This is a genomic window from Methanobrevibacter wolinii SH, assembly GCF_000621965.1.
Taxonomy (GTDB): Archaea; Methanobacteriota; Methanobacteria; order Methanobacteriales; family Methanobacteriaceae; genus Methanarmilla; species Methanarmilla wolinii.
On sequence record NZ_KK211379.1, the window covers coordinates 1 to 42,108 of the forward strand.

General features: G+C 23.5%; 21 protein-coding genes and 1 pseudogene. 4 read left to right on the top strand and 18 right to left on the bottom strand.

Annotated features, from left to right (window positions below; all coding sequences use genetic code 11):
* From T523_RS09075 to T523_RS08145, 15 genes and pseudogenes are all read right to left on the bottom strand, one after another.
* Positions 1 to 119, bottom strand: a pseudogene (locus tag T523_RS09075) (IS5-like element ISMefo1 family transposase); the annotation flags it as partial.
* A 397-nt stretch (positions 120 to 516) separates the two neighbouring features.
* Positions 517 to 3,216: a DEAD/DEAH box helicase gene (locus T523_RS08085; RefSeq protein ID WP_042708472.1), complete on the bottom strand. Its 2,700-nt coding sequence runs from the start codon at positions 3,214 to 3,216 to the stop codon at positions 517 to 519.
* 398 nt (positions 3,217 to 3,614) lie between these two features.
* Positions 3,615 to 4,922: a cobalamin-dependent protein gene (locus T523_RS08090; protein WP_232229055.1), complete on the bottom strand. Its 1,308-nt coding sequence runs from the start codon at positions 4,920 to 4,922 to the stop codon at positions 3,615 to 3,617.
* A gap of 159 nt (positions 4,923 to 5,081) precedes the next feature.
* Positions 5,082 to 6,647, bottom strand: coding sequence for a DUF7226 domain-containing protein (locus T523_RS08095; protein ID WP_156929616.1), 1,566 nt, complete (start codon positions 6,645 to 6,647; stop codon positions 5,082 to 5,084).
* Positions 6,648 to 6,660: 13 nt separating this feature from the next.
* Entirely contained in the window at positions 6,661 to 7,098 is a 438-nt protein-coding gene (locus T523_RS08100) for a hypothetical protein (RefSeq protein ID WP_042708475.1), read from the bottom strand.
* Positions 7,092 to 9,047, bottom strand: a complete 1,956-nt coding sequence (locus T523_RS08105; RefSeq protein ID WP_042708476.1) for an AAA family ATPase — start codon at positions 9,045 to 9,047, stop codon at positions 7,092 to 7,094. The genes T523_RS08100 and T523_RS08105 overlap by 7 nt, the downstream gene beginning before the upstream one ends.
* A 10-nt stretch (positions 9,048 to 9,057) precedes the next feature.
* Positions 9,058 to 9,243: a hypothetical protein gene (locus T523_RS08110; RefSeq protein WP_042708477.1), complete on the bottom strand. Its 186-nt coding sequence runs from the start codon at positions 9,241 to 9,243 to the stop codon at positions 9,058 to 9,060.
* Positions 9,240 to 11,318, bottom strand: coding sequence for a DEAD/DEAH box helicase family protein (locus T523_RS08115; RefSeq protein WP_052334702.1), 2,079 nt, complete (start codon positions 11,316 to 11,318; stop codon positions 9,240 to 9,242). Before T523_RS08115 ends, T523_RS08110 begins: the two co-directional genes overlap by 4 nt.
* Before the next feature lie 407 nt (positions 11,319 to 11,725).
* Positions 11,726 to 12,154, bottom strand: a complete 429-nt coding sequence (locus T523_RS08120; protein ID WP_042708478.1) for a hypothetical protein — start codon at positions 12,152 to 12,154, stop codon at positions 11,726 to 11,728.
* Positions 12,147 to 14,120: an AAA family ATPase gene (locus T523_RS08125; RefSeq protein ID WP_042708479.1), complete on the bottom strand. Its 1,974-nt coding sequence runs from the start codon at positions 14,118 to 14,120 to the stop codon at positions 12,147 to 12,149. Before T523_RS08125 ends, T523_RS08120 begins: the two co-directional genes overlap by 8 nt.
* Positions 14,121 to 14,128: 8 nt before the next feature.
* On the bottom strand, positions 14,129 to 14,302 hold the full coding sequence (locus T523_RS09080) for a hypothetical protein (protein ID WP_156929617.1): 174 nt from the start codon (positions 14,300 to 14,302) through the stop codon (positions 14,129 to 14,131).
* A gap of 133 nt (positions 14,303 to 14,435) precedes the next feature.
* A complete protein-coding gene (locus T523_RS08130) occupies positions 14,436 to 15,473 on the bottom strand; it encodes a metallophosphoesterase (RefSeq protein WP_332248290.1) in 1,038 nt (345 codons plus the stop codon).
* 793 nt (positions 15,474 to 16,266) lie between these two features.
* A complete protein-coding gene (locus tag T523_RS08135) occupies positions 16,267 to 18,972 on the bottom strand; it encodes a DUF11 domain-containing protein (protein WP_042708481.1) in 2,706 nt (901 codons plus the stop codon).
* Between the two features lie 849 nt (positions 18,973 to 19,821).
* Positions 19,822 to 23,247, bottom strand: a complete 3,426-nt coding sequence (locus tag T523_RS08795; RefSeq protein WP_052334703.1) for a transglutaminase domain-containing protein — start codon at positions 23,245 to 23,247, stop codon at positions 19,822 to 19,824.
* 1,159 nt (positions 23,248 to 24,406) lie between these two features.
* Complete coding sequence (locus tag T523_RS08145; RefSeq protein ID WP_156929618.1) at positions 24,407 to 27,697, bottom strand: Ig-like domain-containing protein; 3,291 nt, start codon at positions 27,695 to 27,697, stop codon at positions 24,407 to 24,409.
* An 805-nt stretch (positions 27,698 to 28,502) separates the two neighbouring features.
* On the opposite strand from T523_RS08145, the gene T523_RS08150 reads away from it, so the two are divergent.
* Positions 28,503 to 28,841 carry a hypothetical protein gene (locus tag T523_RS08150; protein ID WP_156929619.1) on the top strand — a complete coding sequence of 113 codons (339 nt, stop codon included), beginning with the start codon at positions 28,503 to 28,505 and terminating at the stop codon, positions 28,839 to 28,841.
* Between the two features lie 753 nt (positions 28,842 to 29,594).
* On the opposite strand, the gene T523_RS08160 is transcribed toward T523_RS08150, so the two are convergent.
* Complete coding sequence (locus tag T523_RS08160) at positions 29,595 to 34,235, bottom strand: transglutaminase domain-containing protein (protein ID WP_042708485.1); 4,641 nt, start codon at positions 34,233 to 34,235, stop codon at positions 29,595 to 29,597.
* A gap of 1,204 nt (positions 34,236 to 35,439) precedes the next feature.
* Between T523_RS08160 and T523_RS08165 the strand changes: the two genes are divergently transcribed.
* Positions 35,440 to 36,366 carry a TMEM175 family protein gene (locus T523_RS08165; RefSeq protein ID WP_042708486.1) on the top strand — a complete coding sequence of 309 codons (927 nt, stop codon included), beginning with the start codon at positions 35,440 to 35,442 and terminating at the stop codon, positions 36,364 to 36,366.
* Positions 36,367 to 36,441: 75 nt separating this feature from the next.
* Here the strand turns inward: T523_RS08165 and T523_RS08170 are convergent, their stop codons facing one another.
* Positions 36,442 to 37,005 (bottom strand): hypothetical protein, encoded by a 564-nt coding sequence (locus T523_RS08170; RefSeq protein ID WP_156929620.1) that lies wholly within the window; start codon positions 37,003 to 37,005, stop codon positions 36,442 to 36,444.
* A 64-nt stretch (positions 37,006 to 37,069) separates the two neighbouring features.
* The gene (locus T523_RS08175) at positions 37,070 to 37,390 is read right to left on the bottom strand and encodes a hypothetical protein (protein WP_042708488.1); all 321 of its coding nucleotides are present in this window, start codon (positions 37,388 to 37,390) and stop codon (positions 37,070 to 37,072) included.
* Between the two features lie 796 nt (positions 37,391 to 38,186).
* Between T523_RS08175 and T523_RS08180 the strand changes: the two genes are divergently transcribed.
* Together T523_RS08180 and T523_RS08185 are read left to right on the top strand one after the other, a co-directional pair.
* Positions 38,187 to 38,570 (top strand): (deoxy)nucleoside triphosphate pyrophosphohydrolase, encoded by a 384-nt coding sequence (locus T523_RS08180; protein WP_042708489.1) that lies wholly within the window; start codon positions 38,187 to 38,189, stop codon positions 38,568 to 38,570.
* 242 nt (positions 38,571 to 38,812) lie between these two features.
* On the top strand, positions 38,813 to 41,746 hold the full coding sequence (locus tag T523_RS08185) for a DUF3427 domain-containing protein (protein WP_042708490.1): 2,934 nt from the start codon (positions 38,813 to 38,815) through the stop codon (positions 41,744 to 41,746).
* Positions 41,747 to 42,108: the final 362 nt, after the last annotated feature.

Sequence of the window (42,108 nt, forward strand, 5' to 3'; positions counted from 1 at the left end):
TTTTTAAAACCATTAGATGAAAATATTTGTTTTGATTTTCTAGAACCAATAATTTTAAATATTTTGTCCAACATAATATAATTTGGGTCGTTTTTATCAAAATTTAAGTTATGCAACATTTTAATCGTCAAATATATATTTGTTGCACTTATTATTTAAATTTATTGGTTTAAACGACCTTTTTTTATTAAATTACTAATTTTACAATTGTATTATTACAAAACAAGAATATACAATAATTAAAAATATAAAAATAAGAAAAATGAGGGCTCAAAAACAAGTCAAAAATTCAGGCCCCTAATATACTTATACAATCGATAATTTAAACTTCAATATTTAAATATTTTTCTATATGTCTTTAATATAGGCTTAAATTTTGTTTAGATATAATTAAGATATTGTACTATAAAAAATAAAAAAAGTAATATTATTTAAAGGTTAATAAATATTAATTAATTTGTATAAAGAGCTTAAGTAGTTAAAAATATAAGATAATTATGATTATTAACTTATGAATCATTTACTAGTTAATTCTAAGTATAAATCATTTGCATCTTCATGTGCTGGATTAATTGAAATGGCTTTTTTAAGAAAACTTATTGCACCTTGCTTATCTCCTTGAATATTTAAAATATTACCTAGCATATACCATGCATTTGAATAATTTTTATCATTATTAATTATTTCAACAAGAAGATCTTTAGCATAACCATAATTACCATCATCACAGTAATCTAATGCTTCAACATATTTATCTTCAACAGTTTTAGAATCTTTTTTAACTTTAATCTTTTTAGGTTTTTTATGTCCTTTAGATTTAGTAGATTTAGGTTTTATTTTAGAAATCTTTCGAACTTTTCTAGGTATTAGAGATTCTTCTTTAGTATTATCATAAACTGTAATATCATTAGGATTATCAGATAATTTATCATACATCCAATGTAAGATATACTTAGTTGCATCTTTATTTAATGGTTTATTATCATTACCACATTTAGGTGAATAGATACATTTTGGACAACCTTCTTCACATTCACAAGTATCAAGTAGATTCATTGTTGATTTTACAAGATCATAGAATACATCAATAGCTTTTTCAGTAATACCAATACCACCTTCATATGCATCATAAATAAATATTGTTGGTTCTTGTGTATCTGGATGTATATTTGTAGATAAACCACCAATATCAAATCTATCACACATAGTATGAAGTGGGAATAAACCAATTAAAGCATGTTCTGCACCATGAAGACCTCCAGCAAAGATATCTTTACCTTCAAATTTATCTTCAACTTCATCTTTAATCTTTTCATCAATAGTAAACCATAACCCTTTAGTTTTAAATCTTAAAGGAGGTAAGTTTAGTTTATATTGACCTATTATTTTAGAGTAATGTACTTTATTATATTTATTAAAGTCTTCTCTTACTTCTATAATACCAAAATTAACTGTGAAATTAGATATTTTAACTCTTTTAAGTTTTTTAATAATACTAATATCAGTTTCTTTTAAAACACGTGTATGATATCCAACTTCTTGTTTTACAACATTAACAATCTTAGTTTTAAAGTTAATATTAGTTACAACATAAGTTTCACTTTGATGTATTAATACTGCTCCTTCATATGCTTCAGAATATACTTGTGCAAGTTCCATTGTTTCAATAGTTTTGCTACCACACATTATTCTAAATACATCTTTAGATAACTGATCAAGAGAATGTTTAAATGATGGACTATCATGTCCTGGATAATAATATTCACCTGCAATATTCTGTGCTAATTCTTTATTTCTAAGTAAATCTTTAAATATAAATGCTATTTCTTGATTTGTAAGTTCTGGTGAGAAATCATGAATCTCATCACGACTTAATCTTAATTCATTAGCAGCACATTGAATATGTGATTTTAATAAGATATCATTTTTTAAATCAATAATAGCATTTTCATGAGGTTTTTCAAAGAAGAACTCTGGATTTTTCATGAAATATTGATCTAATTGGTTTTCAAAAGCAACTAGAATAACAAGAGATTTATTACCACTACGACCACATCTACCACCTTGTTGCCATACACTAACCATAGTTCCAGGATAACCTGAAATTATAACAGCATCAAGTGTACCAATATTAATACCAAGTTCTAATGCATTAGTAGTAGTTACTCCTAAATATCTTCTTTCTTTAAGACCTTCTTCAATTTCACGTCTTTCTTTAGCCCGATAACCTGCACGATATGCTTTAATCCTATGAACTAATTTTTTCTTATAATTCTCCATATCTCTTCTTGCCCATAATGCAATAAGTTCAGCCATTTTACGTGAAACTGTAAAACATAATGTTTGTATATTTTTTAAAAGAAGATATATAAATATAAATTCTGTCTCTTGGTGTATATTTGGAGCATTATCTCTTTTTCCTTTTCTAGGTTTATAATTTTTAAATGGATTATATAATATAAAATCCTTTTCACCACTTGGTGAACCATCTTGTGATATTAATTTAAAGTCTTCACCAGTTAATCTATTTGCAAGTTCAAGAGGATTTGCAAGAGTAGCAGATGATAATATAAATTGTGGATTAGATCCATAATGTTTTACAATTCTTTTAAGACGACGTATTAAAAGAGCTACATTAGATCCAAATATACCTTTATAATAATGTGATTCATCAATTACAATATATTTAAGATTAGAATAAAATTTCTCCCATTGATGATGCCATGCAAGAATATGATGCAATTGATATGGATTTGTAAGTACTATTCTTGATTTATTACGTATACCATACTTTTTACTACGTGGAGTATCTCCATCATAAGTAGCAGGATTAATATTAATATTTAAATCTTTTTCATATTCTTTTAAAATTTGTAATTGATCATTTGCTAAAGCTTTAGCAGGATAAATATACAATGCAGTAGCATTTTCATCATTAATTAATGTTTCAAGTATTGGTAAATTAAAACATAATGTTTTACCACTAGCAGTAGGTGTTGTTATAATAATATTCTTATTATCTTTTACTGTTTCATATGCTTCTGCTTGATGTTTATATAAGCTGATTTTTTTAGATGCCAAATATTTGACAATAGATTTATCGAGATTATCTACCTTCTTATAAGTAGCCTTTTGGGCAGGTATTGTTTCAATATATTCAATTTTTTTCTTGAAACGAATATCATTCTTAAAATCATCAATAGATACATCAGTCATAATATCAATTATTATAAATTTTTAGATAAAATAAGATAGTAAATAAAAAAGATTACTATTTAAAATATTTTTAAATACTTAATAAGTATTTAAAACTTAATAATAAGTTAAATAATTATTAAATATACTATATTATAATTATATGATTAATATACTTTTATATTTATAGTATAATTTATGGAAAAATTATTTAATAAAATGAAAATAGCTAAAAAAATACTTAAATTAAATATAAAGTTTAAAAATTTAAATAAAAATAAACTTATTTATTAAATTTTAAAAAAATAAAAAAGATTTGTGTTAGAAAATTAAAACTTTTAATATAATCTTTATAAATTTTTTAAATAAAAATTATTCTAAATTTTTTAATTAAACACATATAGCTATAAACAGAAAAATTATTTTTTAAAATCTTTTATGCTATAAAAGTCTTTTTCATCAGCAGGATGGAATAAAAAAGGATTCCATGCATCAGGTAAAATATCTTTTACTTCATCATAATTCATAGTCCTTAATTCTTTAGCTTCTTCTTGTGGTATTTTTTTTCTTTCTAATAATGAAGAATGATAATCTACCTCATGTCTCATACAAATATTATGTCTTCTAACATTTCTTCTAAATTTACGAACCTCAAAATCAGTCCAATTTGGATTAATCCAGTAATCTTTAATTGTTTGTCCTTTATGTTTACTTGGACTATATTCATCAAATGTCTGATTTAAAGGCCTATAACGACAATCAGATACTTGTACTCCCCATTTAGCACAATATACTCTTTTTTTCTCCATTTCTTCATAATCTAAATCATAGTTATAAATCATGAAAATGCCAATTTCTTTAGCTTTAAATCCACCATATTCTAAAATTTCAATCTGATTTTTAATGTAATCTGCTTGATCTACACTATAATCCCATGCTATTTTAGGATTTTTAAAACCTGCATCTTTTAACTTCCTAGCAAGTTCCGGATGTTTAAATAGTATACGGCCATCAAATCCAGACTGAGATTCAACATAAGTAATTTTATGGTTATTTTTAAGTTCAATTAATTCATCCAATATATTATCGATATATTCATTAGCCAGAAGGTTATTGTCATAAAAAATTAATTTTTTCTTTACAATTTCATCTTTAATACTTTTTTTACATTTCCATTTTGGTTCAATAATGTAGGTACCGCAAAATCCACATTTACGAATACAACCCCTTGTTGTATGTAAAATTTGATAATCCACATCAACAAGATCATATGCTGGAATTACTTTTTCAGCCCCATCAATAGTTCCCAAAATTACATCATCACAACCAGTATATTCTTTGCAATGTTTTGGCATTAATGAAGCATAAATTCCACCAACAATTATTGGAACATCAGGATATTTATCTCTAAAATGTTGAACAGCATTTCTAACATACTTAGACCAGTAAGTGAAAATAGAAGTTACACAAATTAAATTAGGTTGAAAATTATCATTTTTATTATTTTCTTTATCTTTTTTAAAATCTAAACCTACTTGTTTAGTCTTAGGTTTTTCTTCATATCGGATTAATTTAATATTAATACCTTTTTCTCTTAAATAAGCTGCAATTTTTAATAAACCAATAGGTAAAAAATTTGAATGATTTCTACTTTTAGTAGGAATAGGAAAATTAGGTTCTACTAATAAAACATTCTTAACATTATCATTAATCCAATCTTCAAACATTATAAAAACTACCTAAAAACTTATATTAAAATATTAGTTCATATAATTTAAATATTTTTACATTAATTTTAAACATTTAATATTTTGATCAAATTATTAATATGAACAAAAAACTAATAAAAATAAAATATTATATAAAAATAGGTAAGATTAATTAAATTAATCATATAAATTAATAATCCAATTAATCCATGATCGGACAGATGTTGCTCTTCTTTTCAAAGTTACATCAGATTTAACATTATAAATTTTAATATTTTTCAATATTTTAAAAATTTCTTGAGAGCTTGGAACTTTTTTATCTTCCAAATATTTAGTAAATACTTCATAGTATGGTTTATGTTCTAGAATTAATTCAACTAATTTAAGATTTCTATCTCTTTCATTTAATGAAAATACTTCAAACCCTTTTTTAGATAATGTAATTTGTAAAGAAAATTTTTTAAATAAACCTAAATATTCACCTGCAGAAATATAAAAATTATATTGCCTAGGCCTAATATCAAATAATTCCATAATTTCTCCTTTAGTTAAAACTTTCTTTTCATATAAACCAATACAAATGTTTACAAAAACATCAAAAACATCAGCTTGAGGAAATGGTATTTCTGGTTCTGGAATTAAATTAACATTATCATATATATTTATTATATCAGAATATTTAATATCTAAATTTGAGTTTTCATTTATATCAGAATTATTAATATTATTTATTTCTTCTTTACATGTAGATTCCAATTCAATACATCTTTTTACAACATCATTAAATGTATAAAATGGTCCTTCTTCAATAATTTCATTATTAATTTCCATTTCAATATTGAATAAATAATCATAAGGGATAATATTTTCACCATAAGGGTACTTTCTACTTTTAATACGATAAGGGCTTCTCCAATATTCTTTAATTAATCTATATCTTTCTTTTAATGCAGCTTCCTTGTTTTTAAAAATACCATAAACTCTTAACTTATTATAAACTTCTCTTTCAATAATATAATAATTTCCATCATAATTAATATACTTTTCAGGACAGTAATTTTCATCGTCCTCAAAATCATTTATTTCCCAATTATTTTCTATTAATTTATTTCTTTCATTAATTGTTTCATCTAATGTATTATACATACCAAAATAATGAAGTTCACCATTTATACGTTTATATATTTGATAACCTTTAGATACTTTTGTAATGTATTTACCTGTAAAATCTTTAGGTTTCAAATTATATTTTCCCCAATTAGTTAAAACTAGATTATCTCTACAATCAATTGCATCATTTAACGAATCAAAAGAACCAAATTTAACATATTTCCCATTAATTATACGTCTTACAGTAAATTTATTATTATTTTCTTTAGTAATATATTTACTATACTTAGTATCTGCATGATATAAATCAGTTTCCCAACCTGTTGATTTTAAGTTAGATTTAGCAATTCTTGCCTTTTTAATTGAATCATAAGGACCGAAAGTAAATTTTTTACCATTAATTTCTCTAAAAACAATAAAGTGAGAATCATCTTTTTTTTCAATATTCTTTTCTATTATATTTTTATTAATTTTTAGTGGAACTGGCCAACCATTATCATCTAATTCATCACGTTTTTTTATAGCTTCATCTAACGAATCAAAAGAACCAAAAGTAATAAGATTACCATTAAATCTTCTTTGAATAATAAATAAATTATCTTTTTTAGTAATAAATTCAGTACCAAATAACATATAATCAACTTTTTTATTGATCAAAATAATCTTTAATGTTTTTATTAAATTTATCTTCTAAAATATCAGATAATTTTAAAATAATATCTTCTTCATTAGATTTATACCATTTTGTTAATTCAATTATACCTGCAGTAGTATAATTTTCACAAATAGTAAACATCTTATCTTCATCTTTCAAAATATTAATATCTCCAGATTCCAATATTGCAAAACATTTCAATATAGTCATGTCTTCTTTCTGATCATTATCACGAACTCTCAAATAAGGATGTGAGTTATTAGTAATAGGCATAGACTTATTAACAATATATTTACCAATTAGAACAGTGATTGTAAATAATTTAAGATTATTTCTATTACCCCATTCTGTATTATCTATTATATCTTGATATAATGAATAGTATTTTTTATTAATATTAATTGTAAGACGTTGTTTAATAGTTACCATTCTATCACCTTAGTAAATTCTATCATACCCTCATTAATTACATTTAATTTGTATTTTTTACCAACATAAGGTATAATATTAGTTTTAAAGTTACCACTAAATTCATTTTCAGTTACTAATAAAATAACTTGTTTGTCTTTAGTATATTTTGGTAAAAATTTACCTAAATTATTACGTATATCATTATCTAAACGACCTAATGGAGTATCAATAACAATTGGTAATTCAAAACCAGCTAAATTATTTAAAGCCGTGATAAATGATAATGCTAAAGTTAATTGGGTACCTGCAGATGGATCAGTAGCAGGTACATGAGTTCCATCATTCTTAATAAATTCTACATTAAAATCATCATCTATATTAATACTTTTATAAGTACTTTTCCAATGGTATGTATTAAATTCTTCAGTTGTTAAATTTTGTAATTCATTATGTATATCTAAAATTAATTCATCATACAATTTCTTAGAAGTATTATAAATTTTATTACAAAAATCTATTTTGTTAGTAAGATCATCAACAATACCTATGTTTACTTTTTGAGATTCATATTCTTTATTGAGCTTTGATAATGTTTTTTTAGCATTTTCAATAGATTCTTCTAAACGACCAATTTCACGATCAGTGCGAGAAATTAAATCTCTATTATATTTAATTTCATTTTTCAATTTTGAAATTTCTTCTTCAGTAATATTAGAATCAATTAAAGCTTTTTTCTCCTTAATTTCATCTTTAATATCATCAATTTTATCTTCTAAATCCATTAATTTATCATCATATCCATTATCCATCTTATCAAAATTCTTTGGATAATTATTTTCTAAAGATTCTACTTTACCTAATAATTTATTAATTAATTCAGATATGTCAGTTATATCATCTGTTTTTTCAAAAAGTTCTTCAATTTTAGAATATTCTTCACTACCTTCTTTTAATTCACGACCACAAATACACATTTTATTATCTAGTAAGAATTCAAGAAAACTTTTTTTATATTGTGCTGGAATATAACCTTCTTCTTTTAATTTTTGACATTTAGTATCAATTTCTTTTAAAATAGGTAAACTAAAAATTTTTGAAAAATTATTAAATAAAAATTTTTTATAATTGATTTTTTCATTATTATATTCTTTTTCAAATTTATTTTGAATAGATTCAAGATTCTTTATTTCTTCATATAATCTATAAGGATCATCACCAATATTTTCCCATTTATTTTCTAATATAGATAATTTATCTTTATATTTTTTATTATCATTAATTGAATTATTTAAATTAGTTTCATCCTTTTCTAATTGTTTTTCAAGTTCATCAATACCCTCTAAAATATCACCAATTTCTGGCTCTTTATTCTTTTTTTCACTGATAAATTCTTGTTTTCTAGTAGAAATATGATTACAAACATTATCAATTAAATTTAATTGTGAAAGTCTAAAAACATCCTTTTTGATATTTCCATTATCTTTACTAAAAAATTGAGTTAATAACTCACCATCAAATAAAAAATAGTCTTTTAATGTTTTTGGTAAATAAGTATTTATATAATCATTAGGTATATTAATAAAATTATCATTTATACCATCATTTGTAACTATCTTAAAATCTTTTTCATATTCTTCACATTCATTATTATTAAGTTTAATATACTTTTCTATACGGGTAATTGTTACATCATTCCCATCTGAATCTTCCATTTTTAAAATTACTTTAACTGGAATAATATCATTATTAGTAGCATCCTTAAAAACAATAGAATTATAACGTTTTTGCTTACTATTATAATTCTCAGAACCATATAAACACCAATTAATAGCATTCATTAAGGTTGTTTTACCTGCATCATTATTTCCTTGAATTATAGTAATCTTTTTTTCATCATTGGCAATATCAATTTTGACTTCACCTTTATATGTTCTAAAATTTTCTAAACAAATAGATTTAAGAATCATATAACTCCCCCTATTCCTCAATGTATTTATCAATAAGTTTTAAATAATTTCTTTTAAATGTTCCATTTTTATTATTATCAATAGAAGATTTATATTCTAATTTTAATGCATCCATTATAAATTTCTTAACATTATTTTCAATAGTATCATCATCATTTAATTTTAATAAAATATCTTTATTAATTTCATTACTCAATTTAAAACACCCCAATCTACTAATTTTTTATTAGATTCCATTTTATTACTTGATTCTAAAATAAAATCTTCACATCGTTCTAACTCTTTTTTAATAATAGAATCTGGAAAATTTTCATTAGAATTTGGAATTATCATCATATCATAAATACTTGCTATATATTTTCCCGGATATCTTCTTAGTACTCTTCCTCTTCTTTGTATATATTCCATAGGATTTCTACTACTAGACATGATAATAACCTTATCTGCAGAAGGTACATCAACACCTTCATCCAAACATTTAATAGCAACTAATGCTTTGTATTCACCATTATCAAATTTCCTTAAAAGATCTTCTCTTTGAGAAATTCCACCTAATTTTTTATCTTTAGTATTTTTCTCTTTACTAGTAAATCTATGTACTGGATTAACATTTTCTTCTTTTAAAATTTTTAAAACATTATTTATTTGTTGTGGACTACAAAATACAATTAAATGATCCCAATTATCTTTTTCTCTTAAAATTTTACGTAATTTAGTATATTTCTCTTCTGCATTATTTAATATATCTTTTCTTTTTATTAGTAATAAATCTAAACTTTCTTTTTTATCATCATCATTAAAAATAGCTGCAATATCTTGTGTTAAACTATTATATTTTTTTAATTCATTAGAATTTAAATTAATTTTTTCAGGAAAATAATAATATGGTGTTAAATAAGTTTCATTTGTCTTCGGATTAATATTAGTTAATGCATCTTCTAAATCAAAACGGAATATTATTCCACCAAAATATTCCATTAAATATTCAGTTGCTTTTTCATCCATAAATTTTTCAGGAGTTGCACTTAATCCTAATCTATAATTATATTTATCAAGTAATCCTGTTGAATAATTTTCTGCACCAAGATGATGCATTTCATCAGCAATTAAAAATAAATTTCCATCAATACTTTTAATTTTATCTTTAAAAAATGACATAGAAAAAGTATCATGAGTAGTTAAAATAATTGCTTTTTTAATTTTACCTTTACTAACACGACGGATTAATTTAAATAAATCCTTTTTCCAATTATAATTACCACTACCATAACATTTATAAATTTTAGCAATATCAAAATTCTTAAGATCAGAATACCATTGTTCAACAAGATGGGCATATGGACAAGCTATAACAGTTATTAAATTTTCTTCTTTATCATTTAATTCTTTTAAACAATTTAGGGCAGTAAATGTTTTTCCAGTACCAGTTGCCATTTCTAAAATTCCTTTCTTATTATTATCAAACCATGCTTTAATAGCTTTTTTTTGATGTTCAAATAAAATACGTTTATCTTTAGAAATATTTTTCTTATAATATTTTTTTATAATTTGATTAACTTCATAAATATTATTTGGTGCTCTTTCAATCAAAGCTTGTTTATCTGCTTTCGGTATATCCATAACTTCTAAATTTTCATTTTCATTTTTCCAAAATTTTGGAAAATCATTAATACAATCTAACATAAATTCAGAATTTTTCCAACCTTTAAATACAGTAAAATATTCAATATTAGATACCCATCCAGCAGCAGTTTCATTATTAGAACCAGTAAAAACAATACAATGATCAAAAGGATTTTCAGAATTTTCTATTGAATTATCCCATAAAATCCCTGATTTTGAGTGTAATATTCCGCCACCAATATATTTACCATTTTTTTTATTAATTCCAACTTTAATTTCAAGGATATTATTTGCTATCATCCATCCAAGAACTTTAATATGATCATTAATTAATTCATCCTCAATATTTGATAAATCATCCAAAAATTTATCACTAATAATTTTTTCAATATCTGAAGCATTTTTAATAACTTCTAAATCTTGAGGGAATAATTGAGTACCGCAAAGTATTCTCATATGTCCACCATTTTTTATAAATTCACCCATACCTCTAGCAGCAATTGCTAAACTTGAAGAATCAAAATAACCCGAAATACGATCATATCTTTTAGCTTCAGATAATACAGGAATATAAAAATTTTTAACAATATCTTCATTTACTGAATTATATGTGTTTTTTATAATTGAATCTATATCTTTAAATGACACTTTATCCCCCATATAAAAATAGACTAAATAAATTAAGAAAATATCAATTATTAATAATTTTATTAGTTAAAGAATATATATCTTACTAAAAAGTTCTTAATTTTAAAATTAAATTATTAAAATTTAAATAAAGTAAAATATAAGATTAAGAAATAGATATAGAAATTTTAAAACCTTTTAAAAAAGTTTTAATTTAAAATTTAAAAAAGATCCTTTTATAAAAACCAAAATTTAATAAAATTCATGATGATTAAATCAAAAAAATAATTGTTAAGATCATAATAGTAAAATATTAAAAATATGATTTAATATTATCAATTTAAAGAATAAACAGAAATAAATAAAAAAAATAAAGATAGATTAACATTTAATTAATAATTTATATATTAATATAATAGTTATAACAATTAATTATTAATATATTCATCAAAAAATTCTAATGCTTCATTTTTTAAATTATCTAAAAAATCACTTGATTTTTTTACATTAAGAAAATCTTGTTGCAAGAAAAGAACTCCTGTTTTAGCATATTCTTCAGAAATTTTAAAATATTCATTTTTATCTAAAATTATTTCCATATTGTCAGTTTCTTCAACAGCAATCGCCATCATTAAATAAACAATATTCGTATTATTAATTGTAGCTTCACGAATTCTACCTTTTTTATCTTTATCTAAAGGAGTTCTCATTTTTTGTTTTTTACCATATATTAAACAAAGAGCAAACATTTCAGTAAGTGATAAATCACTGAAAAAATCATTTGAAGTTAAATTATTAAGAATTTTCCAACTATCTTCATCAAATGTTATTCTCCTTTCTTTTGAATTATTAATCATTCAAAATCACCTTAGACTCTTTACCTTCAGAATTACTATCCCATTCAATTTTATATTCTTTACCTATAAAATTAATTAATGTATCTCTAAAATCATCACTATATTCAGTACCTGTTACTAATAAAATTGTTTGTTTACCTTCAACAAATTCTGGTAAAAATTTTGCAATATTATGTTTCATATCAACATCTAAAACACCTAATGGAGTATCCATTATAATAGGTAAATCAAACCCAGATATATTATGTAAAGCAGACATAAAACATAAACCTAAACATAATTTTTCACCATCAGATAAATCTCCAGGTCTTTCATATTCCCCTAAATTGTTTACAATAAATAATTCATAATTTTCATTTATTTTAATATCTTTAAATTCTTGTTTCCATTGTAATTTAATAAATTTTTCTTTAGTAAGTTTTTGAACTTTTAATCTCATTTTCTCCTTTAAATCTTTATATAAGTTATTAGCTGCTTCACTTGATTTTTTACAAAACTTAATCTTATTTCTATAGACTTTTATTTTTTTTTCAAGTCTTTCTTCACTATTTAATGATTTTCTTTCATTAGCTAAATTTTTATTTAATCTTTGAATTTTAGATTTTGAATTTTCAATAATACTAATAAGCTTATCTTTTTCTTCAACTAAATTATCTTTAGATTTCTTTAATTCCCTAACTTCTTCAATAGGATTTGCATCTAAACGAGCACTAATTTCCTTATATTCTTCAATTAATTCTTCATTTTCATTTTCAATATCATTAATATTTTTATAAAAATCTTTTAAAGTTAACTTAAAGTCTTTTATATTTTTCATTATATTATTTCTAATTTGAGCTAAAGCAATAGAAATTTCTTCAGCGTTATTAGATAATGGGTTAGTTTTATTCAATAATTCTTCCAATATTCTTCTATTTTCAGAACCTTCTTTTAAATCAGCACCACAAATACAAATACCTTCATTTAATAAGTCTTCAATAAAACTTTTTTTGAATTTAGGAGGAATATAACCTTTTTCTCTATTTTCTTCACCAATTTTTAAAAACTTAGTCAAGAAATTATATGATAAAATATAAGGATAACTAGTTAAAATAAATTTTTTATAATTATTTTTAAGTTCAGATAATTTTTCATTATTTTTTCGAATTTTTTTATCTAAATTATTATTTCTTACAACATCCCTTTCCAAATCAGCAGATTTTTTATCAATTAATTTTTCATCAATACTTTTAATTTCTTTTGTAATTTCCTCTTTTTTACTCTCAGATTCATGAAGTTTTTCATTAGTTTTATTTAATTTTTTTTCTAAAAGATTAATGTTTTCGCTTACTTTACCAACTTTAGGAGATATCTTTTTTTCTTTTTTAATATAACCATCTTTTACTTTATCTAAATTATTATTAACATTTTCTAATAAATTTAATTGATATAAATTATAAACTGCATTTTTAATTTGATTATTTTGAGTATTTTGGAAATATTCACTTAAACGAGCACCATCAAAAAAGAAATAATCCTCAATATCCTTAGGAATTTTACGTTCAATTGTATAAAAATCATCTTCTTTTACATTATAATCAGATTCATCTTGAGTAATTACCTCAAATTTGTTTAATTTTGGATTATTAATTAAATTATTATTGGTTTTCCTAAAACATTTCACTCTATGAAAAATAATTTTTTCATCATCATCAATAAATTGAATTTTAACACTAACTTTAATATTTTCCCCATTTTCTGCAATATTACTAGTTTTATTATTACAAATATTCATTGCAGCATCATCACCATAATCATGGATTTCAGATCCATATAAACACCAACTTAATGCATTTAATAATGTAGTTTTACCTGTTCCATTATTTCCTTGAATAATAGTAAAATTTTTATTAGGTTCTTTAGAAAAATCTATTTCAACATTTCTATATTGACGATAATTTTTAATATTAACTTTATCTAAAATCATTGTATCACTTAATCAATATAATTATTAATTATTTCATCATATTTATCAGTATAATTCCTAGAATTTTCTTTTTCTCTTTTAAATTCTAACATTAATGCTTGAATTAAAAAATTTTTAATATTTTCATCATAATTAGAACTTTTTATATAATCTATTAAATCTTTATTGATTTTCAAAGTCATATTAATCACATATATAATTTTTTAATAATTTTAAACATTTACCACAAATTCGATGCATTGTTATCAAATTTCAAATATCTTTTTACTTATTTTTTCATAATATTAAAAATAAAAATAAAAAAATTAGAAAAAACTATTTCCTTCGGAGTTTTAGAATGTCTATCTCTGAATGTGTACCCCATCTCATTGGAATATCCATAGAACCTACACCAGGAGTAACATTTAAATATTTATTTCTACCATCTAATGTTTCTTTATATAAACCTAGATTATAATGATTATACACCAGATTACCAAACCACTTTATAGGATAAAACTGTCCACCATGTGTATGGCCAGATAACTGTATATCAAATCCTAGTTTTGAAAACTCCCCCCAATTATATGGTACATGGAATACTAAAATATTTACCAAATCATCAGATATTGATTCTTCCAATTCCTCCCTACTTGGATACTCAATATCACCAAAACTATAGCTTAAACCATAGATATTTAAATCCTTATATTGCACTGAATCATTTTCAAGTATATGTACCCCTGCTTTTTTTAATGCCCTGTGAACATTATCTATTCCAGGATAGTAATCATGATTTCCTGAGGTGAACACTATTGGAGTTTTAACCTCACTAAGTGCCATGAAATCATCCTCCTCCACTATACATGATCCATCGGCAATATCTCCAGATACAATTATAATATCCACATCCGGAATCTCATTTAACCTATCTCTAAGATTTATAAGAAGTTTTTTATGTCTTACTGAACCAAAGTGTATATCTGATATATGTACTATATTGATATCCTCTTTGATATTATCTAATTTTAGGATATAATCATTAAAGACGATATGATGAGCATTATAATATGCATATGCCCCAATTAGAATGATTATTAAATATATTATACTAATTACATTAGTGGGAATATGTATAAATACATCTATAATGTATATTCCAGTTGTGCTTATTAGAAGCATTACAATAAACCATTCCCATACACCGAATATTCTTGTAATAAATCTGGATATTATCCTTGATTTTTTCTCTTCAAAAAGCATAGGGACGGTTTGCATTAGTCCAAGAATTACTGTAATACAAAATGTATACCAATCATTTACTCCACCATACAATAAGAAAATGTATTTCAATAGGAAAAATTCAAGTAGCATCCATATAGGTGTTGAAAATAATACTCGTTTTGTTCTATGACTCAAGATTTATGCCTCATTTATTAATTTAAATTATAGTTTAGTTGATTATTATAATATAATTAATCATTACTTTTATTATATTAATTAAATTGATGGATTATTTACATAATATATTATTTGATACAATAACGATTATCAAACTAATATACAAAATCATGGAATACAATATCTGATACAATAAATAACGATTATCAAACTAATATACAAAATCATGGAATGCAATAAATAAAAATTTCACTTAATATATTTAATCATTTAATAAACATTAAAATATGATAGTATGACATTAAATAATGGCATAATAATTTAAACAATGATTATACATCAGATAATATATTAAATTAAAGATAATTAAATCAAAATAATAAGAATTTAATCAAAATTTATTAAATATAATATAATTAAATTTCAAATAATTTAAAACTTTTTATTAATGAAATCTCCTTTAAACTAAATAACTTTCAAATAAATTTAAAGCATTAATTCCATTTAAAAATTCCATGTTTCTTTTAAATATAAAAATACTAAAAATAGTTAGTTTTCAGTAAAATAAAAAAAAGTAATTAGGATTAAAAAATCCTAATTAAAAAGTGTTTAATTGTTTTCTAATGCCCAATATATATTTAATCTTAATAATAAACAATTACACCAATTCTTTCCAGTACAATACCCAATTAACTAATCATTAGTAACTATCTAATTTTTTCCAGTACAATACTAAAATTAAACTAATCTACCATTAGTAAATTATTTAGCTTTTTCTTCTAGGTATAAATACACAAGAGAGTAATGTAATGATTAAAACGATTATAGGAATACCAGTAACAGGACTATTTTCAACAAAAATAGCTGCATTATTCTTATTTAAGCTATTTTCATTATAATCATCACCAATATTACTGTTATTGTTTGCCTTATTATTATCTGCTTTATTGGTATTATTAGTATTATTGGTATTATTGGTATTGTTTGTTCTATTGGTGTCATTTGATATGACTTGGACTTCTGTACTATTAATTGCAATATTGTTAATCTCATGAGTATTAACAACTATAGTATTAATGAAATTACCTTCTTTTATTGCTTTAAAGTATAAAGTTATATTAGCAGTTTGATTAGGTTCTAAATTATTAGAATAATAAAATACATTATTATTCATAGTCCAATTATCACCAATAAACTTAATAAACCTTAAATTTTCTGGAATATTCTCTTTAAAGTAGACTTTAGTAAGATTATAATCACCAATATTTTTAACCACAATAATATATGAAAGTTCATCACCTAATTTAACAGCAGTAAGGTTTGGAGTTTTATTTATAAAAATTTTTGCTTCAAATATAGGTAACTCTAAAGTCTGATAATCAATAGTAGCATATAATGTGTTATTTGTAGTACTTTTAGAATATAATGTATTTAATTTATTATCTACCAAAGCCCCGATTTCAGGATCATACACACCAGTTTTTGCAGTGAAACTTACATTACGTATTGGTAAATACTGGTTAAAACCATTAATATTTTTACCATCAGTATATTGGGTTAAACCAGCGGTTAAATTATATGTATTATCAACAAACATAACTGTTTCATTACTTACAAAGGTCATTAAAACCCAATTATGATTAACAATACCATTTTCACTATTATTGGTATATCTGTCAATTGGATTTTTATTAGAACCCCACCAGTTATAGGTCAAATTAACACTATTTTCCCAATAACCATTGCTAACAACATCATGGTTATCATTATCAGGATTATCTATAATAACACAGTTACTAATGTTACCACCACATATACTTATAGCACCTGCTTTAGGAGCGGTGTTGTTAATGAATATATTGCCTTCTATGATATCGATACCATAGTTATATTCTCCTTGTTTATTACAAGAGATTGCACCAGCTTCTGAACGTGCAGAGTTATTAACAAATGTGGAATTATATATTCTACCAAGATCCTCATCAGAGATATATATTGCTCCAGCTTCTTCTGCAGTATTATTATAGAATGTAGAATTAATTACAGTAAAATAATGATAACCATATGGTGTGTGGGAAATAGCACCACCTTGTCTAGATGCAGTACAATTAATGAATCTTGAAGATCTGACTGTAACATTAACATTAATACCATTATTAAGTATTGCACCACCATCATATGTTAATGCAGTACAATTAATAAAGGTACAGTTATTAACATTAGATGCAGTACCATCATCATACCATATTGCACCACCTCCAGAAGCGCTAGTATTAATAAAACTGCAGTTATTAAAGTCTAGGATAATAGTTTCAGAATTTATAAATACTGCTCCACCATCATCACCACTACTTGTATTGATAAAGCTGCAATTATTAAATATCATACTTCCATCTTCAGTACTTCCATAAGTATATATGGAACCACCATCGGATTCGGAATGTGAATTAATAAATTTAGAATTTGATATTGTAGTATTGTAAACATTGCTTTCTAAATAGATATCTGATCCTTCATCATTAGCATAATTATTATTAAACAAACAATTATTAATAATTAGGTTCTCACTTGCATCGTCGATTGTCCCATAGGAACAGTTATTATTAGTAAAGTTTGAATCAACTATTGTTGTATTGATATTACCATCAGTACATATAGCAGATCCTGAAAACACTACGTGAGTATAATTACTGATTAAATGATTATCATTAAAGAGACAATTTGATATATTAAGATTGGAATCTTTAGAAAAAATTCCACCACCATTAACTGCAGCGTTATTCTTATAATTATCATCAGCACTGAAGTTAACATTAGAATTAGTGAAATTAGAATTATTAATATTTGCTGTAGAATCTAGAAGATGAATAGTTCCTCCATTAACAGATAAGAATTTAGTATAGTTAACTAAATTTATATTAACTGTATTGTTATTAAAACTACACCCATCAATATTTAATTTACTATTGTTAGCAAATATCGCTGTTCCAGATTCATTGTTCATACCATTTATTAACTTTAAATCATTTAATTCCAAACTTGAATCACTTATATTAAATATCCTAGCAAGATTTGATCCATCCAATGTATGTCCATTACCATTAATAACTAAAGTTTTACCCTTAATTGTAATGCCATTAGGTAGATTGTCGTTTTCAGTATATTTATAATCCCTATCTAAATCTATTGTTCCATTAGTATTAGAATCAATTAATTTTTGTAAGTCGCTGAAACTACCACCATTGCCATTATCATTTAATATAATTTGAGAGCCATCTCCAGAATTGAGTTTAGTATTATAATTATCTGCAATATTTGAATTATTATTTAAATCCAAATTAGAACTTTGAATACCATCACTATATGAATCAGTACCATTGAGTAAAATACTGTCTGTAGCGGATACACTAAGCAAACAAAGAGAGAATAATAGAATAATACTTGCTATGAGGATTAATTTCTTTTTTAACATATTTTCACCTCCTTGTAAACTATATAGACAATTAAAACAATATTATATTTTTACAATTGAAATAAATTTTAAATTATTAAATAAAATACTATTTTTATTAGATAATATTGAATAAACATCTATCATTAAGCAAAAAAACTTAATGAGTATAATATGTATTATTTAATATTTAAAAGTTTTTACTATTTAAAATCAAATAAACCATAAGTTTAATAAAATAAAATTTAAAAAATCAACTAAATTATAATTTAATACCTAAATAAATTGTTTAATAACATTTAAAAACTTTTTTAATCAATTAAATAAAGATAAAATTAGAAATTAATAAAATGATAAAAATGAACAAAACAATAAAATGATAAAAATTAGACTCTAGCTAAATAAAAATACATAATTAAACTTAAAATATAAAAATATTAAACAAAAAATCAATTTAAAAGGAAAAATAGATTAAATAAAGAAAAAATAAAGAATAAATAGAAAAATAAAGAAAAATAAAACCTAAAAACAAAGACAAAGACAAAAAACAACACACAAAACCCAAAACAGAAGACAAAGACAAAAACCATTAAATAGGAATAAGCAATTAAATTAAGAATAGATTTTAATTAAAAATATAAAAACAGCAAAACCCATAAAATAATAAAAAAATAAAAAAAGTAAAATTGAATTAAAATAGTTTAAATCAATATATTAACTTAATATTAAAAAATATTAATTTCAAATCTATTTTTAATAAAATAAATAAAAAACATATAATATTAAAAGTCATTAAAACTTTTAGATAATTTTTAATAATTAAAAAAATTAAGAGTAAGAAAATACTCCTAATTTAAGTGTTTAATATATCTAGAATGGTAAGTAGGTATACCTGTTAAAGTAAGTTGCAGTTTCTGTATTCCAATTATTAATTGCACCAAAGGTGTTTCTTGTAGATACAGGATCTGCACTATACCAGTTACCATTTACATATATTTCAGTCCAAACATGACCATACCAACCATCACTGAAGTGACAGTATCCATGTACATAACGTACAGTAAGTCCCACGACACGACACATTGATACTAAAAGATTTGATTGATCACAACAGTTTCCACTTCCTCTTGTGAGAGTTAAAGCGGCACCTTGTAATGAGTTGGAGTAATAGTTGTATTCAATGTTATCTCTTACCCAATTGAATAAAGCAACAGCCTTATCATAATCTGATGTAAGGTTTCCAGTAATTTTTAATGCAAGAGCAGTAATTTCTGAATTACTTGCTGCATGATCAGTACCGGAATAACTGTTTGAACTAGTAGTGTCAATGGATATTGAACTTGGTAATTGTTTATTATCACCATAATCTGCAAGTACTCTACTAAATGCTTCAATTAATGCATTGTATGAGACCCTTCCAATTGTGGTTGTTGAATAGTTAGGACCCTGATTATAATTTAATATAAACTTATAGGTCCTAGTAGCTGAATCAACATAACCATCTTTACTTAAATCATTATTTACTGAATCTCCTGAATTAGGACTAGAAGGTTCATTTAATGTATTGTTAATAATATCAATATTTGAAAGATCACCAGCATTTAATTGACTAATAGCTCTAGATTCATAGTATAAGAATTGAGCTAAACTAAGTTTAACTGAACCGACAGTAACAGTACTTGGTAATTGTTTATTAGTAGCATAGTATGCTTTTACGGTTTTAGCTGCACTAATGATTTGATTAATAGTAAAACTATTAGAGTTTACAGCAGCATTAGTTACAAATATTTTAGAACTACCTGTAGATTTAGGATAATTACTATTACCTCCAAATGTGTAGGTTATAGTATAGTTACCAGCAGGTAAATTTATAGCTAAACTTGCAACCCCTTTTGCATTAGTTGTAGCTTCATAAACAATATTACTTCCACTAATTCTAAATTGAACTTTTTGGTTTGCAATAAGGTTACCAAATGCGTCTTTTAAAGTAATGCTAAATTTTTCATTAGACTTGTTTGTAGTAGTTAAGTCACTTCCACTGATAGTAGTTACATTTTTAACAACTTTAATTGTTGTAGAATTACTTGAGGATAATCTATTATTTGTATCAGTATATTTATATGAAACATTATAATTTCCATTGTTTAATACTGGAATAGTAATATAGACTACACCTTTAGCATCAGTAGTTCCTGTATACTCTTTACCGTTTAATGTAAAAACGACTTTTTTATTAGCAACAGTATTATCAAATGCATCTTTTAAGACTACAACAAATTTACTACCATTAACATATGTACCACTACTTGAAACAACAAAGTATGTGTAATTTCCAGTGAAATTAGTATTAACTAAAACATTTGATGGTAAAGTTTTATGACTATCATAATATTCAAGAACATTACTAAAAGTCTCAATTAACTTGTTATAAGAAACCCTACCAAGAGTTGTAGTTGAATAGTTAGGACCCTGATTATAATTTAATATAAACTTATAAGTCCTAGTAGCAGAATCAGCATAAGCTGATTTTGTTAAATTACCGTTAATAGAGTCCCCGGAATTTGGACTTGAAGGTTCATTAAATGTTTTATTAACAATAGCAATATTTTTTGTATTACCAGAGTTTAATTGAGATATAGCCACAGATTCATAATATAAGAATTGAGCTAAACTAAGTTTAGTAGAACCTACAGTAACAGTACTTGGAAGTTTACCATTTGCAAGATAATATGCTCTAACAACTTTTGCAGCACTAGTAATTTGACTAATAGTAAATTCATTAGTTTTATTAATTACACTAATATTTGTACTACTATTAGCATTATTACTTGGTTTAGTATTATTAGAAGTACTTGAATTAGTACTATTAGAACTAATACCTGCAGGAGTATTTGTTATAGCATTATATTTAACATAAACATAATTTGGTAACTGTTTATTTGTTCCATAATATTCAAGAACTGCACTAAATGCTTCAATTAATCTATTATATGAAACTCTACCAATAGTGGTTGTTGAATAGTTAGGACCTTGATTATAATTTAATATAAACTTATAAGTCCTAGTAGCAGAATCAACATATCCAGATTTTGTTAAATTACCATTAACAGAATCTCCCCTATTTGGACTAGAAGGTTCATTAAGAGTATTATTAACAATAGCAATATTTGCTGTATTACCAGAGTTTAACTGAGATATAGCTACAGATTCATAATATAAGAATTGAGCTAAACTAAGTTTAACTGAACCAACAGTAACAGTACTTGGAAGTTTACCATTAGTTTTATAATAATTCCTAACTACTTTTGCAGCAGAAATAATCTGATTAATACTGAAAGAATTTACAGTATTAATATCTGCAGGAGTAGTTGTTTTTGAGTTATATTTAACATTGATATAACTTGGTAACTGCTTATTTGTTCCATAATAATCAAGAACCGCAGCAAAAGCTTCAATTAACCTGTTATAAGAAACCCTACCAACAGTGGTTGTTGAATAGTTAGGACCTTGATTATAATTTAATATAAACTTATAAGTCCTAGTAGCAGAATCAACATACCCTGCCTTATATAAATTACCATTTACAGAATCTCCCCTATTTGGACTAGAAGGTTCATTAAGATTATTGCTAATGATAGCAATATTAGCGGTGCTACCTGAGTTTAATTGATCAATAGCCTTAGATTCATAATATAAGAATTGTGATAAACTAAGATTAACTGAACCAACAGTAACAGTACTAGGTAATTTACCATATAAAGCATAATATGCCCTAACAGTTCTAGCTGCACTAACAATCTGTGAAATACTAAAACTAGTAGGAGTACTAGTAGTTTTAAGAGATAAAGAACTAACTTTAAGTTTAGAAATCTTATTCACAGTTGTATTAGTACTTTTAATTAAAGAATTATTATTAACTGTAGTATTTGCGTTAGAATTCTTGTTAGTTTGATTATTCACTACAGTATTAACTGATGATTTATTAAGAACATCAGTTTTAATATCAGAATCTTCAGTGATTGAATTTTTTGTATTATCAATACTTGTAGTGTAATTAACTTTTAACCCAGAATCATCAGATTCAAGGTTAGAACTTGAATTTAAATCACTAACACTTGTGGAATTATTTAAATCTACGGAATTTGGAACCGCAATATTAGTCACATTTTGAACCGAAGAATCTGATATATTAGTTGATGTATTGGAATCATTAACATCAGCTGCACATACTGCACCAATACTAACAAAAACAATGAGCATCATTATTAAGCTAAAATATCTAAATTTCTTCGACATTCCTCGCCTCCTAATTTGTTCATAAAAAATTTTTAAAAAAAATACCCATAATAATCATAGTAGAATAAATCCACAAAAGATTATTAAAAATATTTTTAGTACAATATAAATTATAGCATAAATCATATATAAATCTTTTTTTTAAGAAATAAGTCATTAAATCAATAGATAAAACTATAAAACACATAATACCTATATAAATAGATAAAATAAACAATATACAATTTAAACAACAAATAAAAAGAAATAATAAATATGAATTAAAATTTATAATTAAATATTTAAGCATATATTTAAAACAAAAACAATTGTTTGTTTATAAATAAATCAATTACTAATAAATAAAATATATTAAAACAACTATTAATAATTCCAATATTTAAAAATTAAATATTAATTTAGCTTTATTTTACAATTTAAGACTAGATATAAGCTTTTATAAAAAAGATTTAAAAATTTCCATTTTTGTAAATAGTTATTAAAAAACCATGTAAAAATATTATAAAAAATCTATAAAATAGATTCTAGATTAATATAGAAATTCTAGTTTAAATATTTTGAAAAATAAGAAAAAAATGATAATATTAAAAAAATTAAATAAAATTTTAAAAATTTTTATTTTAAATTTTCATATTAATAGTGACAACATAGTACTTTAAAATAATAATATTAAAAAAAAACAACCCCTTAAAAATGGAACAACTCAAAAAAAACTTTAAAAAAATAAAAACTTAAAAAAACTTCCTATAAAAAAAACCACAATTAAAAAATAAAACAACACAATAAAAATCTAAAAATAAAATCTTATAAAAAAACAAAACCCAAAATAAAAACTTTAAAAAAATCATATCAAAAAAAAAAACAACTAAAAAACAAAACCCAAAATAAAAACTTTAAAAAAATCATATCAAAAAAAAAAACAACTAAAAAACAAAACCCAAAATAAAAACTTTAAAAAAATCATATCAAAAAAAAAAAAACAACTAAAAAACAAAACCCAAAATAAAAACTTTAAAAAAATCATATCAAAAAAAAAAACAACTAAAAAACAAAACCCAAAATAAAAACTTTAAAAAAAGATCTGAAAATAAAAAATAAAAAAATAGATGAATTTAAGAGATATAACTCTTAAATTATTATTTTTTTCTGTTTAAACCATTTAAGTATTTACAGTAATACTATCTGGTAATTTATTGTTTTTACCATAGTATATTAAAACTTCAGTAAATAATTTAACTAAATTATCATATGGAATTCTACCAACAGTGGTAGTTGAATAATTAGGACCTTGTAAATTATTTAAAATATATTTATAAGTCCTAGTTGCAGAGTCAACATAACCTGCTTTAGATAAACTAGCACCACTAATACTATCTCCACTAGTAGGATTAGATGGTTCATCTACAAAGGTAACAAATGACATAGCACTTGTATTACCAACACTTAATTGAGATATTGCTCTACAAACATAATAGAAATATTGACATAATGAAAAGCTAGCGCCCTCAATATTTACTACTGTAGGAAGTTTACCTTCTGAAGATACAATATCAACATTTTGCATAGATCCATTTAAAAGAACATATGCTTGTGATTTAGTAACTTTTATAGTATCTACTAATTTTTTAAGTGCAAGAGTTGAACCAGAAACATGATTTAATCCATCTATACATGAGAAGTCTGCATCACAGTCAGCACAGAAAATATGACCTTCAGCTGAACCACCTTCTTTATTACCAGTAGCAGGGAATGTTCCATAATTATCATATTCATTACCTGCCCAGAAGATACTCCAGAATAAATTTGTACTTCCACATATAGGACATACTCTATAAAATACACTTCTATAGAAAGTATAACCATATTTACTTAATTCACCAGATGCTGATGGTCTACCAATAGCCATGATATATTTACCATCAGAAGAAACACCATATTTATTAAATGTATATTTAGTACCATTTGAGATTATACTGTATTGATTTTTAACCCAATTAGCAGAATCTATAAGTGAATCAATTGAAATACTTGAAATCTTATTTTTTACAATAATGGTAGACATTCCATTTGATTTAGGATAATTACTATTTCCTGCAAATGAGTATGTTACAGTATAAGTTCCAGTAGGTAAATTAATAACTATACTTGCAATACCATTTGAATTAGTTTTTGCAGTATAAATACTTGAAATTCCAGTTATTTTAAAGTTAATTACTTGGTTTGCAATAGCATTTCCATAACAGTCTTTTAAAGTAACTGAATATTTAACATTGGAATAGTTAGTAGTAGTTAAGTTAGTACCTATAAGACTTGTAATATTATTAACTATTGATATTGTTTTTGAACCACTTGAAGATAATCTACTATTACTATTAGTATAATAATAGTTTATAGCATAATTACCATTTAATTCTGGAATAACAAAATATGCAATTCCTTTTGAATTTGTGGTATTTGTGTAAACAATACCATTTATTTTAAAACTAATTTTTTGATTTGCAACTATATTATCCCAAGAATCTTTTAATGTTATTGCAAAAACATTACCACTTAAATATTTACTAGATGATGGAACTACCATATAAGTATAGTTTCCTACTCTAGTAGTTTTAACAGGTACTGAAGTAGGTAATGCTTTATTATTTCCATAATAAACAAGAACCTCACAGAAAGTCTCTATTAACTTGTTATAAGAAACTCTACCAAGAGTAGTTGTTGAATAATTAGGACCTTGATTATAATTTAAAATAAACTTATAAGTCCTAGTAGCAGAATCAACATAAGCAGATTTTGCTAATTTACCACTAATAGAGTCACCAGAATTTGGACTTGAAGGTTCATTAAATGTTTTACTAATAATTGGAATATTTGCAGTATTACCAGAATTTAATTGGGATATTGCTTTAGATTGGTAATATAAAAACTGAGATAAACTAAGTTTTACTGAACCAATAGTAACAGTACTAGGTAATTTACCATTTAAATCATAATATGCTTTAACTGTTTTTGCAGCTGAAACAATTTGATCAATAGTAAATTCCTTATTATTTACAGTGCTATTGGTTTTATTACCTGAGCTAGAGTTAGTATTATTAGTTTTATTATTATCTGAAATTATATTTCCAGGTGTAGTTGTTTTGGAATTGTATTTAACAGTCACATAACTTGGTAACTGTTTATTTGTTCCATAATAATCAAGAACAACACTAAAAACCTCAATTAATCTATTATATGAAACTCTTCCAACAGTAGTTGTTGAATAATTAGGACCTTGATTATAATTTAAAATAAACTTATAAGTCCTAGTAGCAGAATCAACATAAGCAGATTTAGTTAACCTACCATTAACAGAGTCACCAGAATTTGGACTTGAAGGTTCACTTAAAGATCTAACAATAGCAATATTAGCAGTATTACCAGAATTTAATTGTGAGATAGCTCTAGACTCATAATATAAGAATTGAGATAAACTAACTTTCACAGAACCAATAGTAACAGTACTAGGTAATTTACCATTAGCAGCATAATAAGCCCTAACAGTTCTAGCAGCAGTAACTATTTGATTAACAGTAAATGAGCTTACAGTAGTAGAACTTGTAGGTGTAGTTGTTTTGGAATTGTATTTAACAGTCACATAACTTGGTAACTGTTTATTTGTTCCATAATAATCAAGAACAGCACTAAAAGCCTCAATTAATCTATTATATGAAACTCTTCCAACAGTAGTAGTTGAATAATTAGGACCCTGATTATAATTTAAAATAAACTTATAAGTCCTAGTAGCAGAATCAACATAAGCAGATTTAGTTAACCTACCATTAACAGAATCTCCTCTATTTGGACTTGAAGGTTCACTTAAAGATCTAACAATAGCAATATTAGCAGTATTACCAGAATTTAATTGTGAGATAGCTCTAGACTCATAATACAAGAACTGAGATAAACAAACCTTAACAGAACCAATAGTAACAGTACTAGGTAATTTACCATTAGCAGCATAATAAGCCCTAACAGTCTTAGCAGCACTAACAATCTGTGAAATACTGAAGCTAGTAGGTGTACTAGTAGCTTTTAATAATGTTGAACTAGATTTAATAGAAACACTACTATTAACTAAAGAATTTACTTTAGTTTGATTATTCAATGTAGTTTTATTAACAGAATCTTTAGTATCATTACTATTTGTATTTACAGATTGTTCAAGTACAGAACTTGAATTACTAACTGTAGTTGAATTACTCATATCAGACTGTCCAAGTACAGAACTTGAATTACTAACTGTAGTTGTTGTATTTACATCTGAAACTGTATTATTTACATTAGTCTGAACAGAAGAACTTGATATTACTTGTGATGAATTATTATTAACATCAGCAGCGCTTAAAGCACCAATACTAATAAAAACAATAAAAATCATTAACAAGCTAAAATATCTAAATTTCTTCGACATTTTTTCCTCCTAATAATTTTTTAATATAAAAAATTTTTCTAAAAAATATTTCATACAATCATTAAAAATTAGATATTAATTATAATTATTTAAATAAAAAATTTCTAGAAATTTAAAATCATCATCTAAAAATAATTTATTAAAAAAATATTAAAGATATTAATTTTTCATGATGAATATTTTTTACTACAATATAATCTTATAACATAAATCATATATAAATCTTTTTTTAAACAAATAAGGCTCTAAATCAATACAATAGACTATAAAAGGTATAATATTAATAGAAATAAATAAAATAACCAATTTACTATTTAAACATGAAATAAAAAGAGATAATAAAAGGTATATAAAAATAATTTTTAAAATTAAAGTATAGGCTTAAACTAAAAATTCTTATTAGTTTATAAATAAACTAAAAATAGTTAAATAATAGCAATAAAAAATAAGAGTAAATAAACTTTATAATAGCAAATTAAATAAAAAATCAAGGTTAATAGAAAAAATAAAAATAATTAAGACAATTTTGAAAAAAGTTCTTAAATTTTTATTTTCAAGAAAAAAATACCTAAAATAATACTAAAAAATTAATATAAAAACTTTAGAAAATTTAAGAAAATTAATTAAATATTAAATTCTTTTAAGAGTATTTTTTATAAAAATTTAATAATTTAAAATCATAATTTAAAAGTTAATTCAAAAATTATGAAAATCTTAAAAAATTTAAACATTAATTCTATAATTAAAATATATATTTAAATTTAATATATATAATAACACTAAGGACATAATGAGGTTAATGGTTATGGAAACTGTTAGTGAAGTGCTTAAAAGATTCAATCTTTCATTAGATTTACCTCCTGAATTTTTATCCATTGAAGTTGAAGGAGGTTATAATAGATATGAAATTGAAGAATCTGATGATGAAGAAGATGAAGACATTAGGGAATATATTAAATATATTTTCACTTCTGATTATCAAAGAAAAAAATCTTATAATGGGGAGCGTTATATTGAATATATTGCTTTACTTGAGATTACTGTTTTTGATGAAGATTGTTCTGTTGGGGATTATATTCAACCGGCACCAGATCTACCTTCTATGGGGCGTATATATACTAAGGATGGAGTCCTAATCACATGATTTAATTTTTTTATTGTTTTTTTATATTGTTTCTTTTTCTGTAATTAACAACTAATTACACTTTTTTTATTTCTTTCTTAATTTTTTATGTTGATTTTTTAGGATAGCTATTTCTTTTATTATTATTTTTTTGAGTGGTTCTATTTGTCCACCTTATATTATTGAATGAAAGTGTATTAATATATGTGTTTTACTTTTCTTTTGTATCTTAAAAAATCACGATTTAAAAGTTAATTCTAAAATTAAGATAATTAGAATATTTAAACACATTAAAAATAACATAAAAATTTGAATTATATAATTAAATTAATTCTAAAATTAGAATATTAAACACTTTAATATTAACATAAAATTTGAATTATATAATTAAATTAATTCTAAAATTAGAATATTAAACAAAACAAAATTAAAGAAAAAATTCACTAAAAAACTATTTTACTTAAAAATTTAAATTTTTAAAAATAATTTAACTTAAATTAGATAAGAAGAATAATAAAAAAGCAAGAAAAGTTAATAATGAAAAAAAATCTGTAAATAATGAAAATAAATCAAAAAAATAAACTAAAATTAGTAAGAAATAATAAAAAATCATCAAAATTAGTAAAAATCAAGAAAAAACAGAAAAATAATAAAAATAAATTAAAAACAATGAAAAATATTAAAAAAATTAAATTAAGAAATAATTTAGAAGTAAAAGAACTTCTAAACTATTTATATTGATAGAAAATCTATCAATTCCCATTATATATCTAATTAGAATGGTAAATTGGTATATCTGTTATATATTGTTGCAGTATTTGTATTCCAATTATTAATGGAACCAAATGTATTTCTTGTAGAAATACAATCTGCAGAATACCATTGACCATTTACATATACTTCAGTCCAAACATGACCATACCAACCATCTGTAAATTGACAGTAACCGTGAACATAACGTATAGTTACTCCAACAGCACGACACATAGCAACATAAAGGTTAGATTGATCACAACAATTACCACTTCTTTTAGTTAAAGTTAAAGCTGCACCTTGTTGGGAATTATAATAATAATCATATACGACATTATCTCTTACCCAATTAAACATAGCAACAGCCTTATCATAATCTGAACTAAGACCAGAAGTTAAACTTACTGCAAGAGCAGTAATAGATGAGGTATCCTCATCACTTGTTGTATCAATAGCAGTATAACTTGGAAGTTGTTTATTCTCACCATAATATGCAAGAACTCTACTAAATGCTTCAATTAAAGCATTATATGAAACTTTTCCAACAGTTGTAGTGGAATAGTTAGGACCTTGTCCATTTTCTAATATGAATTTATAAGTCCTACTTGCAGAGTCAACATATCCTGATTTATTTAAATTAGCACTAATTGAATCTCCCATATCTGGGCTTGATGGTTCATCTAATGAACCAATAACTGGAATATCTCTCCAGTTGTTAGTGTTAATTTGTGCAATAGCTCTAGACTCATAATATAAGAATTGAGCTAAGGTACATTTATATGAACCAATAGTTACACTACTTGGTAATTTTTTATTTTTAGCATAATATTCTTTAACTACTTTTGCAGCACTAATAACCTGGTTAATTGTTATGGTTTTACCTGTAGTATTAGTATTACCATTACTATGAGCAGTAGTTTGTTTACCTGATATTACAGTAAGATAATCTGGTAATTTTTTATTTGAAAGATAGTAATCAAGAGCAACACTAAATGCTTCAGTAAGAGTATTAAATGATACTCTATTAAGTGTAGTTGTTGAGTAGTTAGGAGCTTGCATATAATTTAATATAAATTTATAAGTCCTACTTGCTGAATCAACATATCCTGATTTATTTAAATTACCACTAATTGTATCTCCCAAATTAGGATTACTTGCTGAATCAACTGAAGAAATAATAGGTACATTAGCCATATTATTTGTATTAATTTGTGCAATAGCTCTAGATGCATAATATAAGTATTGAGCTATAGTAACTTTAGTTGAACCAATAGTAACAGTTGATGGAAGAGAACCATGAGCTGCATAATATGCTTTAACTGTTTTTGCAGCATTGATAATCTGATTAATAGTTAAATATGTAGCTGGTTTATTATTAATAGTAATTTTTTTACTAATTGAATTACCATTATATATGTTATTTCCAACAATGCTTACATTAACAGTATATGTTCCTTGGTTTAAACTGTATGCAACTTTAGCATTACCATTTGAATCAGTTTTAACTGTATAAAGTTTTCCTGCAATAGTAATATTAACATATTGATTTACAATTTTTTTACCAAGATTATCATATACACTAATATTATAGTATCCAGTTTTACTGGTAGTTGTAAGGTCATTTGCTTTTATAACATAAGATAATTTTTTAACTACTATTTTTCCAGTTGAATTAGAACTATAACGGTAGTTATCACCATTAAAGTTAAAACTTACAGTATAAGTTCCAGGAGTTAAATTAATTACATATTGTGCTTTACCATTACTGTCTGTAACTAATTTGTAAATAGAATTACCAATTTTAAGATAAACTTCTTTATTAGCTAAAGCATTACCTTTGAAATCTTTTAATACAATAACAAATTTAGATCCATCACTATAATACATAGTTATATTTGAAGCTGATATACTTGGATTTGTTTTAGTAACTTTAATTACTGCAGATCCATTAGAGCCATTATAATGTTCTTCACCAGCAAAGATATAAGTTATATTATAAGTTCTGTCTCCTATTAAGTTAATTTGAATTTTTGCAATTCCATTAGAGTCAGTTACAACATCATAGTTTACACCAAGAATTGTGAATCTAACTTTTTTATTTGCAAGAACTTTACCATTTTCATCTTTTAATACAACTGTATAGTAAGTTCCAGTACCACCAATTATTGTAGTATTTTTACCAATAATTGTAGTATTGTAAACACCTGTAATATTATCAGAAGTATTACCCTCCATACTGCTTATACCACCATTTAAGGTAGTAGAGTTGATAAAGTTTGTATAACCATATCTAAAGTATGAGACACCAGAAGCACCACCATTTAATGCATTTTGAGCATCAGTTTTTAATTCAGATGCACTTAATTTAGTGACATCATCATCAGATTTGTATGATTGCAATACAGTCCATACTTGTGCAGTGCCTGAATGTGCTTTGAAGTAAGCAGTAGTTGATTTAATCCATGAACTACTTGCTTTGTAGTTGCCTTTATAAACCATAGGCATGAGAATATCCACAATTTTTCCTAACTGATTGGAATCTTGACCATAATAATAAACATTTTGAGTAGTCTCTGGCATTATAATTGCAGCAACTTTAATATTAGGGTTAACTAATTTAACTGAGTTAGTTAACATTTTAGTAAATAATGTAATAGAAGATGTTCCATTAGCATAATTATAAGCATTTCCTCCAAATCTTAAATAATCTAAAGCAATACCAGTTACACCAGTTATTTTAGCATAAGATATAGCTTCATTTATTTTTTTAGTCCAATAAGCTTGGCCACAAGTTGAAGGGTTTACCCAATTACCATCATAGAAACATTGCATCCAAATATATACATTAATATTATATTTTCTTGCATTTGCAATGAAATTTGTTACTGCAGAAGTTCCGTATTTTTCAATAGCATAATAGTTTAAGAAAATATTACCTATATGATTTGAAGCAAGTGTAGCTAAATTTACATTGTTCATATCACTTCCAAATACAAAAATTGAAAATGTATTACTATTCTTTGAACTTGAATTTCCAAGAACATTAATCTTTGAAGATTTAGAAGATCCTTGATAATTATTATTACCTCCAAAAGAAGAGGTTATAGTATAACTACCTGAATTTAAATTAATAACAAAACTAGCAACTCCTTTTGCATCAGTTGTTGCATAATAAACAGTGTTAATACCACTTATTTTAAACTGAACTTTCTGATTAGCAAGGATTTTACCAGATGCATCTTTAAGAACAACACTATATTTATCACCATTTTTATAAACATTACTAGAGTTTACAGTGATAGTAGTAGTTTTTTTAATATTTGCATTGTTATTAATTGCTACACTAGAAGGTAAACGGTTATTACTACCATAAGATACAAGTACATCAGCAAAAGCTCTAATTAAATTATTATATGAAACTCTTCCAAGAGTAGTTGTTGAATAATTAGGACCTTGATTATAATTTAATATAAATTTATAAGTCCTAGTAGCTGAATCAACATATCCAGATTTAGCTAAATTACCACTATTAACATTACCTAAATTTGGGCTAGAAGGTTCATTTAAACTTTTGACAATAGCAATATTTGCTTTATTACCAGAGTTTAATTGACTAATAGCTTTAGATTCATAATATAAGAATTGAGCTAAAGTAACTTTAACTGAACCAATAGTAACAGTAGAAGGTAATTTACCATTAGCTGCATAATAATTTTTAACAACTTTAGCAGCGGCAATGATTTGATTAATACTTACAGAACTAACTGGATTTGTACCTGCAGTGGTTTTAGAACCATATTTAAGAGTTAAATAATCAGGTAATTTATTGTTAGATCCATAATAATCAAGAGCAACACTAAATGCTTCAATTAATCTATTATAAGATACTCTTTTAAGAGTAGTTGTTGAATAGTTAGGACCTTGTAAATAATTTAATATGAATTTATAAGTCCTAGTAGCTGAATCAACATATGCGGATTTAGTAAATTTACCACTTACTGAATCACCCATATTTGGGCTAGAAGGTTCATCCATAGATCTAATAATAGCAATATTTGCTTTATTACCAGAGTTTAATTGACTAATAGCTTTAGATTCATAATATAAGAATTGAGCTAAAGTAACTTTAACTGAACCAATAGTAACAGTAGAAGGTAATTTACCATTAGCTGCATAATAATTTTTAACAACTTTAGCAGCACTAATAATTTGACTAATACTAAAAGTATTAGAGTTTGCAGAACCTGCAGCTTTATTAACTGTAGGTTTTACACTTGTATTTGCTTTAATAGTATTAGAAGTATTATTTACTTTAGTAGTAGTATTTACTGAATTATTATCTATAGTAGAACTACTATTATTATTAGTAACTGATGTACTATTTACTGTACTGGAAACATTTCTACTTGAAGCATCCCCAGTATTATTATAATCATCTGAAACAGTTGCAGATAAATTATTTGCACTTCCAATAGTAGATGTATTTAAATCTATTGAATTTGTACTTTCATTATCATAAACATTTTGAACTGAATCTTGAACCGAAGAATTTGACATGCTAACTGCAGTTCCATTGTCTACATCAGTAGCAGAAACTGCACCAATGCATAATATGACAGTAAGAACTAGAAGTAAGCTAAAATATCTAAATTTCTTCGACATTTTTCGCCTCCTATTCAAATTTTAAAATTATGTCTAAATAACTTAGACTTTTAAAAATCATATCAAAAAATAAAAATCTATAATATTATAGATAGAAAAAAATTATAAAATCAAACACTCTATATTCATGAAAATTTTATAAACATCATAATATAATAAAAATTTATTAATAATTTATAATTTTTAAAACTCATGGATTAATAGAAATAATTTCATATATAAATCTAAGTAAAAAATTGTATATAAAGGTTATGATTAAGAAATAAAGCATAAATCTATTTGTATTAGCCAAAAATAGCACAATACTATTAAAAATAATTAAAATAAGACAAAAATACAATAAAATCAATATAAAAACTTAAAATTAATCTCATTTAAAATTCAAGTAATACATAGTTTTAAAACTTAAATAGTTACATAAAATAAGTATTATATTAAAATAAGATGAAATTAAGGTTTAATCTATAAAAATAAGATTATCTACTTGTATGATATAAATATTTGGACATTCTAAAATATTTGTTTTATCATAACTCCGATTTAATCGAATATACAATTTTTATAAAAAATAGTATGAAAATTAATAAAAAATTAAAAAATTTTACTTAAAAAAATAAGTACAAATAAATATGTAATTAAACAATTATCAAATTTAGTAGAAATTATTATATTAATAAATAAAAGAATTTTATTAATAAATTATTAAAATAATTAAAAATAAAATATAAATTTAATAATATATATTATAAATTTAAAATAAAAATTAAACAAAGTTAAAGATAATTATAATATTATAATAATATACTATATTAAAAAAACAATTAATATAAGATTAAACTGTTTAATATAAACTGTATTTTTATAATAATTTTAAATCTTAATTATATAAGATATAAATCTCAGTAAAAAAATAAACATTAATGTTAAAAATTATATAATAAACCACATAATAACAATTAACTTTTTATCCATTGTATTATTAATTAATATTAAAAAATCATACAATAAAACACATAATAATAACTAACTTATATCCAAATATATATCAGTTAAACATCACAATAAACCACCCAATAATAATCAAATTATAACCAATTATATATCAGTTAAACATCACAATAAACCACCCAATAATAATCAAATTATAGCCACTTATATTATTAATAAATCATATAATAAAGCTAATTTTAAAGAGGAAAGATATATGGAAAAGAAAAATAATAAAATCAATTCAAATAATTTCCTAGATTATATTGAAGATGAAGAACTAAATAAAGATATCTATGAATTGAATCTTGCAAGAAAGAAAGTTAAAAAACGTCTAAATGAATTAAAAACAGAAAATAAACAAGAATCTCAAAATCGATATGATGAAATTAAAGAAAAACAAAAACTAATAGACCATAATCTTAGTGAAAACTTTAATTCAAATAAAAAAGAAAAATATAATCAGAAACAAATAGAATTTCTTAATAGAAATAATGGACTAATAGATAGATTTAAAGACATATTTAGTCAAAATCTTAATATAGATCCTGGAAGATTACTTGCACTTACTGATGGAATCTTTGGAATGGTTATGACTCTTCTTGCTTTTGGTATTGAATTACCTACTACCCAAATAAAAACATCACAAGACATATTTAATTTTATAGTTTCAACATTACCTACAGTAGGTACTGTTCTTGTTAGTTTTATTTTAGTAAGTACTTTTTGGGTATATCATCATGAAGTAATTAAATTAAAAAATATGGATACTATTTATCTATGGTTAAATATCCTATATCTTGCATCATTATCATTTATTCCATTTACTACATCTCTGATGGGTTCATATGGTCAATATTTTATTATTGAATGTGTATTTATAATTAATATATTTATTATTACAATATTATTTACTGCATGTGTACGTTATGCAAATAATAAGAATTTCCTTGAAAACACAATGGATAATAGTCAAAAAAAGTATTATCAACATACATTTCTTATAATAAGTCTATTAACAATTATTGTTGTTTTAGGTAATTACTTTATTAACTCAGCATTTACTTATTTATTAATATTAACACCATTTATTTTCATAATTACACAATTAAAATATGAAAATAATAGTAATAATAATTATTAAATTATTTTTAAGAATTCTTTTTAATTATTTTTAATTTTTTTATAAAAAAAGAGTAATAAAAGAAGATAATATTTTTTATTCTTTATCTTCTTTTTTAGAGTTTTCATCTGTATTTTCTAGTTTTTCTGTAAATGCTTTTGCACTTTTAAGTTTTTCTTGTATTTTAGATAGTTCATCTTCAAGATCTTTTTTATCTTCTTCTAAAGAACTAATATATTCTTCAGTTCCACTTGCAAAATCTTCATATAATTCTAAGATTTCTCTTGCAGATAATACAGAATCTTCTTTTAAGAATTTTTTTGTATGTGGTTTTATTCTAATACTTAATGGTTGTAATCTTTGTTTTTTTCCACGTGGTTCATCCATATATCTTGGTCCAAAACCTCTAAAATCTCCATTTTTTCTCATTTCTCTAAACATTTTCTGTCTTCTATGACAAAAGTTTTTAAATTCTTCATCACTTAATTCATCAAATGGACCATGACATTTAAATCTTTCATCATTTTCATCAAAATCTCTATGTCTACAATTTCCTTTTTTATGTCCTTTAAATGAAAAATCATCATTAAAATTCATATTAGGTCCATTTGAATAGTTGTGTCTGCAATTTGGGTTGTTAAAATTTCGGTTGTTACACATAATTTATCACCAATTTTAATATTAGTATTCATTTTTTGGTCAAAAATTTTCTAAAATTTCTTTTTTAATTTTTTAAACATCTTTGTCTTCTATGACAATAATTTTCAAAATCATCATCACTTAATTCATTAAAGTTCATTCTATTACAATTATTAAATTGTCTGTGACATCTAAATTTTTTATCATTTTCATCAAAAGAATTATTAAAGTCTTTTTGATATCTACAATTTCTTCTTCCATGCTCTTTAGATTCTATGTTATTGTTGTGTCTGCAATTTCTTCTTCCATGCTCTTTAAATAAAAAATCATCATTAAAATTCATATTTTCTCTATTTTCATTATTGTGTCTGCAATTTGATTTGTTAAAATTTGGATTGTTATACATAATTTATCACCTATTCAATATGTATTACAAATTTAATTTTTGTATACAATTAATAATATGTTAAAAAAGTATATAAATGTATTCATTTTTTTAATGTGTATACACTTTTTAAATATAATAATTAAAAGCCCTTAGATTATTTAAATTTAATTTTTATACAATTTCTTAAATTTAAATTAATTATTTAAATTGTATTTTTATTTAGATTTTAAATAATATAAAATAAGCATTAAAATTAGAAAAAACAGAAAATTTAGAAAATTTTAATTTATTAATGCTTAAAAATAATATATAAATTTAAATTTCTATAAAAAAAGTCTTTAAAGTTTATTAAATAAGTTTATTATAAATAAACTTAGTTTATTTAAAACTTAGAAAACACAATACAAATAATAATTAAAACTAAATAAGATATACTTATTTTATTAAAATTAAAAAAAAAATCAAATAAAACTAAATAAGATATACTTATTTTATTTAAAGCAAAAAGCAACTTTACTATTTTTTTAAAATTTTACTTTATACTTTAAGATAAATTTTTTAATTTAAAAAACAATTAATTCTTATTTTATTTAAAAGCTATGTAATTTACCAGATCTTTAAGATTAAAGAGCTGATCTTTTAAAATATAAGAAAATATTAAGAGAATACTTTTTTTAGTAAAAATCCGAAATCAAGAATTTAATTAATAATATAAATATATAAAAATTTTAAAAATAAATAAAGAAAACATTAAAACCTTTAATAAACATAATAAAATATATTTATATAAAATAATTAAGATCCAGGGGATTTCATGAAAGAATTACATGTAGTTGCTGCAATTATTAAAAAAGATAATAAAATACTTACAACACAAAGAGGTTATGGTGAATTTAAAGGTCAATGGGAATTTCCAGGTGGAAAAATAAAAGAAAATGAAACAAAAAAGGAAGCATTAATTCGTGAAATAAAAGAAGAATTAAATGCTGATATTAAGATTGATAAATTTATAATTGATGTTGAATATCAATATCCAGAATTTTATTTATATATGTCTTGTTACCTATGTACTGCTAAAACTAATATTGAGCTTTTAGAACATATGAATGCTAAATGGCTAAATAAAGATGAATTAGATAGTGTTAATTGGTTACCTGCAGATATTAAAGTAATTGAATATTTAAAAAAAATTATCTAATTACATGATTAACAAGAAATACTAAAGTTTTAAAAAATCATCTAATACAAGAATAAGAGCTATTAAAACTTTTAAAAAGAATTATTAAATCATATAACTAAGAAAAGATATTAAAATTCTAAAAAAAAATTATTTAACTATAATAATTAACAATAAACACTAAAATAATTGAATATCTAAAATAATAAAATTATCTACTTAAAAAAATTTTTATTCATAATTAAGGGTTTAAAGAGGATAAAATGGATTATAATAAAAATATTATTGATGGTGCAAAGACTGCATTTATTGATGAAAAATATCAATCATACGAAGAGTTTAAACCAGAATTTATCATAAATAAAAAGGGAGAAAAAGTATTAAACTCAATAAAAGAAGAACTAGAAAAATGTGATGAATTCTATATAAGTGTTGCATTTATTACTATGGGTGGTTTAACACCACTACTTCAAGACTTAAAGGAACTTGAAGAAAGAGGAATAAAAGGTAAGGTTTTAACTACAGACTATTTAAACTTTACAGAACCAAAAGCATTAAGAAAACTTAATGAATTTAAGAATATTGAAGTTAAATTATATGCTGAAGAATCTGAAGGTTTTCATACAAAAGGTTATATTTTTAAACAAGGGACAATTTATCAGGCAATTGTAGGAAGTTCAAATCTTACAATGAATGCATTAACAATAAATAAAGAATGGAATATTGGTTTTTCTTCATTAAATAATGGTGAAATATTAAATAACATCATTGATGAATTTAAAAGTTTATGGGATAAATCAAAAGATGTTGATGATATAATTGATGAATATGAATCAATATATAATCATTATAAAAATTTTACAAAGTTTAATAGAGAAATTACAGAGATAAAAAAAGAAAATATTGAAGAAATAAAACCAAATATAATGCAAGAAAAATTCCTTAAAAACATACGTGAATTAATAAAAAAAGGAGAAGATAAAGCATTACTTGTATCAGCAACAGGTACTGGAAAAACATATGCTGCAGCATTTGCAGTATATGACTTTAGACCTAAAAGATTCCTATTTCTTGTTCACAGAGAACAAATTGCAAAACAAGCAATAAAAACCTTTAAAAAAGTATTTAAAAATGAAGATAATAAATTTGGACTTTTATCTGGAAACTCTAAAGAATATGATAAAGATTATCTTTTCTCTACAATACAAACAATGTCAAAAGAAGAGGTATATAGAGGATTTAAAAAAGATAGCTTTGATTATATTGTAATTGATGAAGTACATAAAGCAGGAGCAAATAGCTATTTAAAGATTTTAAATTATTTTAAACCAAAATTTATTCTTGGAATGAGTGCATCTCCAGATAGAACAGATAATTTTAATATTTATGAATTATTTGATTATAATCTTCCACTTGATATTAGACTTCAAGATGCACTTGATGAAGACTTACTATGTCCATTTCATTACTTTGGTATAAGTGATCTTGAAATAAATGGTATATCAAGAGAAGATACAAGTGACTTTAATTTTTTAGTATCAAATGATAGAGTAAACTATTTAATTGAAAAATCAAATTATTATGGATACTCAGGTAATAGACGTAAAGCACTTGGATTTTGTAGTACTAAAAAAGAAGCAGAAGAACTTGCAAAAGAATTTACAAAAAGAGGATATCCATCACTATCATTAACAGGAGCTAATACACAAGAAGAAAGAGAAGAAGCAATAAATAGATTAACAAATGACAATTATCATGATAAAATAGAATTTATATTTACTGTAGATATTTTTAATGAAGGTGTAGATATACCTGAAGTAAATCAAATCCTACTTATTCGTCCTACACAATCATCAATTATATTTATACAACAATTAGGAAGAGGATTACGTAAATATAAAAATAAAGAATATGTTGTTATAATTGATTTTATTGGAAACTATAAAAATAACTTCCTTATACCAATTGCATTATCTGGAGATAGAACTTATGATAAAGATAATATAAGAAAATATATTATTGAAGGAAATAAGACAATACCTGGATCATCATCAATAAACTTTGATGAAATATCTAAAAAAAGAATATATGAATCAATTAATAATACAAATTTCTCAAAGATTTCATTATTTAAAGAGAAATATCAAAACCTTAAATTTAAACTTGGAAGAATACCATATCTTCTTGACTTCTATAGAAATAGAGAACTTGATCCATTATTAATACTTAATCATAATAGTTTTAATACATATTATAACTTCTTAAAAAAAGTAGAAAAAGACTATGATGAATACTTAAATGATGAAGAGATTAAATCATTAAAATTTATTACAGATATATTTGCAAATGGTAAAAGACCACATGAACTATTAATATTAAAGCTATTAATTTATAATAAATACTTTACAATATCTCAACTTGAAGATTGTCTATTAAAATATAATATAAAAGATGACTTTAAATCAATAGAAAGTTCATTTAATATATTTAACTTTGATTTCTTTACAGCTAATGATGAAAAGAAATATGAAAATATTAGATTCTTTGAATTTGATAAAGGAGACTTTTTAAATTTATCAAATCTTAAAGATAAAAAGTACAATATTACAAAAGAATTTAATGAATTTCTAAGACATAATACCTATATTAAACATATAAATGATTTAATAGATTATGCACTAGAAAAATACAGTGATAAATATAATATACAAACAGAAGGATGTAATCTTAAGTTATATGAAAAATATTCAAGAAAAGATGTATGTAGACTACTTAACTGGCCACATGATGATAGTTCAACATTATATGGTTATAGAATAAAACATAATACTTGTCCAATATTTGTAACCTATGAAAAGAAAGATGATATCTCAAGTAGTACACAGTATGCAGACGAATTTGAATCAAAAAATATCTTCAGCTGGTTAACAAGATCAAATATTAAATTAGATAGTAAAGAACCACAAGAAATAATCAACAATAAGAACTTGAAAATACATTTATTTATTAAAAAACATGATAGTGAAGGAAAAGATTTCTATTATATAGGACAAGTAAAACCAGTAAAATGGGAACAAACAACAATAAAAAATGATAAAGGTAAAGAATTACCTATTGTAAACTTTAAATACAAATTAGATAATCCAATAAAAGAAGATTTATATAATTATCTAATAACAGAAATAGATGATACATAAACTTAAATTAAATTAAATTAAATTAAACTCTTTTTTATTTTAAATTTTTTATATTAATAATTTTAACTTTTTTTATTAAAAAAATGTTTTTTTAGAAAATTAATTAAAACCACTTATTTTATTAAATTAAATTTTTTCAATGTTTTGATTACTACAATTTATAAATTATTAAAAAAAGGTTATAAACATTATTTTACTAGACTCGTGTTTGCAATGTGGTTGTCAAATTTTTTTGATAATCATGTACAAAGTCACAATCCTTATTTTACTAGATTAGTGTTTGCAATATAAAACTGATATGATTGATTTAATTAATTATATCGAAGTCACAATCCTTATTTTACTAGATTAGTGTTTGCAAT

What these genes read in the sequence shown, in the direction of transcription:
- T523_RS08125 (WP_042708479.1), bottom strand. Translation starts at nt 14,120, where the DNA reads ATGATTTTAGATAAAGTTAATATTAAAAATTATCGTCAATATAGAAAT.
- T523_RS08095 (WP_156929616.1), bottom strand. Translation starts at nt 6,647, where the DNA reads ATGTTATTTGGTACTGAATTTATTACTAAAAAAGATAATTTATTTATT.
- T523_RS08120 (WP_042708478.1), bottom strand. Translation starts at nt 12,154, where the DNA reads ATGATTAATAATTCAAAAGAAAGGAGAATAACATTTGATGAAGATAGT.
- T523_RS08795 (WP_052334703.1), bottom strand. Translation starts at nt 23,247, where the DNA reads ATGTCGAAGAAATTTAGATATTTTAGCTTAATAATGATGCTCATTGTT.
- T523_RS08085 (WP_042708472.1), bottom strand. Translation starts at nt 3,216, where the DNA reads ATGACTGATGTATCTATTGATGATTTTAAGAATGATATTCGTTTCAAG.
- T523_RS08150 (WP_156929619.1), top strand. Translation starts at nt 28,503, where the DNA reads ATGGAAACTGTTAGTGAAGTGCTTAAAAGATTCAATCTTTCATTAGAT.
- T523_RS08105 (WP_042708476.1), bottom strand. Translation starts at nt 9,047, where the DNA reads ATGATTCTTAAATCTATTTGTTTAGAAAATTTTAGAACATATAAAGGT.
- T523_RS08160 (WP_042708485.1), bottom strand. Translation starts at nt 34,235, where the DNA reads ATGTCGAAGAAATTTAGATATTTTAGCTTACTTCTAGTTCTTACTGTC.
- T523_RS08175 (WP_042708488.1), bottom strand. Translation starts at nt 37,390, where the DNA reads ATGTATAACAATCCAAATTTTAACAAATCAAATTGCAGACACAATAAT.
- T523_RS08165 (WP_042708486.1), top strand. Translation starts at nt 35,440, where the DNA reads ATGGAAAAGAAAAATAATAAAATCAATTCAAATAATTTCCTAGATTAT.
- T523_RS08180 (WP_042708489.1), top strand. Translation starts at nt 38,187, where the DNA reads ATGAAAGAATTACATGTAGTTGCTGCAATTATTAAAAAAGATAATAAA.
- T523_RS08090 (WP_232229055.1), bottom strand. Translation starts at nt 4,922, where the DNA reads ATGTTTGAAGATTGGATTAATGATAATGTTAAGAATGTTTTATTAGTA.
- T523_RS08170 (WP_156929620.1), bottom strand. Translation starts at nt 37,005, where the DNA reads ATGTGTAACAACCGAAATTTTAACAACCCAAATTGCAGACACAACTAT.
- T523_RS08100 (WP_042708475.1), bottom strand. Translation starts at nt 7,098, where the DNA reads ATGGTAACTATTAAACAACGTCTTACAATTAATATTAATAAAAAATAC.
- T523_RS09080 (WP_156929617.1), bottom strand. Translation starts at nt 14,302, where the DNA reads ATGACTTTGAAAATCAATAAAGATTTAATAGATTATATAAAAAGTTCT.
- T523_RS08135 (WP_042708481.1), bottom strand. Translation starts at nt 18,972, where the DNA reads ATGTTAAAAAAGAAATTAATCCTCATAGCAAGTATTATTCTATTATTC.
- T523_RS08130 (WP_332248290.1), bottom strand. Translation starts at nt 15,473, where the DNA reads ATGCTACTTGAATTTTTCCTATTGAAATACATTTTCTTATTGTATGGT.
- T523_RS08145 (WP_156929618.1), bottom strand. Translation starts at nt 27,697, where the DNA reads ATGTCGAAGAAATTTAGATATTTTAGCTTGTTAATGATTTTTATTGTT.
- T523_RS08185 (WP_042708490.1), top strand. Translation starts at nt 38,813, where the DNA reads ATGGATTATAATAAAAATATTATTGATGGTGCAAAGACTGCATTTATT.